Annotated in this window: 45 protein-coding genes (1 of these 45 running past the window's edge); 29 read left to right on the top strand and 16 right to left on the bottom strand. The window is 44.3% G+C overall.

Going from position 1 to position 57671, the window contains the following annotated elements:
* Both CXF60_RS05070 and leuS read right to left on the bottom strand, forming a co-directional pair.
* A protein-coding gene (locus CXF60_RS05070) for an LPS-assembly lipoprotein LptE (protein WP_102091050.1) crosses the window boundary here: on the bottom strand, positions 1-539 show its 5' portion. Its footprint begins 175 nt before the window's first position; only the first 539 of its 714 coding nucleotides appear in the window; it begins with the start codon at positions 537-539; its stop codon lies off the left edge, out of view.
* Between the two features lie 66 nt (positions 540-605).
* Entirely contained in the window at positions 606-3293 is a 2688-nt protein-coding gene (gene leuS / locus CXF60_RS05065; RefSeq protein WP_102091049.1) for a leucine--tRNA ligase, read from the bottom strand.
* Positions 3294-3519: 226 nt separating this feature from the next.
* Between leuS and CXF60_RS05060 the strand changes: the two genes are divergently transcribed.
* The gene (locus tag CXF60_RS05060) at positions 3520-3897 is read left to right on the top strand and encodes a Spx/MgsR family RNA polymerase-binding regulatory protein (RefSeq protein WP_102091048.1); all 378 of its coding nucleotides are present in this window, start codon (positions 3520-3522) and stop codon (positions 3895-3897) included.
* A gap of 98 nt (positions 3898-3995) precedes the next feature.
* On the opposite strand, the gene argB is transcribed toward CXF60_RS05060, so the two are convergent.
* From argB to CXF60_RS05035, 5 genes are all read right to left on the bottom strand, one after another.
* Complete coding sequence (gene argB, locus CXF60_RS05055; protein ID WP_057758912.1) at positions 3996-4907, bottom strand: acetylglutamate kinase; 912 nt, start codon at positions 4905-4907, stop codon at positions 3996-3998.
* A gap of 79 nt (positions 4908-4986) precedes the next feature.
* Complete coding sequence (locus CXF60_RS05050) at positions 4987-6789, bottom strand: phosphohexomutase domain-containing protein (protein WP_102091047.1); 1803 nt, start codon at positions 6787-6789, stop codon at positions 4987-4989.
* 138 nt (positions 6790-6927) lie between these two features.
* A complete protein-coding gene (gene dut, locus CXF60_RS05045; protein WP_102091046.1) occupies positions 6928-7392 on the bottom strand; it encodes a dUTP diphosphatase in 465 nt (154 codons plus the stop codon).
* 239 nt (positions 7393-7631) lie between these two features.
* Positions 7632-9035: a magnesium transporter gene (mgtE, locus tag CXF60_RS05040; RefSeq protein WP_101206268.1), complete on the bottom strand. Its 1404-nt coding sequence runs from the start codon at positions 9033-9035 to the stop codon at positions 7632-7634.
* Positions 9036-9176: 141 nt separating this feature from the next.
* Complete coding sequence (locus tag CXF60_RS05035) at positions 9177-11210, bottom strand: UvrD-helicase domain-containing protein (RefSeq protein ID WP_102091045.1); 2034 nt, start codon at positions 11208-11210, stop codon at positions 9177-9179.
* Positions 11211-12055: 845 nt separating this feature from the next.
* On the opposite strand from CXF60_RS05035, the gene ndhC reads away from it, so the two are divergent.
* From ndhC to CXF60_RS04965, 14 genes are all read left to right on the top strand, one after another.
* Complete coding sequence (ndhC, locus tag CXF60_RS05030; RefSeq protein WP_102091044.1) at positions 12056-12679, top strand: NADH-quinone oxidoreductase subunit A; 624 nt, start codon at positions 12056-12058, stop codon at positions 12677-12679.
* 174 nt (positions 12680-12853) lie between these two features.
* Positions 12854-13522: a NuoB/complex I 20 kDa subunit family protein gene (locus CXF60_RS05025; protein WP_101206265.1), complete on the top strand. Its 669-nt coding sequence runs from the start codon at positions 12854-12856 to the stop codon at positions 13520-13522.
* Positions 13523-13674: 152 nt separating this feature from the next.
* Positions 13675-15450 carry an NADH-quinone oxidoreductase subunit C/D gene (gene nuoC, locus CXF60_RS05020; RefSeq protein WP_057758925.1) on the top strand — a complete coding sequence of 592 codons (1776 nt, stop codon included), beginning with the start codon at positions 13675-13677 and terminating at the stop codon, positions 15448-15450.
* A 146-nt stretch (positions 15451-15596) separates the two neighbouring features.
* On the top strand, positions 15597-16106 hold the full coding sequence (gene nuoE / locus CXF60_RS05015; protein WP_057758927.1) for an NADH-quinone oxidoreductase subunit NuoE: 510 nt from the start codon (positions 15597-15599) through the stop codon (positions 16104-16106).
* Positions 16103-17527, top strand: a complete 1425-nt coding sequence (nuoF, locus tag CXF60_RS05010; RefSeq protein WP_102091043.1) for an NADH-quinone oxidoreductase subunit NuoF — start codon at positions 16103-16105, stop codon at positions 17525-17527. The genes nuoE and nuoF overlap by 4 nt, the downstream gene beginning before the upstream one ends.
* Positions 17528-17537: 10 nt before the next feature.
* Positions 17538-20618, top strand: a complete 3081-nt coding sequence (gene nuoG, locus CXF60_RS05005; protein ID WP_102091042.1) for an NADH-quinone oxidoreductase subunit NuoG — start codon at positions 17538-17540, stop codon at positions 20616-20618.
* A gap of 52 nt (positions 20619-20670) precedes the next feature.
* Positions 20671-21663, top strand: coding sequence for an NADH-quinone oxidoreductase subunit NuoH (gene nuoH / locus CXF60_RS05000; RefSeq protein WP_180958090.1), 993 nt, complete (start codon positions 20671-20673; stop codon positions 21661-21663).
* 58 nt (positions 21664-21721) lie between these two features.
* Positions 21722-22270, top strand: coding sequence for an NADH-quinone oxidoreductase subunit NuoI (nuoI, locus tag CXF60_RS04995; protein ID WP_010198902.1), 549 nt, complete (start codon positions 21722-21724; stop codon positions 22268-22270).
* Positions 22267-23010, top strand: a complete 744-nt coding sequence (gene nuoJ / locus CXF60_RS04990) for an NADH-quinone oxidoreductase subunit J (protein ID WP_102091040.1) — start codon at positions 22267-22269, stop codon at positions 23008-23010. The genes nuoI and nuoJ overlap by 4 nt, the downstream gene beginning before the upstream one ends.
* A 98-nt stretch (positions 23011-23108) precedes the next feature.
* Complete coding sequence (gene nuoK, locus CXF60_RS04985) at positions 23109-23417, top strand: NADH-quinone oxidoreductase subunit NuoK (protein ID WP_025653102.1); 309 nt, start codon at positions 23109-23111, stop codon at positions 23415-23417.
* A gap of 4 nt (positions 23418-23421) precedes the next feature.
* Positions 23422-25296: an NADH-quinone oxidoreductase subunit L gene (gene nuoL / locus CXF60_RS04980; RefSeq protein WP_102091039.1), complete on the top strand. Its 1875-nt coding sequence runs from the start codon at positions 23422-23424 to the stop codon at positions 25294-25296.
* Between the two features lie 3 nt (positions 25297-25299).
* Positions 25300-26925 carry an NADH-quinone oxidoreductase subunit M gene (nuoM, locus tag CXF60_RS04975; protein WP_102091038.1) on the top strand — a complete coding sequence of 542 codons (1626 nt, stop codon included), beginning with the start codon at positions 25300-25302 and terminating at the stop codon, positions 26923-26925.
* Positions 26926-26928: 3 nt separating this feature from the next.
* A complete protein-coding gene (locus CXF60_RS04970) occupies positions 26929-28407 on the top strand; it encodes an NADH-quinone oxidoreductase subunit N (protein WP_102091037.1) in 1479 nt (492 codons plus the stop codon).
* Between the two features lie 193 nt (positions 28408-28600).
* Positions 28601-29428 (top strand): ferredoxin--NADP reductase, encoded by an 828-nt coding sequence (locus CXF60_RS04965; RefSeq protein WP_102091036.1) that lies wholly within the window; start codon positions 28601-28603, stop codon positions 29426-29428.
* An 87-nt stretch (positions 29429-29515) separates the two neighbouring features.
* Here CXF60_RS04965 and CXF60_RS04960 read toward each other — a convergent pair whose 3' ends face one another.
* The gene (locus CXF60_RS04960; protein WP_228707048.1) at positions 29516-30295 is read right to left on the bottom strand and encodes a hypothetical protein; all 780 of its coding nucleotides are present in this window, start codon (positions 30293-30295) and stop codon (positions 29516-29518) included.
* Between the two features lie 581 nt (positions 30296-30876).
* Here CXF60_RS04960 and CXF60_RS04955 point away from each other — a divergent pair.
* Together CXF60_RS04955 and CXF60_RS04950 are read left to right on the top strand one after the other, a co-directional pair.
* The gene (locus CXF60_RS04955; protein WP_102091034.1) at positions 30877-31764 is read left to right on the top strand and encodes a TonB family protein; all 888 of its coding nucleotides are present in this window, start codon (positions 30877-30879) and stop codon (positions 31762-31764) included.
* Between the two features lie 191 nt (positions 31765-31955).
* Positions 31956-32831, top strand: a complete 876-nt coding sequence (locus CXF60_RS04950; RefSeq protein WP_101206253.1) for a mechanosensitive ion channel family protein — start codon at positions 31956-31958, stop codon at positions 32829-32831.
* Positions 32832-32880: 49 nt separating this feature from the next.
* Here the strand turns inward: CXF60_RS04950 and ybeY are convergent, their stop codons facing one another.
* Both ybeY and CXF60_RS04940 read right to left on the bottom strand, forming a co-directional pair.
* Complete coding sequence (gene ybeY, locus CXF60_RS04945) at positions 32881-33480, bottom strand: rRNA maturation RNase YbeY (protein ID WP_102091033.1); 600 nt, start codon at positions 33478-33480, stop codon at positions 32881-32883.
* Between the two features lie 314 nt (positions 33481-33794).
* Positions 33795-34898 carry a PhoH family protein gene (locus CXF60_RS04940; protein WP_180958089.1) on the bottom strand — a complete coding sequence of 368 codons (1104 nt, stop codon included), beginning with the start codon at positions 34896-34898 and terminating at the stop codon, positions 33795-33797.
* A gap of 609 nt (positions 34899-35507) precedes the next feature.
* Between CXF60_RS04940 and CXF60_RS04935 the strand changes: the two genes are divergently transcribed.
* The 3 genes from CXF60_RS04935 (at position 35508) to CXF60_RS04925 (ending at position 39555) form a co-directional block, all read left to right on the top strand.
* Positions 35508-36836 (top strand): UbiH/UbiF/VisC/COQ6 family ubiquinone biosynthesis hydroxylase, encoded by a 1329-nt coding sequence (locus CXF60_RS04935; protein ID WP_102091031.1) that lies wholly within the window; start codon positions 35508-35510, stop codon positions 36834-36836.
* A gap of 166 nt (positions 36837-37002) precedes the next feature.
* Positions 37003-38286 (top strand): FAD-dependent monooxygenase, encoded by a 1284-nt coding sequence (locus tag CXF60_RS04930; protein WP_102091030.1) that lies wholly within the window; start codon positions 37003-37005, stop codon positions 38284-38286.
* A 36-nt stretch (positions 38287-38322) separates the two neighbouring features.
* Positions 38323-39555 carry a PIN domain-containing protein gene (locus tag CXF60_RS04925; RefSeq protein ID WP_102091029.1) on the top strand — a complete coding sequence of 411 codons (1233 nt, stop codon included), beginning with the start codon at positions 38323-38325 and terminating at the stop codon, positions 39553-39555.
* Position 39556: 1 nt separating this feature from the next.
* On the opposite strand, the gene CXF60_RS04920 is transcribed toward CXF60_RS04925, so the two are convergent.
* Positions 39557-40468 carry a LysO family transporter gene (locus CXF60_RS04920; RefSeq protein WP_102091028.1) on the bottom strand — a complete coding sequence of 304 codons (912 nt, stop codon included), beginning with the start codon at positions 40466-40468 and terminating at the stop codon, positions 39557-39559.
* 264 nt (positions 40469-40732) lie between these two features.
* Between CXF60_RS04920 and CXF60_RS04915 the strand changes: the two genes are divergently transcribed.
* Genes CXF60_RS04915 through CXF60_RS04905 form a run of 3 tightly spaced genes read left to right on the top strand, consistent with a single transcriptional unit; the run spans position 40733 to position 45465 of the window.
* A complete protein-coding gene (locus CXF60_RS04915) occupies positions 40733-43441 on the top strand; it encodes an alpha/beta fold hydrolase (protein ID WP_102091027.1) in 2709 nt (902 codons plus the stop codon).
* A gap of 3 nt (positions 43442-43444) precedes the next feature.
* Entirely contained in the window at positions 43445-44641 is a 1197-nt protein-coding gene (locus CXF60_RS04910; RefSeq protein ID WP_102091026.1) for a patatin-like phospholipase family protein, read from the top strand.
* A complete protein-coding gene (locus CXF60_RS04905; RefSeq protein ID WP_102091025.1) occupies positions 44638-45465 on the top strand; it encodes an SDR family NAD(P)-dependent oxidoreductase in 828 nt (275 codons plus the stop codon). Before CXF60_RS04910 ends, CXF60_RS04905 begins: the two co-directional genes overlap by 4 nt.
* A gap of 26 nt (positions 45466-45491) precedes the next feature.
* On the opposite strand, the gene CXF60_RS04900 is transcribed toward CXF60_RS04905, so the two are convergent.
* The 3 genes from CXF60_RS04900 to nadA all read right to left on the bottom strand — a co-directional run bounded on the left by CXF60_RS04900 (position 45492) and on the right by nadA (position 49682).
* The gene (locus CXF60_RS04900) at positions 45492-46385 is read right to left on the bottom strand and encodes a phosphatidate cytidylyltransferase (protein ID WP_102091024.1); all 894 of its coding nucleotides are present in this window, start codon (positions 46383-46385) and stop codon (positions 45492-45494) included.
* A 176-nt stretch (positions 46386-46561) separates the two neighbouring features.
* Complete coding sequence (gene nadB, locus CXF60_RS04895) at positions 46562-48472, bottom strand: L-aspartate oxidase (protein WP_102091023.1); 1911 nt, start codon at positions 48470-48472, stop codon at positions 46562-46564.
* A gap of 70 nt (positions 48473-48542) precedes the next feature.
* A complete protein-coding gene (nadA, locus tag CXF60_RS04890; RefSeq protein WP_102091022.1) occupies positions 48543-49682 on the bottom strand; it encodes a quinolinate synthase NadA in 1140 nt (379 codons plus the stop codon).
* A gap of 360 nt (positions 49683-50042) precedes the next feature.
* Between nadA and CXF60_RS04885 the strand changes: the two genes are divergently transcribed.
* The 3 genes from CXF60_RS04885 (at position 50043) to CXF60_RS04875 (ending at position 53051) form a co-directional block, all read left to right on the top strand.
* The gene (locus tag CXF60_RS04885) at positions 50043-51074 is read left to right on the top strand and encodes an NUDIX hydrolase (RefSeq protein ID WP_101206240.1); all 1032 of its coding nucleotides are present in this window, start codon (positions 50043-50045) and stop codon (positions 51072-51074) included.
* Positions 51075-51234: 160 nt separating this feature from the next.
* Positions 51235-52095: a carboxylating nicotinate-nucleotide diphosphorylase gene (nadC, locus tag CXF60_RS04880; RefSeq protein WP_102091021.1), complete on the top strand. Its 861-nt coding sequence runs from the start codon at positions 51235-51237 to the stop codon at positions 52093-52095.
* Between the two features lie 314 nt (positions 52096-52409).
* Positions 52410-53051, top strand: coding sequence for a MarC family protein (locus tag CXF60_RS04875; protein WP_082624565.1), 642 nt, complete (start codon positions 52410-52412; stop codon positions 53049-53051).
* A 149-nt stretch (positions 53052-53200) separates the two neighbouring features.
* Here CXF60_RS04875 and CXF60_RS04870 read toward each other — a convergent pair whose 3' ends face one another.
* Positions 53201-53803, bottom strand: coding sequence for a LysE/ArgO family amino acid transporter (locus CXF60_RS04870; RefSeq protein WP_101206238.1), 603 nt, complete (start codon positions 53801-53803; stop codon positions 53201-53203).
* Between the two features lie 145 nt (positions 53804-53948).
* Here CXF60_RS04870 and CXF60_RS04865 point away from each other — a divergent pair, with 145 nt between their 5' ends.
* The 3 genes from CXF60_RS04865 (at position 53949) to CXF60_RS04855 (ending at position 56152) form a co-directional block, all read left to right on the top strand.
* Entirely contained in the window at positions 53949-54698 is a 750-nt protein-coding gene (locus tag CXF60_RS04865) for a hypothetical protein (protein WP_228707047.1), read from the top strand.
* 175 nt (positions 54699-54873) lie between these two features.
* The gene (locus tag CXF60_RS04860; RefSeq protein WP_102091019.1) at positions 54874-55560 is read left to right on the top strand and encodes a hypothetical protein; all 687 of its coding nucleotides are present in this window, start codon (positions 54874-54876) and stop codon (positions 55558-55560) included.
* A gap of 40 nt (positions 55561-55600) precedes the next feature.
* The gene (locus tag CXF60_RS04855) at positions 55601-56152 is read left to right on the top strand and encodes a hypothetical protein (protein ID WP_102091018.1); all 552 of its coding nucleotides are present in this window, start codon (positions 55601-55603) and stop codon (positions 56150-56152) included.
* A gap of 154 nt (positions 56153-56306) precedes the next feature.
* Here CXF60_RS04855 and rluB read toward each other — a convergent pair whose 3' ends face one another.
* A complete protein-coding gene (rluB, locus tag CXF60_RS04850) occupies positions 56307-57233 on the bottom strand; it encodes a 23S rRNA pseudouridine(2605) synthase RluB (RefSeq protein WP_101206234.1) in 927 nt (308 codons plus the stop codon).
* Positions 57234-57671: the final 438 nt, after the last annotated feature.

The following is a 57671-nucleotide window of genomic DNA, read 5'->3' as shown; positions in this document are numbered from 1 at the left end:
CTAACAGAGGCTTCGTTGTACTGATAGCTTCGCTCGACTTGAATGGGGTTGCTTAGTGTTACAGGTTTACCATTTTCCATCGTTTGATAGCTGACATCTGCTGATAGTACCAAGCGAATCTCTGTTAATACACCAACCAATTCGTAACGTTTAAAACGTACATTACGGATATCGATAGCGGCAATAGACTCAGCCCCTGCTTGTTGGTTATTGCGGGCAACTTCTTCCGAGCTCATATTACCAATAACATCGACACCTAACGTCTTTAGGCGTCGCGTCAATGGTAGTTTCAGCGGGAATGAGGTGCGATTGTCTTCGATAATGACGGCTGTCTTTTCGACGTCAAGCAGCATCGCTGAGTCGTAGCCCCGCAGCTGGAAGCCACAGCCGCTAAGAGTAGAGGCTGCACCTACCATAGCGAACATTGGCAGCGTGGCAAGTAAGACTGCTCCGAGCTTTTGGCCATGGGACTTTTTGTTAGCTAGGCTGTGTGCGCTTGATCTTGGTTGCGCCTGCTCAGCTCGATGCTTGTATGACATAAACGCTATCCTCATATAATAAGAAGGCTTAGAACACTAAGCCTAAAATGCTTAGCTCAAGACACCTCAGCCTACAACCACGATGTTAACCAATTTATTAGGAACGACGATTTCTTTTTTGATCTCGCCCGTGATGAATTTTGCCACACTTTCCATAGTACGAGCTTGCTCTTTTAGCTGCTCAGGATCGCTGTTTGGTGCGACATCCATCTTACCACGCATCTTACCATTGACCTGTACCACCATCGTGATCATGTCTTGTACCAGCGCACTTTCGTCCACGGTTGGGTAGTCTAAAGTTAAGGTATCAAGACCCAACTGCTCAAGCAGATGCTCGCCAACGTGCGGCGCATATACAGACAGCATAATCAGCAGATTGGTCAATGCTTCGTGTTTGACGTGCAGCTCTTGCTCATTACTCGCGTTAAAGCCAGTCAGCTCATTAGCAAGTTCCATCAGGCTTGATACTGGCGTATTCAATGCCAGACGATCACCCAAGTCACTGTCAATCTTAGCAATTGTTTCGTGCGTTTTACGGCGTAAGTTTTTGGCTTCTTTGCTTAAACCGTCTGTGTTCAAGGTAGCACTATTAAGCGCATCAATGCTGATATTGGCGGATGTTAGCGCTTGCATATGGTCGGCTGCAATACGCCATACTTTTTTCACAAAGTTATAAGGGCCTTTTAGCGCGTCGTCTGACCATTCAAGCGTTTGATCCGCAGGCGCAGTAAATAGCGTATATAGACGAACCGTATCAGCACCATATTTATCAATGGTTAGCTGTGGATCTACGCCATTGTTCTTTGATTTAGACATTTTTTCGATTTTGCCAATCGTCACTGGCTGGCCGTCTGACTTCAAGATAGCTTTGATTGGTTGACCGCGTTCGTTGAAGTCAATATCGATATCTTCTGCAAAATAGTAAGTCGTACTGCCATCCGCATTGACGCGGTAGAATGTACCAGCGAGTACCATGCCTTGCGTCATTAGATTGGCAAATGGCTCATCACCTGTGACTAAGTTCTCGTCACGCATAAGCTTATGGAAGAAGCGTGCATACAATAGATGCATCACCGCATGCTCGACACCGCCGACGTATTGATCGACTGGCAACCATTTATTGGCAGCAGACTTGTTGACCATGTTTTGCGCGTCATTTGGGCTAGCAAAGCGTGCATAGTACCAGCTTGACTCTACGAATGTGTCAAAGGTATCGGTTTCGCGCTCAGCAGGATTACCACATTTAGGACAAGTGGTATTGACAAACTCTGGGATGTTCTTAAGTGGGTTACCGCGACCATCAGGTACGACGTCGGTTGGCAATACAACTGGTAGGTCTTGCTCTTCAACAGGCACAGTACCACAATGCTCACAGTTGATCATTGGGATAGGGCAACCCCAATAGCGCTGGCGAGATACACCCCAATCACGTAGACGATACTGGATCTTTTTCTTAGCCAGCTCTTTCGGCTCAAGCTTAGCCAGCATTGCTTCAAACGCTTGCTCAAAGTCTAGACCGTCAAACTCACCTGAATTAACCAAAGTGTTGCGTTCAGTATAAGCAAGATTCACTTCACTATCGTTCGCTTTGGCATCTGCTTTTAGCTCATCAAAATAGCCATTAGGGGTATTGATGACTTGCTTGATTGGTAGGTCGTACTTCACCGCAAATTCATAGTCGCGCTCATCATGAGCAGGTACCGCCATGACTGCGCCTGAGCCATAGCTCATCAGCACGTAGTTGGCAACCCATATTGGCACTTCTTCGCCAGTCAAAGGATGCGTAACAGTTAGACCTGTATCCATACCGATTTTTTCAGCTTTGGCCAAATCAGCTTCAGCTACTGAGCCTTTTTTACATAATGCACAGAATTGAGCGATTGCGTCATCTTGCTCAGAGGCATACTGTGCAAGTGGATGCTCTGCGGCAACAGCAACATAAGTCACACCCATCAAGGTGTCAGGACGAGTGGTGAACACATCTAAGGTGTTTTCTTCACCAGCAAGCTCATAAGGAAAATGGACTTCCATACCAGCACTACGACCAATCCAGTTACGCTGCATGGTTAGTACTTCAGATGGCCAATGACCTTCTAGCTGATCCAAATCATCCAATAGCTCATCGGCATAATCAGTGATGTTGAAGTAATACATTGGGATGTCGCGTTTTTCGACCGCAGCACCACTACGCCAACCTTTGCCATCAATGACTTGCTCGTTTGCTAAGACAGTATTATCAACGGGATCCCAGTTGACTGTCGACAGCTTTTTGTAGACTAGGCCTTTTTTGTATAATTGCAAAAATAACCACTGCTCCCATTGATAATACTCAGGGCTACAAGTGGCAAATTCACGTGACCAGTCAATAGACAGGCCTAGTAATTTAAGCTGCGCACGCATGCTGTCAATATTGGCAAATGTCCATGCAGCAGGTGGGGTTTGGTTGGCAATTGCCGCGTTTTCCGCTGGTAGGCCAAAACCATCCCAACCCATTGGCTGCATGACTTCATAGCCTTTGAGACGATAATAACGACTTAATACGTCAGAAATCGTATAGTTACGGACGTGGCCCATATGCAGCTTGCCACTTGGATAAGGGAACATCGACAGCATGTAACGGCTTGGCTTGTCGCTTGGCTCGTTGCTTACTTCAAAGCGCTTGTCAGTTGCCCATTTGGTCTGCTGCGCGGCTTCTATCGCTTGTGGGTTATAATAATTGTTTTCTGTTTGGTCTGCTGTCACGGCGTTGCTCATAGTCGGCTCGAAATTGGTTGATACTGATTTATTTAATACGGATTTGTTTAATACTGATCAAAATAGGTGGAATTTGACAATGCCATAGCATAGCGTAATTTGGCGAAAATTGCGACGATATGATGCAGTTGCTTACTAGGTTTGACGATTAAAAGTAATGCATTCTCTATATCTAGTCGGCCTTAGGTATAATAGATAAGTTAATGCATATTTATGAGGATTTATCATGACCACCACCATTTACGGTATCAAGTCTTGTAGCACGATGAAAAAAGCGTTCACTAAGCTAGACGATCTAGATGTCAGCTATGATTTTCACGATTATAAAAAACAAGGTATTGATAAAGATACAGTACAGCGCTGGGTAAATGAGCTAGGTATCGAAAAAGTGCTCAATAAGCGTGGTACGACATGGCGCAAGCTAGACGACAGTCAAAAGCAAGCAGCTGATGCTAATGTAGACAACGCGATAGGTTTACTCGTGGAAAATACCAGCATGATTAAACGTCCGATTGTAGAAGGTCAGTCGGCAGATAAAGATCAAGATCAAGCAGTATTACTATGCGGCTTCGATGAATCTGAGTTTGATAAAGTTTTTTCGTAAAATTAAGCTAGGCTTGTTATTACAGGTAAAAATGCACAAAAAAGCCCGTGCGTTTATATTAACTCGGGCTTTTCTACATTTAGCATTGCTACATGTTGCTAGCTCAATGATGAGTCTATCTCACGACTAATGAGCGTACCAACCCCTTCGTTGGTAAAAATCTCAAGCAAGGTCGCATGAGGGACACGACCATCAACGATTACCGCGCTTTTGACGCCGCTACGTACCGCATCAAGCGCACATTGAATCTTAGGAATCATGCCGCCTGAGATAGTGCCATCTTCGATTAAGCTATCGACTTTTTTTGGCGTGAGTCCAGTTACCACCTCGCCATCACGGCCCAATACGCCTTTGATATTGGTCAATAGCATCAGCTTTTCTGCTTGTAAAAACTCTGCCACTTTACCTGCAACGAGATCTGCATTGATATTATAGGTATTGCCTTCAGCGTCAACGCCAAGTGGCGCGATTACAGGGATAAAATCTGAGGCAATTAACATGTTAATCACGTCTTTATTGACGCTGACCACATCACCGACGAATCCTAAGTCAACTGGTACAGCGATACCATCTGCACCAATTTTTTCCATCATCAGTTTTTTTGCTTGAATCAAGTTGGCATCTTTACCTGTAAGACCAATCGCGCGACCGCCATGCTTATTAATTAAGCTAACAATCGATTTGTTGACGCTACCGCCCAAGACCATCTCTACGATATCCATCGTGCTTTTGTCAGTGACACGCATGCCATCGATACGGTCTGATTGACGGCCGAGTTCTTTTAGGAGGTTGTCAACTTGTGGGCCACCACCATGTACGACTACGGGATGCATACCGACGGTCTTTAGCAAAACAATATCACGAGCAAATGAGCTCTCAAGCTCAGGGTCGGTCATGGCGTTGCCGCCGTATTTTACGACGATGAGTTTATCAACAAAACGCTGGATATAGGGCAGAGCAGTGGTCAATACTTCAGCGGTGTTTTTGGCATCATCTAAATTAAGCGTCATTACAAACTCCTGAGGGCCGGTTTTAAATTGGTTGTTTTTCTACTATGTCTAATGAGACAGTGATATATGTTTTATGAGGCTACTCCGCAGGAATAGCAAGAATCTGTTCAGCTAGTGCTGCGTTAAATGGTCGGCATAAAGCGGCAAATGTATCCTGAATATCTTTTAGGTCATCTATACTGTCACCTGCAAAGCGCGCGGTCAGGCTATTACTGGTATTTGATTGACGCAGTACGCCAAAGCCATGCGCAAAGTCTAAACGCACACCATCGATACAGTTCAGCTTGGTTTCTACAGGTAATAATTCATGTGTCTGTTTTAATGCTATTTGCGCTTTCGCAGTAGCGCAGGTACACACTGATGACTTGCATGTTGTGGCGGGCAAGCAAGTATCTTTTAACTGCTGACTAGATGAAGAATCAGTATGAGTAGACATATCTACTAGATACTGCAAGTAATGACAAAATCTCGTTAATTGCTCTACAAGTGAGCAGTCGGTAGTAGCGGTCTGCGGTATTGGCAAGTAATGGTCAGCAGTACTGACTATAGTGGGCAAGCTTTGGATGATATCTGCTAGCGGTTTTTTATTATTAGTATCATTCTGAGTTTGGTCAAGCCAATGCAGCAACCGTAATGCAGCATACATCGCATCATCGTAGGGAATAAAGCGGCTGTCATTAAAGATGAAATGTCCTGATAATTCACCAGCGAAGACAATCTGATTGTCAGGATGCTGTACCTGTTGGCGCATAAAGCTGCTACCAGTCTTGCTAATCACAGGTGTAGTACCAAGCTCAGATAACAGTCTTGGTAAATGATGAGCACATTTAATATCGAAAAGAACTTCAGATGCTAATAAAGAGTTGCTCAGGGAGTTAGGATGTTCAGTAATAGCAATACGTGCCAATAAATAGAGCAAATGATCGGGCGTAACTATCTTGCCGTTGTTATCAACGATCATCAAACGATCGCCATCGCCATCAAACGCTAAGCCTATATCTGCTGCATTCGAAACAACGACTCGTTGCAATTCGTTTAGGCGATTTGGTTCGGTGGGGTCTGGATTACCAAGGGGGAAATTACCATCGGGTATGTCATTGAGAAAAATAACATTCTGACAAAAACGTTCAAACAAGCGTTGAGCGATACTCCCAGTTGCGCCATGCATACAGTCAATAACTATGACCAAATCAAGCTTATGAGTATTTCTCTGACTGGCCTCAGTTAACGAGTGATTATGCTGAAATAATTGTTCAAATACCTGTGCAATAGCATCGATATAGACGCTTGCTACTTGATGAGCAGGTAGTTGCTCAGGCAAATCAATTGGTAGTGTTAAGACGTGGCTATTATCAATGCTTTCAATGTTTTCTGAATGTAAGATAGGATTGGTAGCTTGGCTATCGGGATAGGCGTGACAACTATGATTAGCGGTGAGTTGATGATAGAGCGTCTGTATCTCTGAGCTACTAGGGGACTTGTTATTTACTAACCATTTGATGCCTAGTATGTCTTTAGCAGAATGGCTCGCTGTTACGACAATGCCATGACCTTGATACTGCATTGCCCAAAATGCCATCATCGGCGTGGTAACCAGACCTAACTGGATTACGCGTAAACCATGATGAGCTAGTACAGTAGAAAGTGTGGATGCAATGGCTTCACTGCCAATACGCATATCATAACCAACAACGACAACATTCTGCTTAGTCTCAACAGTGGCATTAGCATTGATGTCTTGAGTCGGTTGGCTATTTTGCGCATTATAGAGAATAGCAAAAGCATCGCCTAACGCTTGTATAAAACTGCTAGTAAAATACTGGTTGGCACCACGAATATCATAAGCACGGAATAAGGATTGCTGCGCCGCAAAAGGTGGCATTGCTTACTCTCCTTATAACCGTGATAGGTGTTCAATGATAAATAAAAAATGAATAGCGCAAGGTTTTAGATATAGCTTAAGCAAAACCTTAAAGGCTATCTAAAAAATTGTCAGAAAAATTGACCAACAAAATAGCTACTATTGACGACCTGAGTGTCCAAACCCGCCTGCACCGCGTACGCTTTCATCACTGAATTCTGCAACCACTTTAAACTCAGGACGCGCAACAGGTACCACAATGTACTGTGCCATACGCTCAGCTGGGTTAAGAACAAAGTCTTCGCTACTACGGTTCCAAATACTAACCATCAGCTCGCCTTGATAGTCGGCATCGATTAGCCCAACCAAGTTACCCAAGACGATACCATTCTTATGACCAAGACCTGAACGCGGTAAAATCATACCTGCATAATTAGGATCTTGAATATAAACGGCAAGGCCTGTACCAATCAAATGGGTTTCACCTGCTTTAATCGTTAATGGCTCATCGATGCAAGCACGCAAATCAATACCTGCACTGCCATCGGTGGCACGAGTTGGTAAAGAAAACGCTTTATCTTCAGTAATTTTAGGGTTTACCACTTTAACTTGTACAGCTTGCATAACACACTCACTTAACGATTTGATGGTTTTTAAATTATGATTTCAAACTAGGACTTTGAACTATGGTTTTAAATAAATCTTATTCGACATTTTTATATAAATAACAATTCTATATTTTAATTATTCAGCAATTCAGCAATTCAGCAATTCAGCAATTCAGCAATTCAGCAATTCAGCAATTCAGCAATTCAGCAATTCAGCAATTCAGCAATTCAGCAATTCAGCAATTCAGCAATCAGCTATAGTATCAACACGCTGGCCAATCCTAAAAAGGACATAAAGCCGACGATATCCGTGACAGTCGTTAAGATAACCGAAGCAGATAGAGCAGGGTCGATATTCATCCGTTTTAGCATCAGCGGTATGCTGATACCCGAGACATTAGCTGCAGTCATGTTGATTGCAATGGCAAAACCGATGACGGCACTGATCTTAATATCATGAAACCATAACTGAGCAATAAACGCCATAATTATCGCCCAGATGATACCGTTTATCGCACCCACCCACAGCTCTTTATTTAACAGCCAGACACGGTTAGAACCACCGATTTGACCCATCGCCATACCGCGGATAACGACCGTTAGCGTTTGCGAGCCTGCAATACCGCCCATACTGGCGACCACTGGCATCAATATCGCTAGCGCCACGACTTGTGCTAGTACTTCTTCAAACTGTCCAATCACTGCTGCTGCCAATAGAGCGGTACATAAATTGATACCTAGCCAAACGCTACGGCTTTTAGCACTGGTTAGGATAGGCGCAAACAGCTCTTCATCTTGGCTAACACCAGCGAGGTTTTTCATGGTGCTGTCGACATCATCTTGGATAATCTCCATGATGTCTTCACCGTTTAGTTGACCAACTAGCTCGCCATGGCTATTGATGACGGGCGCAAAACGGATGTCTTCTGAACGAAAAATCGCGGCAGCATCTTGGATATCCAAGCGATCATTAATCGTAATAGCAGTATCAATCAGCTCCGAGACTAATGTATTCTGTTTATGCTTAATTAAATCTACTAGACTCAGTAGCCCTAGCAATTGCTGGCTTTGATCGACAACTAACAGCTCTTGGCTCTCGTCATCGAGCAGGTCATCGTTTTCACGCAGCCACTCTTGTACATCTGCTAGGTAGATATCGTCCCTTATCTGGATAATATCTGGATCCATATAGCTACCCACTTCCCAGTCAGCATAAGTATCAAGCTTATTGACTTGGACCCGCGTCTCTTCGTCCAGCGTTGCCATGACTGAGGTACGTACGCTCTCAGTGACGGTATCCAAAATCTCAGAGATGTCTTGAGCATCAAGGTCTTGGGTAAACAAGGAGATTTCTTGAGAAGAAATATTCTCCATCAACGGCTGGCGCGTATCGACATCTAGTTCGGCAAGTACCTCACCTTTGATATGCTCTGGCACCTGCGCCCAAATCAACAGACGGTTTTGAGTTGGGAAGGACTCTAGTAGGTTGGCAATCTCATATTCGGACTGCTTTTCCAAAAACTCAGTAATGGCCTCGTATGCTTTATCAGCAACCAAACCCTGCAGATACAGAAGCTTATATTCGGCACTATATTCAGCCGAATTATAGTCTCCTGACAGCATGGCAGTTCGTTCCTGATTGGGCGTCGGGGTAGGCATAAGTGTTCCAAGTTTTTACAGTCAAATTTTTACAGTATATAAAGAACAATAACAATGACGATTATAACAATCGTTTTTTGCGCAGTCTAAAGCGTATTCTCGCAAGCGTTTTACTCAGGTGCTTAAATATTTTGATTAAGATTAACGCTTACCCAGTAACGCTCGAATATTGGCCAGATATTCATCAGCGACGGCTTCTGGATCTTTGGTCGCTTTTTTCTTTTTCGCTTTAGCAGGCCAGTCAATATGATCTTCAGGTAGCTCATCCAAAAATCTTGATTCTGAGGTAACGCGCATCTGACCACCGGCACGGCGCTGGGTCGCAAGCGTCAATGTTAGCTCACGACGTGCACGAGTAATGCCCACGTACATCAGACGGCGTTCTTCTTCGACCGTCTCACTCATGATAGAGTTGCGATGCGGTAGCATCTCTTCCTCAAGCCCCATGATATAAACAAAATCAAACTCCAAACCCTTTGCCGCGTGCAAGGTCATCAAGTTGACTTTGTTAGTGTTTTCTTCTTCTTGCTGCTGCTCAAGCATATCAAGCAAAACCAACTTACGAATGATGGTATCAATCGTTCGATCTTCGTCTTCTTCAGCGCGATTAATCAAGGACTGAATACTGGTGTAGAGCATATCGATATTATCAATACGGTTTTTTTCTTGTTGCGGCGTTTTGGCGTCGCTACGGACAAAGTCAATATAACCTGTCTCATCAATCATCTGGCGTACGATCGGCACAGGGTCTGGGTGTTGATCCAGCTCACGCGTATAGTGCTCGATGAATTCACCAAACTCTTTTATCGTACCATAAGCCTTTGATGGCAATACATGAGTCAGGCCAGCATGGGTACAAGAAGCCAATAGCGATATGCTGTGCTCTTGCGCAAATAAACCAAGTTTTTCTAGCGTTGCGGGTCCCATACCGCGCTTAGGTGTATTGATAATACGCAAAAATGCGCTGTCATCTTCGGGGTTCAAAATCAGGCGTAGATAGCCCATGATGTCTTTGATTTCACTACGCGCAAAGAACGACTGACCGCCTGATAATTTATAAGGTACTTGCAACTGGCGCAGTTGTGCCTCTAGCATACGTGCCTGAAAGTTACTGCGGTACAGTACCGCATACTGTTCCCACTCATTACCGAAACGCAGCTTATGAGTGACGATTTCTTTGGCCACGCGCTCGGATTCATCATCGTCATTACGGCAGTTAATGATGCGGATTTTTTCGCCTTGACCTTTATCTGACCACAGTTTTTTCTCGAATAAATGCTCGTTATTTAGAATGACGGCGTTGGCCGAGGTCAAAATACGCGTGGTTGAGCGGTAATTTTGCTCAAGCATAACGATTTTTAGTTTTGGGAAATCTTCTTTTAGCAGGGCCATGTTTTCAGGCTTTGCCCCGCGCCATGCATAGATAGATTGGTCATCATCACCAACCACGGTAAAGCGACCTTGCGGCCCAACCAAGTATTTAATCATCTCATACTGCGCTGTATTGGTATCCTGATACTCATCGACCAATAGATAACGAATACGGTTTTGCCATTTGTCTCGCAGTTCTCTATTTTCACGCAATATCTTGGTTGGCAAGACGATCAAGTCATCAAAATCGACGGCATTATAAGCACGCAAGTTACGCTCATAAAGTGCATATAACGTGGCAAAAATCATGTCTTCTGGATCGTCTAACGTTTCCATCGCCTTATCAGGCTCGACCAAGTCATTTTTCCAATCCGAAATCATTTTGATGGCTTTACCCACCAACTCGCGACTTTCAGCGCCACTCAAGTTGTCACGCATCATCAGCTCCGTCAGCAAGCGCTTACTGTCGTCGCTGTCCATGATGGAAAAATTGCCTTTTAGCGGAGTATGAATCAGCTCATAGCGCAAAAACTGTAAACCAAATTGGTGAAAGGTCGACACCGTTAGCCCGCGCATTTTTTCGCTTGGTAGCAGTTTGCTTACCCGCGCTTTCATCTCACGTGCCGCTTTATTGGTAAAGGTTACGGCGGTGATACGCTCAGCTGGCATGTCGCATTCTTGGATTAGGTAAGCAATCTTACGCGTAATCACAGAGGTCTTGCCGGAGCCAGCACCTGCAAGTACAAGTAGTGGACCAGATACGTAGAGCATGGCTTCTTGTTGTTTGGGATTGAGTTGACTCATAACGTGACCTGTAAGACAAAAGCAAAAAAGAGGGTAGCGCTGATATGACAAAGATAGATAAACGCAGCGCGCATCATCAACATTCGTATCGTCGCGATATTTTAATAATCTTTATTATAAGAATAATAGAATTTAAGGTTTGATGATGGCATATCATAAAAATCTGGTGGGTCATTATAAAGCAAAAATGCTCACTTTGGGGGAGGACTTGGGTGATGAAAGTGGGGTATTCGGACACTTGATTTCTGCTAAACGTCGTGGCAGTGTTTGCTCATAGCCAAAAGTACGGATTTGGGGTTAATATAAGGTAAGGTCTATATCATAATTCATAGTAAAAAAAACACATTTTTTTTACACAGAAAGTGACCGTTCAATACAGTTAAAAACTAGCTTTTAGGCACTGATATGCGTATAGTACGTAAATAATTTATGCCAGTTGTCACGTCATTGTTGACCACGTGTAATGAGCTATTAAATCAATTAAGTAAGCAGTCAGATATGATATTGATTTAATACGTTGATCTTACGTTGTTAGAAGATGCGTTGGGCGACCAGCCTTTATCCGCGCGCATACCGGAATCTCTACAGTTGGTCACGTCTGACATCGTCGTCAATAAGCTTGATAATTGGTTGTTACCAGCAAAATACCTAACATGTGACTCAATGACAGTTACTTAAACACAGTGACAGTTACTGAAGTGCAGTGACAATTACTTAAATAAAGTCACTTTTTAAATGAAATCACTTTGTGTTTTTGTCTGCGTTATACCTGTCGCAATATGGCCTGAGTGGGTCAGTGCTTGCGCTGTGTCTAACACTCGATTGGGTGAGGAGCACGTATTATCATGTCTGCTTTTAATTGGTCAGCCATTGCTTTTATCTTAGCCGCCATTGGGCTAGTTGTCTTTATGCTGGTCGTACCGCGCTTACTTGGCGGTCGCTCTCAAGGCTCACAAAAGGAAGAAGTGTTTGAAGCGGGTGTTGTCGGATCTGGCAACGCCCGTATTCGTTTGTCTGCCAAATTTTATTTGGTCGCGATCTTCTTTGTGATTTTTGATTTAGAGGCGCTATATCTCTACGCTTATGCTGTGTCAGTACGAGAGGCGGGTTGGCTTGGCTTTGCCGCCGCTGGCACGTTTATCACTATTCTAATTATCGGTTTGATTTATGAGCTGAGCTTGGGTGCGATGAACTGGGCACCTGCTGATAAGTTACGCAAAAAAGCACGCTTATATGCGGCGCCTGCAGGCTTTAATTTGGCAGACATTACCAAGTTTGATGGTGCTCATGAGCTAATGGTTGATCCGACAGGTAAAGTACCCGCGCAATCATCCGGTCAAATCAATGTCTCAAACAATATTGAGACCAATCGTCGTCATCTACAAAACATCGATCATATTAATACCACGGGTAACGTTACTTCTGTGGATTTTGCGACGTCTGCTCAGCAGGACAAAACTGAACGTTAATAGCAGTTGATGCTCAGCTTATAGCGTTTGCAAAAACGAGCAGCAAAGCATGAAAGCGTCAGTTCTGTTTGTATTAATGATCGCTGATGATTAGCCACTTATTAATAATAAAATTATGGCGACAGCGCGAGCAAGATGATTGCCACGCCAAGCCTAATATGAAGGTTGTATGTTATGAAATACACATTAACAAAAGCCAACCCCGATGCAGATACCTATCCTGCACAGACCAGTCAAACGGTCAATGATCCTATCGAAGATGAAGTGAATAAAAACGTCTTTATGGGTCGTCTCGAAGACCTCGTTCATTCAACAGCAAACTGGGGGCGTAAGAACTCACTTTGGCCATTTAACTTTGGTACTTCTTGCTGTTATGTTGAATACGCTACTACCTTAACCGCCGTTCATGATTTGTCACGTTTTGGGGCAGAGGTTATTCGTGCCTCGCCTCGTCAGGCGGACGTCATGATCGTTGCTGGTACTTGCTTCGTTAAAATGGCACCTGTCATCCAGCGCCTATATGAGCAAATGCTTGAGCCAAAATGGGTTATCTCTATGGGTGCCTGTGCCAACTCGGGCGGCATGTATGATATTTATTCTGTCGTACAAGGCGTCGATAAGATTATCCCTGTTGATGTCTATGTGCCAGGTTGTCCGCCGCGTCCAGAAGCGCTTATTCAGGGTTTGATGTTGTTACAAGAATCTATTACTAAAGAGCGTCGTCCGCTGGGTATCCATGTCAATGAGCAGGGTATCTATCAGCCGCAAATGACGCCTGAGCGTGACCGTAAGCAGGCAGATCGTATCGCTGTCAAAAACTTGCGCAGCCCAGACAGTATTTAAGTTTTAAACAGCATTTAGACTTGTAGCAACAGTTTCAATATTTTATGCGCTTATCATAGTTCGGTTATGATTAACATAGCTTAGTTATGGTTGACATAGTTCGGTTATGACTAACATAGTTCAGTTATGATTAATGAAGGAATACATCATTCATGGTCACGGTAGTCGAAAACATAGATCCTAAGATCAAGCCCGTCCCAGCAGTCATCACAGAGCTGGAGCAAAAGTATGCTGGTAAATTTGTCGTGCAGCAGACTGTGGATGAGATTCCAACGGTTTGGGTGGCGCGTGCTGATTTATTAGATATTCTCTTATTCTTGCGCAAACTGCCTAAACCGTATGTCATGCTATTTGACTTATCAGCGATAGATGAGCGTTTACGCCAGCATCGCGCGGGTTTACCTGACAGTGACTTTACGGTGTTTTATCACTTGATGTCGCTTGAGCGCAATAGCGATGTACGTATCAAGGTCGCGCTGAGCGAAGACGATGTCAATGTACCGAGCGCCACCAATATTTGGCCAAACGCCAACTGGTATGAGCGTGAAGTGTGGGACATGTTCGGTATTGTCTTTACAGGTCATCCGCATTTGACCCGTATCTTGTTGCCAAAATACTGGGAAGGTCATCCACTGCGTAAAGAGTATCATGCGCGGGCGACTGAATTTACCCCGTATTTCTTGAATACCGCCAAGCAACAATACGAGCAAGAAAACCTACGTTTTGTCCCAGAAGAGTGGGGCATGAAGCGTTCAGGTCGTGATGAAGACTTTATGTTCTTGAACATCGGTCCTAACCATCCCTCTGCTCACGGTGCATTCCGTTTGGTACTACAGCTCGATGGCGAAGAAGTTGTCGATTGTATTCCTGATATCGGCTATCACCATCGCGGCGCCGAAAAAATGGCTGAGCGTCAAACATGGCACTCATTTATTCCTTATACCGACCGTATTGACTATCTCGGCGGTGTGATGAATGAGCTGCCGTATATCATGTCGGTCGAAAAGCTTGCTGGAATTACCATTCCACCACGTGCTGAAACCATCCGCGTAATGATGAGTGAGTTTTTCCGTATTACCAATAACTTACTGTTCGTCGGTACGTTCATTCAGGATGCGGGTGGTATGACCCCTGTATTCTATATGTTTACCGATCGCCAAAAAGCCTATGACGTCATCGAAGCCGTGACTGGCTATCGTATGCATCCCGCTTGGTTCCGTATCGGCGGTACGGCTGCTGATCTGCCACGTGGCTGGCAGCGTTTGGTGCGTGAGTTTTTAGATTGGATGCCAAAACGCTTGGACGAGTATGTCAAAGCGGCATTACAAAACAGCGTGCTCAAAGGCCGTACCCAAGGGGTTGCTCAGTATAATGCTAAGCAAGCACTTGCTTGGGGCGTGACGGGCGCTGGTCTGCGCGCGACAGGCGTTGATTTCGACCTGCGTAAAGCACGTCCATACATGGGCTATGAGAATTACGATTTTGAAGTGCCAGTTGGCTACAACGGTGATGCTTATGATCGCTGTATGGTAAAAGTCGAAGAGATGCGTCAGTCGTTACGTATCATCCGTCAATGTATGGATAATATGCCACAAGGCCCTTACAAAGCGGATCATCCACTGGCCGTACCACCGCCAAAAGACCGTACGCTAAATGATATCGAAACGCTGATTAACCACTTTATCTCAGTATCTTGGGGTCCTGTGATGCCAGCGGGCGAATGTACGACGATCGTCGAGGCGACTAAAGGTCTGAACAGCTATTACATTACCTCAGACAAGGCCACGATGAGCTATCGCACCCGTATTCGTACGCCGACATTTGCGCATTTGCAGCAGATGCCATCGGTTATTAATGGCTCGCTGGTTTCTGATGCCATTATGTATTTGGCATCGATCGATATTGTGATGGCGGATTGTGATCGTTAGAGCCGTGCTTCAAAAGTATTTGTTCATCAATATATTATTGCCTGATGGCACACCAAAATGCTGTCACTCGCCAATATAACCATAGTTTTAATCAGACTGTTGTTGGCTTGTGATAGAGCAGGATGAGTGAGGAAAGACAGAAGATTATGAAAATTGTTTCCGACAAAATGCCAAAAGTAGATGTGGAAAGCATTCTCACCAGTGATGAAATCGCTGCCATTCATGAGTTTATGCACCATTACCCACAGGCGCGTGCCGCCTCGCTAGATGCACTAAAAATCGTGCAAAAGCGCAACGGCTGGGTCGATGATGCGCAAGCAAATGCCATTGCCAATATCCTAGATATCCCGATGTCAGATATGGACGGCGTTGCGACTTTCTTTAACCGTATTTATCGCCAACCTGTCGGTCGCCATGTGATTCTCATATGTGACTCTGTGGCTTGTTATTTGACAGGTTATGAGGCGCTGTCAGCTGAGATTAGATCACAGCTGGGTATTGAGTATGGTCAGACTACTGCTGATGGACGTTTTACCCTATTGCCAATTTGCTGCTTGGGCAACTGTGATAAGGGACCAGCGGTACTGATTGATGAAGACACTTACGGCCCTGTCCAGCCATCTGAGGTCGCGCAATTATTGGAGCTATACGCATGAGTTTAACGATTTCAGAGCAAATTGCTCGTCGCGGTCAAGGTCAAGCGCCAAGCCAGCTAAATGCACAGCGTGTTCCAATCTATGGTGATAAAGCGACAGCCACTAGCGAAACCAAGCCTTTGACTTGGCGTTTAGCCCATCATGATGCGGTGCTTGATTTAGCTACTTATGAAACTCTAAAAGGCTTTACAGGTCTAAAAGAAGCGTTATCTAAGTCGCCTAAAGACGTTGGCAATATGATTAAAGCGGCCAATGTTCGAGGTCGCGGCGGTGCAGGTTTTAACGCTGGTCTTAAATGGTCATTTATGTCGCCGCCGGACGGTTTGCCGCGTTATCTCATCTGTAATGCTGATGAAATGGAGCCGGGCACGTTTAAAGACCGTCTGCTCATGGAGCGTCTACCGTTTCAGCTGATCGAAGGTATGCTAATTACCGCTCATGCGATTGGCGCCACTGACGGTTATATCTTTATCCGTGGTGAGTATATCTTGGCCGCTGAGCGTTTGGTTGCGGCTATTGAAGAATGTCTGGCCAATAATCTAATGGGCGACAATATTCTTGGCTCAGACTTTAGCTTCAATCTGCATGTGCATACTGGCGCTGGGCGTTATATCTGCGGTGAAGAAACCGCATTGATTAACAGCTTAGAAGGTCGCCGTGCTAACCCACGTACCAAACCCCCTTTCCCGCAAATCTCTGGTGCATGGGGCAGACCAACGGTTGTCAATAACGTTGAGACCTTATGCAATATGCCTGCTATTTTAAATCATGGCGTAGAGTGGTATCAGTCGTTGTCGGAAATCAAAGGCAAAAGTAAAACGCCAGGCACGAAACTGTTTGGGTGTTCAGGCTTAGTCAATGATCCCGGTCTGTGGGAGCTACCATTTGGCTATACCGCTCGTGAAATCATCGAAGATTTAGCGGGTGGTATGAAAGATGGTAAAAAGCTTAAAGCATGGCTGCCGGGCGGTGCCTCGACCGACTTTTTGACCGCAGAGCATTTAGATGTGGTGGTTGATTTTGACACGATTCAAAATGCTGGTAGCCGTATGGGTACGGGGCTGATTATGGTCGTCGACGAAGCGCAAGATATGGTGCCGCTACTACGCAATCTAGAGATTTTCTTTCAACGCGAATCGTGTGGTTGGTGTACACCATGCCGTGATGGCCTGCCGTGGGGTGTCAAATTGCTTACCGCTATCAATGATGGCGAAGGGCAAGTGGGCGATGTCGAAAAACTAGAGGGCCTTACGCGTGACTTATGGATTGGTAAAACCTTCTGTGCGCATGCGCCGGGTGCGATGGAACCACTGATGAGTGCGATTAAATATTTCCGTCCTGAGTTTGATCAAAAAATCGCGCAGGCGGTTGGTGTCGATGTCATTGATGCGGCAGCCAATCAACAGCCAGAAGTGAAATAAGGAGAGCGGCATGGCAGTCATACATATTGATGGGACCACTGTCGAAGTAGATAGCGCAGATAACTTGCTACAAGCCTGCTTATCACTCGGCATTGATGTGCCGTATTTTTGTTATCATCCAGCCCTTGGCTCAGTAGGCTCGTGCCGTCAGTGCGCGGTCAAGCAATTCCAAAATAAAGAAGATATGGAAGCGGGTCGCGGTCGCCTCGTGATGTCATGTATGGTCGCTCCTGGCGATGATATGTACATCTCTGTGACTGACGATGAAGCCAAAGCATTCCGCAAGTCGATGGTTGAGTTACTTATGACCAACCATCCACATGACTGTCCAACTTGTGAAGAGGGTGGACATTGTCATTTGCAGGACATGACCTATATGTCAGGTCATAGCCGTCGTCGCTATCGCTTTACCAAACGCACCCACCATAACCAAGAGCTTGGGCCATTTATCGCCCATGAGATGAACCGTTGCATCGCTTGCTATCGTTGTGTCCGTTTTTATAAAGACTACGCAGGCGGCGAAGATTTGGGTGTTTATGGCTCAAACAATCGCGTCTACTTTGGCCGTGATAAAGATGGTCAGTTTGAAAGCGAGTTCTCAGGCAACTTAACCGAAGTATGCCCAACGGGTGTATTTACCGATAAAACGCATTCTGAACGCTATAACCGCAAATGGGACATGCAGTATGCGCCAAGCATCTGTCATGGTTGCTCAGCTGGTTGTAATATCTCACCAGGTGAGCGTTATGGTGAATTGCGCCGCATCGAAAACCGCTATAACGGCGAAGTAAACCGTTACTTCTTATGTGACCGTGGTCGCTTTGGTTACGGTTATGTCAATCGCGCTGATCGTCCAACCCAAGCGCTTGAGCGCATCAATGATAAACATGTCAAAATCAATATCGACTATGCGCTTGATGAAACCATCAAACGTATCAAGGACAAAAAAGTCATTGGTATTGGCTCGCCGCGCGCCAGCCTTGAGACTAACTTTGCCCTAAAAAACCTCGTTGGCTTTGATAACTTCTCAACAGGTCTGAATCATCAGCAGCAAGCACTGGTCAATAAATGCATCGAAGTGCTTAGCACTGAAGGCATTTATAACCCTAGCATGACCGATATCGAAACGCATGATGCCGTGCTCGTATTAGGTGAAGATATCACGCAAACTTCATCACGTGTTGCGCTGTCAGTACGTCAAGCCGCAAAAAATGAAGGCTTGAAAATGGCAGCGGCGCTGCAAACGCAACCTTGGCTTGCTGAACCAGTTAAGCGTATCGCTCAAGATGCGCTAAGCCCAGTCTATGTCATCGATGTAACGCAAACTAAGCTAGAAGATATCAGTAAAGTGAGCGTAGTGGCGACCCCTGAAGACATCACTAAGCTTGGCTTCAAGGTTGCTGATGAGATTGCTAATTTCGCTGATGATTTAGCAGACATAGCAGATCCACAAGCAGCTGAACAAGATGCTGATACAAGTACTGAAACTGACGGTATGCAAGCATTGGCGCAGCAAATCGCTTATGACTTGATTCAAGCTGATAAGCCTTTAGTTGTCTCGGGTAGTAGCTTGTCTTCTACCGCATTGATAGAAGCAGCAGCACAGATTACCCAAGCATTGACCCAAAAACGCGCAGCAATCAAAGCGACTGAGCAGCAGCAGGTCGAGGCACATAATGCCAAAGTACAGGCAGCCCAAGCAAAAGCGGCTAATGACCAGCCTGAAGAAGACCAAGATTTATCTGCTAAGCCAAATAAACCTGAAACAGGCGTAAATACAGAAGCGCAGGATGATGTCGAACGCGCACCTGCTGAAAACCTTGAGCTGAAAGAAGTTAATGCCGAATACCAAGCACAAGCAGGCATCTATCTAACGGTTCCTGATGCCAATAGCATAGGCGTTTGTATGCTTGGCGGTCAGTCAGTTGAAGAGCTGCTAGCCACTGATTACGATGTGGTTGTGGTTGCAGAAAACCAGCTAACAGATGCGATTGATGCCAATAAATTGACGCAGCTACTGACTGATAAAACAGTCATCGCATTAGATCATCAGCTCCTTGATTGGCATAAAGACGTCGATATTGTATTGCCAGCGGCTAGCTTTGCAGAAGCGGATGGTACATTGATATCAGCTGAGGGCCGTGCACAGCGCTTCTTCCAAGTTTACGATAACGAATACTACCATCCGATGAGCAGCATTAAAGAAGGTTGGCGCTGGATACATGCTGTGCATAGCAGCATTGAAGGTCGTGATGTCGATTGGACGCAACTAGATGATGTCATTAATGCATTGATTGTAACGCATCCTAAACTTGCAGGTATTAAAGGCGCTGCGCCTGATGCTGATTACCGTATAACGGGTCTGAAGATTGCGCGTCAACCGCGTCGTTATTCAGGTCGTACTGCTATGCGTGCGCCAATCTCTGTGCACGAGCCAATGCAGCCGAAAGATTTGGACACTGGTCTGACCTTCTCAATGGAAGGTTACAGCGGTAAAGAAACACCAAGCTCGATGATTCCTTTTGCCAATGCGGCAGGTTGGAACTCACCGCAAGCGTGGAATAAATACCAAGACAAAGTCGGCGGTCATCTGAAAAATGGTGATCCAGGTGTACGTTTATTCGATCAGCTAGAGCGCCTAGCCACTCGTCAATATGTGGCGCCAGAAGCGATGTCTGCGACTACAACAGATATGCAGCAAGGCCAAGCGAAGCTAGTGCCTATCTATAATATCTATGCCAGTTCAATGATGGCTTCTCGCAGCCCAATCGTCGCTGAGCAACTGCCTGTTGCCGCATGGCGTATCGGTATGGATGATGCCAAAGACTGGAATATCACTGCTGGTGATTACCTAGCGATTGAGATTGATAAGCAACAAATCACCTTGCCAGTACAGATTGTCGGTTACTTAGCAGAAGGTTGTATCGGTTACCCAGTCGGGCAGGTGAGTATCATTCACCCATCGATGCCAGCATCGGTACGTAAAGTGGATGCACCAGTGACGATGATGGGTAGCATGGCTAACGATATGATTAATGATAATGACACAGCGCAAATAAACGCAGCGCCGACCACCACACAGGAGGTGTAATATGCAAGTTACCCGTATTATCCCTGATGTGCCAAGCTTTTTGGCCAATAGCATGAGCTTTGATACTTGGTCTATTCTGTTTTTGGTGGGTCAATCACTAGTCATCTTTTTGGTCGTGGTATTGGTTGCCGCGATGATGATTATCTATGAGCGCCGTATGTTGGCCTTATGGCAAGATCGTTATGGTCCAAACCGTGTCGGGCCTTTTGGTTCGTTGCAGTTAGTCGCCGATATGCTAAAAATCTTTTTTAAAGAAGATTGGACACCAAACTTTACCGATAAGTTTATGTTCACGTTGGCACCTGCAGTCGCCATGTTTACTGCCTTGGCTTCATTTGCCATTATTCCTATCTCGCCAACGCTTGGCGTGGTTGATTGGGATATTGGTATTCTGTTTTTCTTTGCTATGGCGGGTATTGCTGTTTACGCGGTGATGTTTGGTGGTTGGGCATCTGCCAATAAGTTCTCGCTACTCGGTGGTTTGCGCTCTGCAGCACAGACGATCAGTTACGAAGTGTTTTTGGGTTTGTCGTTGATGGGCGTTGTTGCGCTAACAGGTTCATTTAACTTACGCGCTATTGTCGAAGCACAAGCAGACGGCTGGTATATCATTCCGCAGTTTTTCGGATTCTTAACCTTTGTGGTGGCTGGTGTTGCCGTTACGCATAGACATCCATTTGACCAACCAGAAGCAGAGCAAGAGCTGGCTGAAGGTTATCATGTCGAATATTCTGGCATGAAGTTTGGTATGTTCTTCATTGGTGAGTATGTCAACGTTGTCTTAATTTCTGCCTTGATGACTTGCTTGTTCTTTGGCGGTTGGCTTGCGCCGTTCAATTTAGATATTCCATTTATTCCACCAGCTTTTTGGTTCATGATTAAAACGCTATTCTTTATGACCATGTTTGTTTTGGCTCGAGGCTCACTCATGCGTCCGCGTTATGATCAGGTGATGAACTTTGGCTGGAAAGTATGTCTGCCCGTAACCTTGATCAATCTGTTGGTTACTGCTGCGGTCATTTTGATCTTTTCTCCAACGTTATAGTCATTACTAGTAGCCATCACTGATGAACTAGGGTAAAGCTGATAAGGATAATAATCCCATGTTTACTACCATAAAAAAGACCGTCATTGGTATATTTACCATTGTCCGCAGCATGTGGATGGTCAATAGTCATGCGCTCAGACCGCGTGATACCATCCTTTATCCTGAAGAGCCGGTACCTGTACCGCCGCGTTTTCGTGGACGTATTGTCCTAACGCGTGATCCTGATGGAGACGAGCGCTGTGTCGCTTGTAATTTGTGTGCGGTGGCATGTCCGGTAGGGTGTATCTCATTACAAAAAGCCGAGCGTGAAGATGGACGCTGGTATCCAGAGTTTTTCCGTATCAATTTTTCACGCTGTATCTTTTGTGGATTGTGTGAAGAAGCCTGTCCAACGACAGCGATTCAAATGACCCCAGATTTTGAACTGGGTGAATATAAGCGCCAAGATTTGGTCTATGAAAAAGAGCATTTGCTCATTTCAGGACCAGGTAAATATCCTGATTATAACTATTATCGTGTGACAGGTATGGCGGTAGCAGATAAACCAAAAGGCGCAGCACAAAATGAGTCTGCACCGATTGATCTAAGGAGCTTGCTACCATGATGAATATTTTGAACCATCCTGAATTGGCTGGGTTTTATTCACTTGCAGCAGTGGCGATATTTGCCAGTCTGCGCGTAGTGACTCAGGCCAATCCAGTGCATGCTATCTTATCGATGATTGTGTCGTTGTTAGCAATTGCTGGGATATTTTTTGTATTAGGTGCGCCGTTTGCAGGTGCGTTAGAGATTGTTGTTTATGCTGGTGCCATTATGGTGCTATTTGTCTTTGTCATTATGATGCTTAATTTGGGCATGAGCAATGACGAGCGCGAAGAGCGTTGGCTTGATGCCGGCACTTGGGCGATACCGACAGGATTGACGATAATCATTGCCGTTGTGCTCTATGCGATGATTGGTATCAATCACGATGAAGCTGTCATGATGGGTGGCACGACTATCTCTGCCAAAGCAGTCGGTACGGTGTTATTTACCAAATACATTATGCTGGTTGAAGTAGCAGCATTGCTACTGCTAGCAGCACTGGTTGCGGCCTATCATTTGGGTAAAGAATCGATCGATGAAGAGATCGTTGGTAACGATAGCCAAGAGTTTCAGCCGAGCGTGGGTAGTATTGAGCTGTACGATAATGACAGCACTCACACAGAGCATGATGCCGTACAAATGGCTAAGCCTTACGAATATAAAGATGTTGACCCACATGACTATGTAGGTATGAAGGTTGGTACGAAAGCAGGTATGAAAACAGGTGCGAACAAAGTCACGCGCAAGGAGTCAGACTAATGGTACTAGCAGCAAGCGTGGCACAAGATGTGTCAAACGTGCCGTTTGCCCACGAGGTGGCAGGCTTAGTACAGCCAGTTGCCGAGGCGCAGAACGTACTGGGTATGATACCCATGAGCCATGGACTGATTTTGGCAGGAATTTTATTTGCCATTGGTCTATGCGGCGTTATGGTACGACGTAACTTCCTATTTATGCTTATGAGCCTTGAAATCATGATGAATGCGGCGGCATTGGCATTTGTAGTGGCGGGAAGTCGCTGGGTCGATCCAGACGGACAGATTATGTTTATCTTTATCTTGACCTTGGCTGCGGCCGAAGCGTCAATTGGTCTGGCAATATTATTGCGTTTTTATCATCAGCGTGGGCATCTAGATGTCGATAGCGCCAATGAGATGAAAGGATGATGTCATGAGTTTATTACCATTAACCTTTATATTCCCGCTCATTGGCTTTTTGATTTTAGCCTTTATGCGCGACAAATTATCGGAGACAGTCGCAGCGATTGTTGGCGTGGGTAGCATGCTGTTATCAGCATTATGTACGCTGGTGGTTAGTTATACCTTTTTGACCACCAATCCAGCTGGAACGGTAATTGAGGTTCCGCTGTGGACATGGTTCCAAGTTGGCGACTTTGCCCCGCATTTCGGTTTGAGCTTTGATGGTCTTGCATTGACCATGACAGGTGTTATCACTGGGATTGGCTTTTTGATTCATCTGTTTGCCTCTTGGTATATGAAAGGCGACACTGGCTTTGCCCGTTTCTTTAGCTATATGAACTTGTTCGTAGCCAGTATGTTGCTACTGGTACTCGCAGATGATTTGTTCTTGCTATATCTTGGCTGGGAAGGCGTGGGCATTTGCTCGTACTTACTGATTGGTTATTACTACCATGATAGAGCCAATGGCCGCGCAGCGATGAAAGCCTTTACCGTCACGCGTGTCGGTGATGTGTTCTTAGCCTTCGGTTTGTTTTTATTATTTCGCGAGTTCGGTACGCTTAATATTCAAGAAATTATTACGCGCGCGCCAGAAGTATTCGATGTTAATAACCCAACGATGATGCTTACCACGATGATGTTGGTCGGCGGCGCGATGGGTAAATCAGCCCAGTTGCCACTACATACATGGCTTGCTGATGCGATGGCAGGTCCAACACCAGTATCGGCATTGATTCACGCTGCAACGATGGTTACAGCAGGTGTTTATTTAATCGCCCGTCTACATCCATTGTTTGAGCTGACCCCAGGTATCTTGTTGTATTGGGTTGGCGGCGTAGGGGCATTGACGTTGGTCGTTGCTGGATTCTGTGCGCTCGCACAAACCGATATCAAGCGTATCCTTGCTTATTCGACCATGAGCCAGATTGGCTATATGTTCCTAGCATTGGGCGTTGGCGCATGGCAAGGGGCTATCTTCCACTTGATGACCCATGCTTTCTTTAAAGCACTATTATTCTTATCATCAGGTGCGGTCATCCTAGCGGTACACCATGAGCAAAACATCTTTAGGATGGGCGGCTTACGTAAAAAGATACCCTTGGTATTTTGGTGTTATATCGTTGGTGGCGGTGCACTTGCTGCCATACCTTGGGTTACCGTTGGTTTCTACTCTAAAGAAGCGATTCTTTGGGAGACTTATGCCACCGGTCATCTGGTATTGTTCTACATGGGTGTGTTTGGCGCTTTCTTAACCGCACTTTATACCTTCCGTATGATTTGGATTATCTTCTTTGGTGAAGAAAAAACGCCTGCGCACAAGCTGTCAGGGATGTCATATTGGCTACCACTTACCGTGCTACTGGTGTTATCAACTGCTGTCGGTGCGTGGATTACACCGCCATTGCAAGGTGTGTTGCCAGAGAGCGTTGGGCATCTACTAGAAGTGGCCGGTCAAGCAGAAGCGAAACATACAGCAGAATACATAGCGATGGGCGCCATGCTCGCCGGTTTGGTATTGGCCGCATTATTATATGTGGTAAATAAAGGTCGTTTGCTCACTAGCTTTAAGCGCTCACGTATTGGTGGGGCACTATATCACTGGTGCTACCATGGCCTAGGTTTCGACGCGCTATATGATGTAATTTTTGTAAAACCCTTTTTATTCATCGGCCGCTTATTAAAAGCCGACCCTATCGATAAAACGTGGTTGCTGTTACCTAAGCTGGCTTCAGCAGGTAATAAAGTATTGTCTGCGACGCAAACAGGGTCTCTTCGAGGTTATGCCACAAGCTTTGGCTTGGGTATGGCTGTATTGCTGGTGCTGGTAATGATGACGGTGGTGTAAAAGATGATTGAGTTACAACAAACGTGGATGCTACCAGCATTAATCGCAATTCCTTTTATTGCAGGATTGCTATGCTGGGTGGTAGAGCGATTTAATAAACGTCTGCCGCGCTGGATTGCCTTGATCGGTATGATGTTGACCTTTGCTTTGTCATTGGTACTTTGGCAGCAAGGTGATTTTAGCGGTATGAGTAAGCAGGTCATTGCACCAGATGCTACCGTGCCTTGGGTCGCGGAGTTCAGTGTGCCATGGATACCAAGTTTTGGTATTAGCTTTCACTTAGCGCTAGATGGTTTGTCATTGATGATGGTGGCCCTAACAGGGTTGCTTGGTGTGGCAGCCGTTGCTTGTTCGTGGAATGAGATTCAGCGCCGTGTTGGTTTCTTCCATTTAAACTTGCTATGGAGTTTGGGCGGCGTCATCGGTGTTTTCTTGGCCATTGACTTATTCTTATTCTTCTTCTTTTGGGAGATGATGCTGGTTCCTATCTACTTCTTGATCGCGCTTTGGGGTCATGATGTGGTTGGCAAAACCAAAGAATACGCCGCAACCAAATTCTTTATCTATACCCAAGCGTCTGGGCTTATCATGCTCATCGGTATTTTGGTATTGGTCATTATCAGCTACGCCCAAACTGGGGTGGTCAGCTTTAACTATAATGACTTGCTCGGTACGTCACTTGGCGGCTGGGAATATCCCATCATGCTGTGCTTCTTCATTGGTTTTGCGGTGAAGTTGCCTATTGTACCTTTTCATGGCTGGTTGCCAGATGCGCATGCGCAAGCACCAACGGCAGGTTCGGTGGATTTGGCAGGTGTGCTCATTAAGACTGCCGCCTATGGTTTGATTCGTTTTGTGTTGCCGCTATTTCCAGTAGCGTCACAAGAGTTTGCGCCGATAGCGATAACATTAGGTACGATTGGTATCTTCTACGGTGCATGGCTTGCGTTTATGCAGACCGATATGAAGCGTTTGCTGGCCTATACCAGTATCTCGCACATGGGTTTTGTGGTACTAGCAATTTATGCTGGAACATTACTCAGCTTACAAGGTCTAATGATTCAGATGCTTGCTCATGGCTTGAGCTCAGCCGCACTATTCATTATGGCAGGACAGCTATATGAGCGTCTGCATACACGCGATTTGACCTTGATGGGTGGTATGTGGGGACAGTTCCGCTACTACGCACCGATACTGATGTTCTTCTGTGCTGCGTTGCTCGGTATTCCTGGTACGGGTAACTTCATTGGCGAGTTCATGATTTTATTTGGCTCATTTGCTCAGTATCCTGTGTTTGTGGTTTTTGCGACATTCAGCTTGGTGCTTGCAGGTCTATACTCACTTATTTTGATTCATCGCGCGTTATTTGGTGAAAACAACATCGCTGCATTGGCAGAGCGAGAGACTAAGTCACATGGTTTGCCTGCACGTAGATTAAAAGATTTGGGCAAGCGCGAGCTGTCATTACTATTGATGTTAGCGGCTGGTTTGGTATGGCTCGGATTATATCCACAGCCGTTCCTTGATACCTCAAGTCATGCTATGCAGTGGATCAATAACGCATATATATACAGTCAAGTGACACAGGTAGATGCGTCGCAGCTGCTTGATGTAATGGAGGCACGTTAAGTCATGAATGATATTACGATGAATGATTTGATAGGATTGTTGCCTTACGCGCCGATTATCGCCGTAGTGATTACGGTATTGACGGTTATGATCGCGATTACCTTTAAACGCTCGCATATGGTCACTGGTACGATTACAGTGGCAGGCTTAAACATTGGTCTATTTACCCTGATCGGTCAGATGATCGGTGTGATTGAAAGCGGATCTATCGCGCCAAACGCTGAGCAGTTATTTGTTATAGATAACTTTGCTCAGTTTAATATGGTGGTGATTTTTATCTGTGCCTTGGCTTGTTGTACGCTGTCTTATGCGTATCTGGCTAATCTCAAAGACAATAAAGAAGAGCTGTACTTGCTCATGCTGCTATCGACCATTGGTGCATTACTCATGGTAAGCGCGCAGCATATGGCATCATTCTTTATGAGTCTAGAGATGCTGTCAGTACCACTATATGGCTTGCTCGCTTATACTTATATGCGCAACCAGTCACTTGAGTCGGGATTGAAGTATTTGGTATTGTCGGCGACTGCATCAGCGACGTTGCTGATGGGTATGGCCTTTATCTATGCAGAAGTAGGCTCACTAGCATTTAAGCCAATCAGCATGGTGCTAGGCAATATCTTTGAGTCGCCACTACTGATATTGGGCGCGGCAATGATGATGTTTGGTATCGCCTTTAAACTCTCGGCTGCTCCTTTCCATATGTGGACGCCAGATGTTTATGAAGGTGCACCAGCGCCTATCGCTACCTTTTTAGCATCCGTATCAAAAGTGGCGATGATGGCACTGGCCGTGCGTTTCTTAATCGATACCGCTTTGCTAGCATTGCCATCAGTGCAAATGCTATTGATGGTCATGGCAACGTTATCTATCTTGGTAGGTAACTTGTTGGCAGTACGTCAAACTAGCCTGAAACGTCTACTCGGTTACTCATCTATTGCTCATATGGGATACGTGATGATCGTGATTGTCAGCATTGGCTCTGCCGCTGATAGTATCTCTAGTATGTATATGGCGGTTTATGCCTTTACCTCTATCGGTGCCTTTGGCGTAGTGACGTTGATGTCGAGTCCATATCGCTTATCTGGTGAAGCCGATGAGTTGACGCATTATCAAGGGTTATTCTGGCGTCGTCCAGTATTGACTGCTGTGATGACTATCATGATGTTGTCATTGGCTGGTATTCCGTTGACGGCAGGCTTTATCACTAAGCTATTTGCTATCTTAGCAGCTGTACAAGGCACCAACTGGTTCTTGGCTGCGATGATTATCTTGGGTAGTGCGATTGGTCTATTCTATTACTTACGTGTGTTACTCACGCTGTTCAAACGTCCTAAGCAGTTCATCGAGTTTGACGTGTCTGGGCAATGGGGTATTCGTACCGGTGGTATCATGGTCATTGCTGTGACGGCGATTATTCTATTCTTTGGTATCTTGCCAAATAGTATGATTGAGTGGGCAAGTTTGGCTCGCATTTGGTAGTGTCGCTGAGTCAATACAACAGATAAGTCTCTGCGATCTATCTGTTGTTACGGTTAAAAAACCAAGATGCGCCAGCTTTATGATAAGCTTGGCGCATCTTTTTTATGCTTATCTTTTTGGCATTTATCTTCTTTTGCCTATCAAAGGTATCTTATAAAAATACAGTTTAATAAAGTATAAGTGACGAATAATTATGAGTGATAATATTCAAACAGTAACGGTGCTCAGCAAAACCACATGGACGCCAAACTTATTTAGCTTTACCGTCAGCCGTCCCGATAGTTTTAAGTTTACAGCGGGGCAGTTTGTACGCTTGGGCGTCAATCCTAGTCAATTAAAATATTATCAACAGACTGAGGCAGGTGATGAAACTGCTGATACCGCATTGAATGAAGATGTCTTTCGCGCGTATTCGATAGTCTCTTCGCCCTTTGATGAGGTGATAGAGTTCTTTTCTATCGTAATTCCTGAAGGTGCATTTACCTCGCAATTACAGCACTTACAAGTGGGTGATGAGCTACTGCTTAATACCATGCCATTTGGATTTTTGACATTAGCACGATACCAAAAACCATTGCCAAAAGATTTATGGCTGCTGGCAACAGGCACTGGCTTAGCACCGTTCTTGTCAATGCTACAAGATTTAAAGACATGGGAAGATTATGAGCACATTGTATTGGCTTATAGTGCTCGTTCGCTCGATGAACTTGCTTACGTTGAGAAAATAGAGAGCCTACAAGAAGACTTCGGCACGCTGGTTGATAATCCAGCAAAGCTTATCTTTATCCCAATCGTCACTCGTGAACCTGTCGAAGGCACGTTGTCAGAGCGTCTGCCAAAACTACTGCTAGAGGGAACGTTGCAAGAGAGTGCGGGTATCGCATTAGATATTGATACTACGCATGTCATGCTATGCGGTAACCCAGATATGGTAGAAGATACCAAAGAGGCGTTAAAGACATTGGGACTGGTGATGAATCGCCGCGGTGAGGGTAATATTGCCGTAGAGAACTACTGGTAGATATCGACTTCAATAAAAAACGCTGCATCTATAAGGCCAATAACCTCTAAGATGCAGCGTTTTTTTATGGGATAAGGCATTAGCAACTTACTCTTGGCTTGGCTCAGTCGCATCGTCTACAGGGTTAATAGGGCCTTGCATCAATTCAGGATCATCATCATCACCGATGATATCTTCGTTACTGCTGGCCGCCAGTAAATCACGATAATTAATCTGAGCCTTCAAAATCATTTGCTCTTCTTCTAGCTCGCCATAATTTATCTGTACCTTATGCAAAGTACTCATGATTTTCTTATTATTTTTTAACCAACGATGGATATCGAGATAAATCACTTCGTCTTTTGCGCGAGCAATATTGACGTAAGACAGAATGAAGCCCAAAGGATCTTTTTTGAGGACGCTATGATAAAACCAAATCGCAAGTTTGACGCCTTGGCATTTCACGAAAGATTCGCAGCGCAGATTTAAGATATCGGTATAAGTTTGCTGACCAAATACAAAGCGCTGCACGTTGCGATCGAGCTGAACGTGAACTAAGCGAAAGTTACTTGCCACCTCAGCATAGATGCCGCCTGCATTGACAGTGCAGTACAAACGAAACCAGTCATCATGCATCTCGACGCGTAGCTCTAAAATGGCTTTTACATTGTCGGTGACGAATTTTTGTAGTGCATCATTAACGTAAGTCTGTGCCACGGGCAATGACAACTCATCTTCGAACTTGTCCGTCGTCTTATTATAGATATCTTTAACCGATTGGGCGATACGCTCCCAACCACTGCCGAATGACTCGTCAAAACGATAGCCAATACTCTCGAAGAACTCATCAAAATTGTCTGAATTATTCACGTTATCAAAGTCACTCAAACTTATTATCCTTATAGGGCGCGTCATTCAATCGGTGACGTAAAAATGGCTAAACAAACTTTGCAGGCTATCATTAATTTAAACGAAAGCTAATCATCTATAATTTCTGAATATCTACGACCATTAGTAATTTTTATACTGATAGGTAGCAAAAGCGAAAAACTGACCTCTGATACTAGTGCGTAGTGAATCTGCACTTACTGTGCTGCTTATTCATCTACTGTGCCTAATTAAGACGATGCACAGTTTTGATTGTTGCAAAGTATCGTGCTGCTAATTCTATTGTGCTAAAGCAGTATATAACAAATACAGTGGCTTCAAAATGAACACATGCGTTTTATAGCAATTCATTTGGTATAGACAGTGTTTCGTCTGCCTTATATATTCTCAAATGCACGTTTTTTAATTAGCGGATAAGGTTACCAATACGGCATAGCAGATGTCAAAATGCCGTCTCAGTGCTTATACTGGCGACATAATTCTATGTCATGTTATGATAGCGCCAGTATAAATCATGCCTATCGTTACAACACTTGTTAAATAGTGCTTTGTACTGATTTGCTCACAAGCTGAGATTTATTGTGGCCTATATAAAAGACTCACAGAGCTATCATTTTTCCGCGCAAGCTCCCAAGCGCGATATAAGTTTGCCTGTCGCTATTGTTATTGCGGTGGCTGTTCATGTGCTGATTATTTTCGGGATTAGCTTTTCTATGGGAAAAGACCCAGCTGCTATGATGCAAGATGTGGCAAAGGCGCTGACCGACAATATGCAGCCCAATGAAGATGCGCACTTTATTGCCAATGCTTCGCAAGAGGGCGGCGGTACAATAGAAGAGCAGCTCAGACAAGAAAACAATCAGCTGAGTGCAATGTCTGCTGATCAAATGAGTGAGACTCAAGACATCGTTAACTTACAGCGTAAAGTGCGTCAGCAGCGTTATCAAGAGAGTTATCTACGCACGACGTTAAGTTGGCGTCAGGCCACTGTAGAGTCAGATAATGACAGCGAGCAAGCGCAAGATGATGCGATGGCGCAAGAAGAGCGGCTACGTAAGCAGATTGCAACCTTAGAAGCTCAGCTATCTCAGCGTCAGCAGGTCTATGCGACCAAATCCAAAGTTGTGACGATGGATAGTAATTCGACCACACGGGGTGCGGCAGCCGATTATATCAATACATTCCGCGAGCATGTCGAGCGAGTGGGCAACTTGCATTATCCCGTGCAAGCGCGTGCCCAAGGTATTACGGGTGAAGTACGCCTTATGGTTATCATCAGTAACGACGGTAATATTAAAGCCATTCGACTGCTTGAAAGCTCAAACTCTACGATATTGGATGAAGCGGCCAAACAGTCGGTACGACAAGCAGCACCCTTTGGTAAGTTCACCGAAGACATGAGCGATATCGTCGAGCTGCGCTTGATACGTACTTACCGCTATAGTGATACAGTCGAAGTAACGTACTAAGGTTAACGTATTCAAGCACTAAGAAGACAGGTGCTAAGAAGACAAGCACTAAGAAAAAAGCTACTAAGAAAAAGGCTACTGAAAAAAATGTCACTGAAAACACAACTACTAAGAATAACGCTTAATGCACCATTTTTTATCATTACAGATATCCAAGTTCATAACACACAGCTATAAAATAAAGAGTCAGTATGGAATTTTTAGGTTTTACCGTAGATGTCGCTACCTTAACGAGCAACGCCCTAGAGCTGGTCATTAAAGTCGCTTTAGCAATACTTATATTTATCGTTGGACGTTGGCTTGCCAAAAAGGCAGTCGCTTTTTCCGATCGCCTGATGACGCGTAGCCATCTGGATGAGACAGTTGCTAGTTTTTTAAGTCGTCTATTGTATGGCGTGCTACTGGTCGTAGTAATTTTAGCTGCGCTTAGCAAAGTCGGTGTACAGACTACGTCTGTCGTCGCAATCTTAGGTGGTGCCGCTGTTGCCGTTGGTTTGTCATTAAAAGACCAGCTATCGAATTTTGCCGCTGGTATTATGATTGTGACGTTTCGCCCGTTTGTACGCGGCGATTATGTACAGATTAGTAGCTACACAGGTACGGTGACTGAGATTACTTTGGTTAATACCCATCTGACGACCATTAACAATCACGATATCATCATTCCTAATAGCGATATCACGACTTCACCTGTGGTCAATTATACAGCGCTACCCAATCGCCGCGTCGATATCACCGTCGGTATTGGCTACGATGCTGATATCAAAACGGCGAAAGATGTGATGTTAAGTCTGGCAAGAAACAATCCATTGGCTTTCACTGATCCTGAGCCTATCGTACGAGTGACCAATCTAGGCGACAACTCAGTAGATCTTACCCTAAACGTTTGGACAACTAATGCCGACTGGTGGTCGATGCAATGCGAACTACTAGAGCAATTCAAGCAAGCTCTAGATGACGAGAAAATTGAGATTCCATTCCCGCAGCGCAGTGTCCATGTTAAAGGCTTAGACCATATGATCAACCAAATGGGTCAAGCGCAAAAGCTACCATTAACTAAAGATTAATGAGTAGCTGCCTAATAGTTATAAGGCTGTTTAATAAAGCAGTGCTAGTTTAGACATAAGGGTTTGGTAGGTTTAGGCCTGCCAATATCTCAATTTCAAAGTACTCCATCTCATCTTGCTCAGCTTGTCCGAGCTCATGATCAAAACCCAGTAGGTGTAGCACGCCATGCACTAGCAAATGGCTGATGTGCTGCGCCACGGTTTTGTCCTGCTCAGCCGCTTCACGTACCATCACTTCATGACAGATAACCAGCTCTCCAAGAGGCAACGTTGGCATTAGCTCAATGACGGCAGCAGGCAATTCGCTTGGATAAGACAAAATATTGGTCGCATAGTCCTTGCCGCGTGCTTCTAGATTTAAAGCACGACCTTCGACGTCATCAGTGATATATATATCCAATGTTTTAGACTTTTCCTGCCACAGCTCAGGATCGATATCTGCAAAATAGGGTAGGGTCAGACCATTATTAATACGACCGTCTATATAATCCAAAGTCGCCATCATGACTGATAATAAATGCTCGCGATTATAAAAAGTATCTAATATTTCATCATCAATACTGTCGGTCGCACTGATATCAAGGGCTGCTAAGCTGGCATGGTTGCTAGCGATCTTGTCGTCAAAATTAGTATTGTCAGGTTGGCTCATATTGCTGTCCTTTTTATTATAAATGTGTTTCTAATGCTGCATCGTCTAGGTGATTTATTTGCCAGTTTTTTACTATAAAAGTAGTTCAATCACTGTTTATCTTATCGCTAAATTTTTGGCTAATAAATAGAGACCAATGTATAAAATGTATAAAGGCTACTATAGCTAAGTTACTGGTGGGCGACTAGTAGCGAAAGAGCTAAATTCAATAAACTGCTAGTAAGAAAAAACCGGACTACTTTGAGTAATCCGGTTTTCTTATGCAATATAACTGTTTATAGCAAATGATTGCAATTCAGTGATTAGCTTGATTATTAAAGATTGACTGCTGCATTAGCAACGGCTTGTCTACGCTCTTGTTCTTTAATACGTTCAAACTTACGTTTTTCCTCTAAAGCCATTTGCTCTTCATCAAACACATCATAGGCTTCAACGATTTGTTGTACCAATTGATGTCGTACAACGTCTTTTGAATCAAACTTTGTGATATGAATCTCTTCGATATCTTTTAGAATATCCATTGCTTGTGCCAAGCCTGATTTGTGACCACGTGGCAAATCGACCTGAGTAATATCCCCAGTGATGACAGCACGTGAGCCAAAGCCCAAACGCGTCAAAAACATTTTCATCTGTTCAGGCGTGGTGTTCTGCGCTTCATCTAGAATGACAAACGAATTATTCAAAGTACGACCACGCATATAGGCCAGCGGAGCCACTTCAATAATCTGACGCTCAATCATTTTACCGACTTTCTCAAAGCCTATCATCTCATAGAGCGCATCATATAATGGGCGTAAGTACGGATCGATTTTTTGGGTCAAATCACCTGGCAAGAAGCCCAACTTTTCGCCAGCTTCTACTGCTGGACGCACTAGCAAAATACGCTCAATCTCATTACGCTCAAGCATATCCACGGCACAAGCCACCGCTAGATACGTTTTACCCGTACCAGCAGGCCCAATACCAAACGATACGTCAGAGCTCAGGACGTTTTTTACATAGCGTTGTTGATTGCCACCACGCGGAACGATGCGACCCTTACGTGTACGTAAACTAATAGGCGTAAACTCGCTAGCCTCATCCAAATCTTCATCATATTCCATATCATCATGGTCTTGTTCGTCTTCTTCGATGTCTTCATCACGAGAGAGGCTAGATTGGATGATAAGGTGCAGCTCTTCTGCACTGATGTCTTTGGTGTTCTGTGCTTCATCTACCATTTTGTAGATAATACGTTCACCACGTTCGACATTGGTCACATCGCCACTCAGGCAAAAATCGCCTTGGCGCTGCATGATTTTAATATCGAGGCGTTCTTGGATATATTTCATGTGATTGTTGTATTCACCAAGCACGGTTTTTAGCTGTGCTGGGGTCAGTGATTCAAACTTTATACGGCGGCTCATGGAATCAGTCAAGCGATTATCCTTTTATTGTGTACCCGACGCTATGATTTGGTTTTAATTGCGTGGCGGGTTGCAGAGATAAAATAGTTAGTGGTGTTACAGTATTTAGGTGGTAAAAAAATTGTAGATGATAAAAATGACGGCGATATTATTGTTGTTTTTGTGGAAGGTCGTAAATAAAAGTAATGAAAATAATGAAAAGTCTTGCCTTCATTATGGTAGAGAATTTTCAAATTTCAAGCCATACATCAGATAGATAACGCTGTTTTTGTATGCAGATTGCAACTGCTACAGCGATTTTCTATAGATCGATTTGATATTGCTATCAGTTCTATATGATTCATCGCTGCCCATCGTATGATAGCGCTTTAATAAGACTAAGGTTTTTGAGTTTTATAAATATAAATCTCGTTTATGATGAGAGTGAAGAAACGATTTGTCTACGGTTAAGACCACGGCAGAATAGACAATTTGTGGTAATCTATGGGCGATACCATAGTTTGCTGCAACCCATCTAATAACAGCAGCGACATGATAAGAATTATAAAATAAAGTCAGTGACGAGCGGCTATCTATCATAAATAAACTGCTTGTCCAAAAAATTATACTAGGAAAATAACGATGCAAGATACTGATTCACATTTATCCAATGCTGATAGCATACCTAAAAAGTTCGACAGCATCTCTAAAAACAAAGAAGCGATAACTGACCAGCAAGTGCTTATCGCGGGTGGTGGTCATGTTGGTTTGTCCTTTGCATTGCTATTGGCTCACCACGGTATTGCGAGTACCTTATTAGAAAAAAACAGCTATCCAACCATCAGTCCAACGGATGACAGTACTCGCAGCCATTATTTAGACAGTCGCAATACGGCGTTATCACGGCGCACGGTACAGATATATCAAGAGATTGGGCTGTGGGATGAATTACAGAGCCATGCCTGCCGTATCGATACCGTACAAATTAGTGAGCAAGGCAGTTTTGGACGCGCGCAGCTGAATAAAGCAGAAGAGCGCGTTGAGTCGTTTGGGCAAGTCATCGAAAACGCTTGGTTGGGTCGTAAGCTTTTATTAGCCGCACAGCAAGCGCCATTAATTACCTTGATAGATAATGCCAATGTGACAACTGTCCAACAGCAGGCCGATAGTGTGACACTTAGCTTTAATTATAACGATGAAGCCGAAAACGAGCAGCAGCTACAAGCTAGCGTATTAGTCGCTTGTGATGGACGCGATTCTACAGTACGCCAACTGCTAGATATTAGTACAACTACGTATGACTATCAGCAAACGGCCATCGTCGGCGTAGTAGAGACAGATACGCCACACGAGCATGCAGCGATTGAGCGTTTCAGTCCAGCTGGCCCACTTGCCGTACTCCCACTGACCGATCCAAAGGGTGATGGCAATGATGAGTATCAACAAGGCTACAGACGCTCTGTGGTGTGGGTATGCCCAACAGGTGAAGAAACCAGATATTTAGAAGACGACGCCCATTTCTTGCAGACATTACAACAAGCTTTCGGTCAACGCGCTGGCAAGTTTACCGCCGCTGGTCGCCGCGGCGCCTATCCATTGACCCGCGTACTAGCGGATAAGCAGGTAGAAGGGCGCTGCGTCATTATGGGCAATGCCGCTCATACCTTACACCCTGTCGCTGGTCAAGGCTTTAATCTCTGTATGCGAGATGCTCATGTATTGGCACAAATGCTAAATGCACAAGTACTCAAAGGCGCAGATATTGGTGATGCACAGTTATTGAAGCGTTATGAAAAAGCACGTCAAACCGACCAGAAGCGAGTGATTCGTTTTTGTGATGCGGTAGTACATGGCTTCACGCATCCTAACCCAGCGATTAAGCTGGCGCGAAATATGGCATTGTTGGCTTTTGATAAATTGCCAAATATCAAGCCACTAGTCGCCACTTATGCGATGGGTCTAAAATCATAGCGCTATAGTTAATCTTCTTTAAAAGAGTGACAGCGTTAACCTCGCTTGAAGTATTGCCTATACATCTGCACTCGGTTGCCTTGTCTCTCTTTTAAACTGAATCAACTAACTGTAATTAAGATTGATAATAAGCATTCTAATATTGAACAATATTGAGAGACACCTTATGAAAAACAACCATACGCTGATTATCGGTAGCGGTATCGTTGGGGCAACGCTTGCTCTAAAGTTGGCGCAAGATAAAATGCCAGTGACGTTGATTGATGCCCGTCCTGAGCGTGATGAATCAGCTTGGCAAGATATACTTAGCAAACGTGATGCACGTGTCTATGCACTTAGTATGGCTAGTATTAATTTGCTTAAAGATATTGGCGCTTGGCAACATATTGCCGCCTCTAAACGCAAAGCAGACTACTCGCAAATGCAGGTATGGCAGCTCAATGGTATGGGTGAGTTGTTATTTGGCGAAAGTGAAGATAGCAGCGCCGAGGATAATAGTAGTAAAAATCATGAGCCTACATTATTAGGTAGTATGGTTGAGCCTGCTGTTATCGAGTATGCACTATGGCAACGCTTGCATGAAGAGGATGTCAGTGAGTATCTCACTCTTATCGCTGGTCATAAAGTTGTCAATATGGATTGGCTAGGGGTGCAGCAAGGCTACCGTGTAATTCTGGACAATGGCGAAGCGATTGATGCGCGTCTATTAGTTGGCGCTGATGGGCGCGGTTCATTTGTCCGTCAGCAAGCAGGGATTGGCGTAGATACGTTAGATTATAATCAAACCGCAATTTGCTGTGCGATTCAGACTGAGAAACCGCATCAGGCAACTGCACGCCAAGCTATGCTACCGACGGGTACACTGGCACTATTGCCATTAGCAGATATAACCGATGCTGATAAGACAAATCCGCAGCATTGGCAGTCGATCGTATGGACATTGCCGCGCAATCAAGCATTGGCATTGATAGAGGAAGAAGATCGTTTTATTGCTGATAAGTTAGCAGCTGCTAGCAATTACGAGTTGGGTGCGATTAATCAGATTGAGTCTATCGCTAGTTTTCCATTAGCGGCACAGCAAGCGAAAAGCTACGTCGCTGATAACTTGGTACTTATTGGCGATGCAGCTCATGGCGTACATCCGCTGGCGGGTCAAGGGTTGAACCTCGGTATGCTGGACGTGCAAGTATTATGTGAGCAATTAGCGCATGACTTTACACGTAGTGACGGTACGCTTTGGGGAAGTAATCAAACGCTACGTCATTATGAGCGTTCGCGCCGTCCGCATAACAGCCTGATGATGCACAGCTTTTCTGCGCTTAACTGGTTATTTGCAGGGTCGCTTGCCCAAATTCGTCCTGTGCAGCAAATTCGTAATGAAGGCATGTACCGAGTCAGTAAAATAAAACCATTGATGCGCTTGTTTGCTAAGCAGGCGAGTGGGGTATAGGAATAACAATTTAAGTTAAATAATAAGAATATTTTCATGAAGCACATTTTAATCGACTATGAGAACATTCAGCCCAAAAGCTTCGATAATGTAGAGGTGGATGAATGTCATGTATGGCTTTTTTTGGGTATTAATCAGCAGAAGAGTCTACCTCTTGAATTGGTTGAAAACTTGCTCAGGTTTGATAATGAAAATGTGCACATTATTAAGATGCAACATGCAGGGAAGAATGCGCTAGATTTTTACTTGTCTTTTTATCTTGGCAAAATCTCTGAAATTGATCCTAGTGCTGATGTTTGTATTTTAGCAAGAGATAGTGGTTATGATATCTTGGTTGAGCATCTCAATAGTGCCTATGATGGTATGAGTATCATGCGGTTAGAAAATGCTAATCAGCTAACTGTGGCTTACGAGTCAAACATAGAAAGTGCATCAGATATAAAAAAAAGCCAACTTGTGATCGAAGACAGTCATCATGTTTTGTGTGATGACGTTACTAGCGTTGCCATGGACAATAAAAAATCTTTAGCGCAAAGCCTTGAAGAGAGTGTTCCCAAATCGGTTATACATGAGTGTTACGTGTTGGTTTTTGATAGCATTGTCAATCGTAAGGTGTTTTTACCGGGCTATAAATCTAACCTATTGTACTCGATAAAGAAGTACGTTCCAGTGACAGTACTAAAGAGATTTAATAGTACTGAGCAAGATTATATTTTTGAACAGGTTTTTGGAAAATTTATCAAAGCAGGACTTATTAGCCTTGATGAAAATGAAGAAAAATTAATTTATAAAATAGATAGTCAAGGAATATTAGATTTAGTCACTGATCAAGTTTTACGAAGTAAGGCAAAAGAAATTGATGGATTGAATAATGTGATAAAGCAAAAACTTGCAAGTTATCGCCAAGCAAATAGTCAGGATCAAATTGATTTAGTTATAAATTACCTCAAAAAAAAAGCAATAATAAAACAGGATAACAAAGCTATCTATTACTCACCTTTCAATAATGTCAAAGGAAATTCGAGTAAAGTTTCACAAGATGATAATAAGAATAGCAAAGACTCTGCTACAACATATCAACGTGCAATAGCACAGCTAAAAAGTAGACCAGCAGGTACTCGACCATCCAAAAAGTCAAGTTTAACAAACTATCTTAAAAGCCATTTACGCAATGAAGACTCTAAAACCATCGATAAGCTAGTTAAACAGATGGTTAGTAATAAAATAATCGTAATATCAAATACGAATAAGCTGATCTACAAAATATAGCTTAGCCAAGCGCTGAAAAGAAAACCATCAGCACTGGTGAGACAATATTGATCAAAAAGCCAAAGCTAATCGCTAGTGGCACGACTTTTAGTCCACCTGACTGCTGAATGATAGGCAAGGTAAAGTCTAAACTGGTCGCACCGCCAAGCCCAACCGCGGCAGAAGGGTATTTGCGCATAAATACCGGAATAAAGATTAATGCAAAGAACTCACGTACCAAGTCATTAAACAACGCGACACTGCCCCAGACAGCGCCATAAGCATCGGTCATGACAATCGCTGACAGTGAGTACCAACCAAACCCTGACGATAGTGCTAAGCCTTTCGTCCAAGACACATCAGTAAATAGTAGCGCAAAAATAAGCCCGCCTGCCAATACCGCTAGCGTAAAGATGATACTCATTTCTACGCCGCGTTTATTTAACAGTACTTCTTTTAAGGTGATGCCCGAGCCTTTTAAGCCTATACCGACCAGTAATATCAAAATCATTAGCATGACGGTCATAGTGTTTTCAGGCGGCATATAATCAGCAGGCAAGAAATAGCCAATCACCATCCCAATCACCACACAAACCACTTGCGCCAAGCTACCTCGTATACTCACCCGATGCTCTTTAGATTTTACGCTTGGTTTTTTGGCATGCCACGGACGCAGATGGTCAAACAGCATAAGCGCAAACAATCCCGTGCCAATTGTCAGTATTGATAATACAGTGACATACAGCGCAATTTCACCCAGCTGATTGCCCAGCCCTTCTACCTGAGACAGCTCAATACCGATCAACGCTAGGATGATAAATACTAGGTATGATAGACCTTTGTCGGCCAATTTTGTCATAGTAGGGTTGGACGGAATGGCAAAGCCAATAAACATTGGCATTAATACCAGAACAAGGGTGACTAGGCTTTGCATGATGACGGGCTCGCAGCATTTTTAATAAGGCGTTTTTAAGAAGCTGAAGATTGTACCATATAAGGTCAGCAATACTGATATGAGCCCCTGAGATTCATTGCAAATCATTGGTCGTTGTTGACTAAAATAGAAAACATTGGACGATTATCATGATGATAATAATATCTTTTTCAAAATGTTTGAACGTTTTTGAGCGCTCTGTAATTCTTTACCTTACAAACTTTTGTTGCTACATTAAAGTACTGAAAATATTTGGCTAGACTCATGTCGCTATATCAGCTCAAAACTCAGTTTCAAAATCAATTACGTCCGATAAGCAATACGCTGGTTGAGCAAAATATTACCGCTAACCAAGTGACGGTATCCGCTGTTTTATTAAGTATCGGTACTGCTTATATCATTGCCAAACCAGCAGCTGAACAGCAGAGGCTGTGGCTTTTATTGCCTTCATCATTATTTGTACGTATGGCACTCAATGCCATCGATGGCATGATGGCGCGTGAGCATGGACAGGCATCAAGGCTAGGAGCCGTGTTAAACGAGGTAGGTGATATGGTTGCCGATACGGCGCTATTGGCGAGCCTGGCGCCTCATATTCTGACCCATCATATCAATGATAAAGAACAGCAAACGTTAATAGTTAATTTGCCAACGAATATATCAACTTCTCAGCATCATATCACTGCTCTCATCGCCCTTAGTGTTGGCACCGAGCTGTTAGGCGTTACTAGTAATGCCATGTTAGGTGTTCGTGCTAACCAAGGGCCTTTGGGCAAAAGCGATCGTGCCTTCTTATTAGGTATGCTTGGTGCGTTTATGGGCATTAGAGCCAAAGCGCCAGCAAGTACTAAAACGCAGACGTCTTCGCCTGCCGTCAGAATAGGTCAATTATTTATACTAACAGAGATTATGTTATTAAAGACCTGTCTCAATCGACTACGTTATATGACAGAGTTATACTTGATGCGTAACCCACCTCAGCTGCGATCCGTACTGGGTGAGTCAACAAACAACTCACTATTTCTTACTGTTGTTTTACCAAGTACTTCTACTGATAACGCTCGCCCATTGGAGTTCAAAGAAATGCCAACCACAACCGTTGATAGTCAAAAATTCGAAGAACAGGCCAGTGTTGGTTTTGACTTGCCTGCATCTAAAATCATCAATGGTGAAAGCTGTTATAACGCTTACGACGGCACGGCTATTTATTATCGCTATTGGCTAACGACGCCTTTAGAAGACATGAAAAAATCAGCTATCAAGCAAGCCAACCAACCGTTGCGCCAAGTTATTTTATTGCACCGAGGACATGAGCATTCAGGACGATTGGCAGAGCTAGGAGAGCAGTTTGCAACCGCTGGCTATCAAGTATTTGCTTGGGATGCACGCGGTAATGGTCGCTCAGGCGGCATCAAAGACCATGCAGAGAGCGTTACCGAGCTTGAGCGAGATTTAGAAGGTTTTGTACAACTGGTGATTGGGCAAACAGGCATTGCTATCGAGGATACATTGATTGTCGCTAGTAGTATCGGCGCGGTATTGGCAGCCGCATGGGTACATGATTATGCGCCCAATATTCGCGGGATGATACTTGGTACGCCTGCTTTGAGTATTCGTCTGTATCTGCCCTTTGCCATACCATCGCTAAAGGTGGCACGTACGCTAGGTCTGATGTCACGTGTCAGCAGCTATGTTAAAGCACAAGTACTGACCCATGATAAAGACGCGCAGCAGGCTTACAATGCCGATCCGTTAATATCAAATAGTATCTCGACTGATTTACTCATTGATACCCATGCAACGGGTCAGCGTCTACTAGATGATGCTGGTGCTATCACCGTACCGACGTTTGTCTTGTGTGCAGGTAAGGATTATGTGGTCGATAAGCAGGCTGAGCGGAAATTCTATGAGGCGATTAACACACCGATCAAACGCTGGCAGTTGTATCCAGACAGCTATCATGCAATTTTTCATGAGACAAATAAAGCCGACGTATTCGCCGACTGTATTGAGTTTGCTGAGCAAATATTTAGCACACCAGTCCAAGCCCCTGATCTAAGTACCGCCCACTTAAACAGTGCCAGTAAGGATAAAGTGGATCGTTTGGCGATTAAACCATTCAATCCAAACTTTGCAATTACCCGTTTTGCGATGCAAAAGTTCGGTCATGTCAGCGATGCGATTGCCACAGGGCTGGAGCATGGATTTGATTCTGGTCATTCGCTAGATCATGTCTATTGCAATAAGCCTAGCGGTCAGAATAAGTTTGGACAGGCGGTCGATAAGTTTTATTTAAATAATATTGGCTGGCAAGGTATTCGTATTCGCCGTGAGCATATATTGGAGTTGGCACGCTTAGCACTTGCAGATATCGAAGATAAAAATCAAAGCAGCAATAAATCATACCAACCAAAACTGTTAGATATCGCTAGTGGGCATGGTTTTTATGCGTTTGATTTATTGAAAGAGTTTACAGAATTACATGCTGAATTACGTGATTATGAGATGCATAATATACAGGCATTGCACGCAAAGGCGGAGCGTTTTGCCATGAGTAGTCGAGTCGTGACCAGTCAAAAGGACGCCTTTGATCCTACTAGTTATATTGATGCACATACGAATGACACTAGTACCGATACTAAAAAATCAGATCTTGCTATTGCTTCTGGGTTATTTGAACTGTTCTCTGATAATGCGCTACCAGCGACAGCTTTGGCAGGTATTCATGATAGTTTAAAATCGGGCAGTTATCTGATTTATACCAACCAACCGTGGCATCCTGAACAGGAATTTATCAGTAAAACACTAAATAATCACCGTGGCAGTAGTTGGGTGATGCGTTGTCGCTCGCAAGCAGAAATGGATCAACTGGTTGAGCGTGCAGGCTTTAAGAAAGTCACGATGCGTATAGATCGCTTTGGTATTTTTACCGTGTCATTAGCGATTAAAACTGCACAAACTGATGATGAGTGATAGATGAATAATGAGCGGGTCAAGCCTTACGAACGTGTGCAGCTTTTTTCAGGGGGCGGCTCACGCTTTGGTTATTATTTGGGCAGTTATGCAGCACTAGCAGCGCATGATTTGACGCCAGACATTATCGTTGGTACTTGCGGTGGGAGTTTGTCTGCTTACTTAGTACAACTTGCGCCTGACCCCAAGGATTTGCAAGCGTTGATGTGCAGCCGTGAGTTATATCGCGTTATCACTGCCATCAGACATGTCGTGCCAGATGAAGCCAATAAACGTCTAAAGCTGCGCTATATGACCCATGCACTCAAACGTTGGCGGTTATCAAAGCAAAAGGATAATGGACAAAGACAACGTCAAGCAGACAGCTACGAGCGACTGTTAAATGAGTTGCAGCAGTTAGCGATGTTTCGTATCGATAACGAGCAGTACTGGCTAGATGAGCTGTCGCGTTTCGCTGCTAGTAATAATGATAGTGGCAATACTGATAAAGCAACGCCAGAGATAGCCATCATTGCCAGTCGATTGTATCAGGCACCTGCTGATAGATTATATAATGAAGAACTCGCACTGCAAGAGTTGTTATTTGCGCCGCCGTGCTTAGCAAATTTGCCAAATTTTGCATCAGGTCTGGCTGACGAACAAATAACGTCACCAGCGCATATATTTGCAAACGGACGCATACACCCGTCTGTAAAAGTACAGACGCAATGGGATTTTGCCCCAGTGATTCGCGCGTCTATGGCTGACATGTACTATCTACCGCCAACACATATCACAGAGCTTGGCTGGTGTTTAGGAGGTGTGATTAATCTCACACCGATTGAGTTGGCCTGTCAGTTGGGTGATAGCGTATTTGCAGAGACTAAGGCAGGTTATGACCCATGGCTGGCTGCTCCCGCGATTCAGCGCGTCTTTGGTTTTGATCCCAATGAGCGTTTGGCAGCAGTACACAGTTATCAACCAGTCAGTGTGTCGGCGCTCACTGAAACCATTAATAAAAACCGTCAGCTACATTGGTTACCATTTGCCGATAATGAACAGCAGTTAGCAGGTCAAAATGTGCAAAAGCGGTTTAACCTAAAGCAAATGACTGTTGAGCTAATACACAGCGACTATGACGGTTTTGTGCAGCAAATGCAGGCGCAATGGCAATATGGCTATCAGCGTACGGTCAACTATATACAGCAACATAAATTATGAAAAACATCGCAAAAGGTATCACTAGAAACCATGCGCCGCATATTATTATCGTTGGTGGTACGAGTGGCATTGGCTTGGCATTGGCGTTGCATCATCAGATGCTTGGCTGGCAGGTGAGCGTTGTTGGTAGTAGCGCAGCAAAGATAGCCGATATCAATAGCCAGCATCCTGCTATCGTAACTTATGTGTGTGATTTAACTGAACCAAATCAAACGCAAACGTTATTAGACAATTTGTCAGGTATTCCATTTCAAAGGCTGATCTATAGTGCTGGTAGCTATACCAATGAGCGTATCCATCACTTAAATCAAGCAGATAGCGACCAAATGCTAGCAATTAATTTACAGGCATTTGAGCAGGTTTTTAGATGGGCAAGTGATCAGTTAAAGCAGCAGTTAAAACAATCACATCAGGCGTTGGATTTGACTGGAAGTGACAGAACTAGCCTCATCTGTATTGCCTCTATCGCAGGTACGATGGATTATCCTTATGCTAGCCTTTATGCAAAAGGCAAACGTGCAATGATTGCTACGGCTAGCGCTTATCGAGCAGCACTTGCGCCTTACAACATCCAAGTGAACTGTATTGCTTCAGGCTATATCAATACTCAAACACTACGTGATTTAAACGATGGCGATGCTAGCCATAAGCCATTTATCATGAGCACGCAAGCAGCTGTTGTTCGTATTATGCAGGCGATTGACGATGATGTAGAACTAGCGATATTCCCACGCTCAATGCGCTATATCACGAGTGCCTTAAATCATTTGCCTAAGCCTGTGCTCAATTGGATATTGCGCAGTAAACTGGATAAAGCCAGATAGCATGTCTATCAATGTTTTGACTAGATCTAACCAAATAACCAGTAGAGTAGGGTAAATACTGGCACTCCAATCAGCAAACTGTCTATCCGATCTAACACCCCACCATGACCAGCGAGCATCGTTCCGGTGTCTTTCACCCCGTGCTGGCGCTTAAAGGCTGATTCTAATAGATCGCCAAAAATACCACTTACCGCCAAGCCATAGGCAGCTAATAGACAGACCCACCAATCAAAAGGAGTGAGCCAAAGACCTAATACCGCTGCCAACATTGCCGCAACTAAACTGCCAAAGATAGCACCTTCAATGCTTTTATTCGGGCTAATAGTCGGCGCTAGACCTCGTTTAAACAGCTTACGTCCAAGCAGTCTCCCACATAGGTATTGGGCAATATCATTAAACTGACTGGCAAATAATACGAAGAGTGAAACGCCATATTGTTCGCGTTGCCAGGTCAATTGCTGTAAGACAATAAGGCTAATGATGAGTGAGATGAAGGCAGCACTCAGTAGCAGGTCTAAGTAGTTAAGCCGCGTATAGTGTTGAGTCAGATTGAGAGAGGTTTTCGGTAGCAGGAGCGTACTTGGCTGTAAGCCTTGCGCTTGGAGTTTATGAATGAGCGCGGCTTTACTGCGTAAACACCATAGGCGTTTAATCTCGTAGCTACCGCATAAACCAATTAATATAAAAAATAAAATGAACAGCCATTGATAGGGATATACTTGCAAATGAGAACCTTGCGTATCGTTCGTTATTTTTGCAATCACATAGCAAGTGCAGAGCGCGGCAAGCATTAACCACCACGAGCGTGCTATCAGGTAGATTTTTGGCAAGCGTTTGCGCAGACGATGTACGGCAAGTACACTCCAAGCCAAGCTGACAATTATCATCAGGGCAATCACAAACACAATATCAGAAGCCATGCCATGGACACTCAAAGAAGAGGTAATATTTTAAGCCTATCCATAATGATAGCTTAAATGCTTCTTTAACTATAGTGTTAGATATCCTCTTGATGGATTTGGCTATTATCTGTTATCTGTTATCTGTTATCTGTTATCTGTTATCTGTTATCTGTTATCTGTTATCTGTCGTAGGCTTAAATATGGTCAGTAACAGGTATCGGATAGCGCTCGTCTTCTATAGTGTGAGAAAAGGAGTTAAGCATAGCGTTTCTCCGTGGCAAAATGATACTGGTTAAAGGCGTTTCAGCTAAGTTAGGATAATCCTCACGATAATGCCCACCGCGACTTTCAAAACGCTGATAAGCCGATTGGACAATCATCGTTGCTAACGCTAATTGCCTCACCAATTGAAAAATGGCAAGCTCACTGTTAGTAGTAGGAGTTCCACTGCTCGTATCAGATAACATGGTTTCAGTATGTTCGATTGACTCTTGCCACTGCTCAATTTGTCGCAATGCTTGCTCTAATTGTTTGGCACTACGTGTAATGCCCATATTGGCTGTCAAAAGAGCTTTCAACGCTATAGTTATCTCTGCACTATTTACGTCAGAATGAAGCGCTTTATCGGCATTATAAGTTGGATACGATGACTGCTTAGAAGAGGGCAAGATGACAGGTTGAGTGTTTTCTAATGTCGGAGATTGCCAAATATCGGCAGCTAACTGATGCAGTTCATAGTAGGTAGTCGTATGTGGCTGTGCCATTTTTTCTAAAGCTTCAGCCGTTTTCTTTAAAGCCTCTAAGTTCTTTAAGCGATCCAATTTTGTTAAGTAACGAGGTAAGTTGGCGGCGATGTTTCGACCAACTACCACACACTCCAACAATGAATTACTTGCTAAACGGTTGGCTCCATGTAGCCCTGTATAAGCAACTTCGCCTGCTGCATACAGCCCTGCAATATCGGTCAATCCATTGGCATCAGTCACCACGCCGCCACAACTATAGTGGGCAGTCGGAGCGACCGGAATAGGATCTGTGGTCATATCGATGCCGAGTGCTAGCAGCGTCTGATAAATCTGCGGGAAATGCGCCTGTATAAATGCGGCTGGCAAGTGACTGACATCAAGATGCACGTAGCCAAGTCCGTTACTACTAATCTGATTAGCTATTGCCCGAGCGACGATATCGCGTGGCGCCAACTCAGCGCGCTTATCTACTTCTAACATAAAGCGCGCGCCAGTCTGTGGACAATACAGTCGTGCACCTTCACCGCGTAACGCTTCAGATATCAAAAAACTGCTGTCATCTAATGCCAGACCCGTCGGATGAAATTGTACAAATTCTAAATTTGCCAAGCGGCAGCCTGCTTGCCATGCCATCATGACGCCATCACCAACACAGACATTAGGCGCGCTGGCACGCTTAAATAACTGACCTAAGCCACCACTAGCGAGTACGACAGCTGAACTATGAATGGTGAGTTGGCGCTTATTTACATGATCAAAGACCAACGCCCCTCGGCAATGTTTGATCTCGCTATCGTTCATACTAAAAGAGGAGCTGCTAATCAGAGGTGAAGTCAGTAACTCTAATGCTTCATGATAAGGCAAGATAGTGATATGGGTTGCAGCTTGTGCTTTGGTAATTAATGCATCCATCACGTGCCGACCCGTTGCATCATCCGCATGAGCCACACGTCTGCAGCCATGACCGCCTTCTTTGGTCAAGTGTAAATCATTGGTTTTTAAGGTAGTAAAGTCACGTGTATTATCATCTACTTTAGCTAAAGTGGTTTGAGTAAATGGCACACCTTGCTCGCATAGCCACTGCACCGCTTGCTGTCCTGCACCCAAGATACGAGCAGTATTGTCCGTCGCACACAATCCTGCACCAGCGATTAAGGTATCAGCGACATGATCAGTCACAGAGTCCGCCGTGTCTAAGCTAGCTGCGATACCACCTTGAGCGTAGTGACTTGAGCAAACCTCAAGCGCCGCTTTGCTTAAAACAGTGATATTCAGCGATATCGGCAGAGATAGCGCGGTGCTCAAACCTGCCAGACCAGCCCCAATAATAAGAACATCAGTTTTTATAATATTACTCATATCACTGCTGCTCCTATTATCTTTATAGCGAGTGGTATTAGAACAATCAACTGAATGCGACGGACTCATGTTAGGCTGCCCCAACGTTAGCGAACAGCGCACGGTCTTTTACTATGTCGCCACTGGCGGCTACACGTTGCTTTTGTGCTTTAGCAAAATCAAGCATCCGTTGTAATGGTTTTTTTGCTGCTACTGCTAACTCAGGTGTCATTAGCACTTCACCGCTTTGATTGGTTAAGCACTGCTCAATACCTTTTAGACCGTTCATGGCCATCCAAGGACAAAACGCGCAGCTCTTACAGCTTGCACTCTCACCAGCAGTTGGTGCGGCCAAGAATCGCTTGTTTGGTGAGCGTTTTTGCATCTCGTGCAATATGCCCAAATCAGTAGCGACGATAAAGGTATCAGCATCCATCTCATACGTTGATTGCAAAAGCTTGCTAGTCGAGCCGACCACATCGGCTAGTTCAACCACGCTATCAGGTGACTCAGGATGCACCAAGACTTTGGCCTCTGGGTGTTCCTCTTTTAGTTGCAGGAGTTCAGTGGCTTTAAATTCGTTATGTACCAAACAAGACCCTTGCCAAAGCAGCATATCTGCGCCAGTCTCACGAGCGATGTATTTACCCAAATGACGATCAGGCCCCCAAATAATCGGCTCACCTTGGGCGTGTAAGTGACTGACGATGTCTATACCGACAGATGAGGTGACCACCCAATCAGCTCTCGCTTTTACCGCGGCGCTGGTATTGGCGTAGACGACCACAGTACGCTCAGGATGGGCATCACAAAATGCTGAAAACTCATCAGCAGGGCAGCCCAAGTCAAGCGAGCATTCGGCTTCCAAATCTGGCATGAGGACAGTCTTTTCCATGCTTAATATTTTTGCCGATTCACCCATGAAGCGCACACCAGCGACAACCAATGTTTGAGCGCTATGAGCTTGTCCAAACCGAGCCATTTCAAGTGAGTCACCGACGCAGCCACCCGTTGCCAATGCCAAATCTTGGATAAAAGGGTCGACATAGTAGTGTGCTACCAGTACGGCATTATTCTCTTTCAGTAGCTTCTTGATATTTTCTTCGACTACGATGCGTTCAGCGCGAGGCAAGTCTGCTGGCATTTTAGCCTTAGCATATTCAATATTCATCTGGGTGGCGATGCGATTGTCCGTACTCATGATAGGTGCGTCGTAAGGATATTTTTTCATAATGGCAGCCTTTGTTGGTGCAATAACGATAAATGTGTGTGCTAAAAAATGGGTAATTGGACATAACAAATTTATAAGTTATCTTAATTATGCTCATTTTGAGCATAATTACAAGTGGTTTTTTATACTCAATAAGTCAAAAGATTAGGTTTTAGTGCCCAAAGTGATGTGTAATTAAGCCGTACTGAGCTTGAAAATGGTGCTAGTTCATGCCCCTTATAACTATTTATCGTTATTGATTTTTCATACTTACAACCACAGACTATGATAGTTTTGGATTCAAGCTATACTAAGCAATACCATAGCTATTAACCCGAATAGCCTTTCACATTTCAGAAAAAAAGGATAATTCCCAAAGCCATGACGTTGTCTTATTCACATGCGCACCAGCAAGGTAGCGGCACGACAGAAGTGGTCGCCGTATTGGTCGCTATCACCGATCATATCGCGCGCGTTCTAACCGTTGACCAAGGCAAGCTGTTGCCAAATGGGCCGCTTATGCCGCTACATCGCTCTCTACAAGCTGGCGTACGTCAGTGGGTAGAGGAGCAAACGCAGCAACCGCTCGGATACTTGGAGCAGTTATATACCTTTGTCGATACCAATAGACGTAACATCGACGGTCATGCGTTGGTGTATGTGAGTTATTTAGGTTTGGTGCAAGAGACGCAAACGCAGGCACTCCAAAGCAAAGCACTCTGGCGAGATTGGTACGACTATTTCCCATGGGAAAATCATTTGGACGGTATGCCCAGCATCATCATGGACTTTATCGTGCCTGCGCTACTTGAATGGGCCAATACTGCCAACGACTCGATTGTCCAACAGCGAAGGCGTCAGCGCATTGGCTTATGTTGGGGGCTGGACGAAGCGTTTTTAGCAAGTGGCAAACTCACTGACAGTCAATCAGTTAACGAACACGATAATGAAAGTAGAGAATGGATTGCAGAGCATGTATTACTACGTTATGAAATGCTTTATGAAGCAGGTCTGATACCCGAAGCCCCTAATTATCCGCCCAATTATCAGGCTGTTGCCTTGCCAGAGGACTGGTCACAACGCATAGGCGTACCCATGTATTACGATCACCGTCGCGTGATCGCTACTGCTATCTCAAGACTGCGCGCGAAGATTGAATATAGACCGCTTATTTTTGGGCTAATGCCAGACGTCTTTACCTTATCGCAGTTGCAGCAGAGTGTTGAAGCACTATCAGGCGTGCGCTTGCACAAGCAAAACTTTCGTCGCTTGCTCGATTCGCAAAATCTAGTAATGGAGACAGGAGAGAGTAGTACTGCTCAGCGTGGTCGTCCTGCCAAGTTATATCGCTTCCGCCATGATATTGAATTACAGAGTTTATTGATGGATAGCAAACTTCCCAAGCGTAAATAGTCGTTTCAAGCCATTCCGTTGTATCTCTAAATCGGTTTGTAAAACGAAAAATTTGTCACCTTTCCTTGCAGGGTCGCTAACTTTACGCTATATTTATGCTCATTTTGAGTTTAAATAACGAGCAGTTTCTATCAATATCATGCCTAGATAAGGGTCAAAGATGACAATTGAAAAAGAGCCAGCATTGGATGACGTATTGCTCAAGCCATTGGTTGAGAATGCACTAACTGAAGATTTGGGTAGGCGTGGTGATGTAACCTCACAAGCTACTATCCCAACCGATATGCAAGCGCAGTTGCAGATCAAGGCGCGGCAAGCAGGCGTGATATGCGGTATCGACTTGGCTCGTTTGTCTTTTGCCTTAGTCGATACACAAATTGAGTTTATTGCACAAGTACAGGATGGTGAAACAGTAGAGGCTGGCGCAGTGTTAGCGACCGTAAAAGGTAACGCGCGTCACTTATTGACAGCAGAACGCACGGCACTGAACTTTATGACCCATCTCAGTGGTATTGCGACAGCGACCCGTCAGATTGTCGATAGTGTGGCCCAATATCCTGCGCAGATTACTTGTACACGCAAGACCATTCCAGGCTTACGTATCGTACAAAAATACGCCGTACGCTGCGGCGGCGGACGCAATCATCGCTTGGGATTGGATGATGCGATTTTAATCAAAGACAATCATATCGCGATTGCGGGTGACATCAAAACGGCCATTCAGCAAGCACAGAAATTTGCTGGGCATCTGATTCCTATTGAGGTCGAAGTCGATACGCTAGAGCAATTAGAGCAAGCGCTCGATGCAGGTGTGAGTTTAGTGCTATTAGACAACATGTCGCCTGAAACATTATCGCAAGCGGTTACTATGTGTCAGGGTCGAGCAAAGACTGAAGCCTCAGGTGGTATTACGCCTGAAACGGTACAAGCGGCGGCAAGTACAGGGGTTGATTTTATCGCGATGGGCTATTTGACGCACAGTACGACAGCCTTGGATATTGGGCTAGATTTTAGTGCATAAGTGCAGGCGTAATAAAGGCTAATATCATTATATACGCTAGATTTTAGCGAAAGGACTATCACCGAGTTAATAGAATGGCAATTTATACTGACAGCTTGTACTGATAATCGGTTAAATGCTTGTTTTTACACTGAAGCTTTACTAAGGTGACATGTAGGCGTAACGGCGCAAAGTTAATGATTTTCTTAGCTTATCTGCCTATGTTAGAATATAAGCTACAATGCCGTTTTTAACTGCCTATTGGGTCATCGTTGCACTTGCACGATGGCCTTATCTTTTTGCACCAGTGGTATCAATAGACAAGCGAGCGCTCAGTGAATACTGAAATTATCAAGATAATCCTAGCCTTTATGGTATTGATCAATCCATTTAGCGCATTGACGTTATTTTTAGATTTGACTCGCGGCTATTCGATGAACAATCGACGTAAGGTCGCGCGCGTTGCTTGTTTGACCATTTTTATTACCATCAGCTTTTTTACGATTGCAGGTGAAACGCTACTAAAAACCCTTGGTATTTCTATCGGCTCGTTCCAGTTGGCAGGCGGTATATTGGTATTTTTAATTGCGCTAAATATGATGAATGGAGAGGGTAACCCTGTTAAACCTGATCAAGAGAACTTCGATGTTGATCATGTGAAAGACGCGCCAGTCTCGATGGCAGCTGCCGTGGTTCCCCTCGCGATTCCAATGATGATTGGGCCTGGTGGTATCTCCACGGTTATCATTTACTCTTCACAAGTATCAGGTATTTTGCAGGTATCCGCTATCTTGATTGCTGGCTTATTCATCAGTCTGTTTTGCTATTTGGCATTGATGGCGGCAGGTCGTATCAGTCGCTTACTAGGCGATACTGGCTTGAACATCATGAGTCGAATCATGGGTATGCTATTGGCAGCCGTTTCTATCGAAATTATCGTTAATGGACTGCGTACGCTGTTTCCTAGCTTGATGTAAATGATCAATACAATATTATCGCTAACCATATATATTTATACAGTGGTTAGCGGATATCGACCTGATTCAGTATTATCCAATACGTCGTTTACTTAATATTCAGTTTATTCAACACTCAGCTTATCTATCATTTCCTAGTTATACTTCTATCAGCTTTGATACAAATGCCAAGCTAGATAGAGCATCAGTAACCCTACCAAAGCATCTAGTATGTTCCATGCCTTAGGTTTCTCAAATAGAGGCCTGAGTAATCGCGCACCATATCCAAGCGCAAAGAAGAAAAAGAACGAGGCGCTAATTGCACCTGCGGCGAACGTCAATTTACTGCTTGCACCTGTAGAGACCATGCCGACGAGTACCAATGTGTCTAGATAGACGTGCGGGTTTAGCCAAGTAAAGCCAAAGCATAGTAACAAGGCTTTTTTTAAGCTAGTCACGACTTGTCCTTCGACAGTCAAAGCATGTGACACGCGTACGCTGGCATACAAACTCTGTAAGCCATATCCTAATAAAAATATAACGCCTGCTATTTTTGCGATATCTATAACGTGAGGATAGCGGGCCGTAACTGCACCAAAACCACCAACACCTGCTGATATTAAAAACGCATCGCTCACCGCACAAAATAAACAAACAAAAAATATGTGCTCGCGTTTGAGCCCTTGTTTGAGTACAAAGGCGTTTTGGGAGCCAATAGCAATGATGAGAGATAACCCAAGTAGGAAACCAGAGATATAATCGGGAGCATTCATAATACGGTGCTTAACGGTTGGCGTGTAGGAATGGTGACATTTTGCTTACTGGCAGGCCAGCAAAAACCTGCTAAGATACGCTATTGAATGAATGTATGCAATATGCGCACAATGTGAGTGTAATAGACGAGGGGCAGAGCAAGTCATGGTAGTCAGTTTGACAAGAATGCTACAGTCATTTGGGCAAGCTCAAGATGACCTACCGACATTGGCAGCAAAGAATGCTCAGGAGATGAGCGTCAATCATGAACAGGATGCTGCTGCCAAGAGTGATAGCAATCACGCAGTACATGAGCGTTCTACACTGACTCCGCCTGAACGTGTAAACCGCATATGTGATGCGTTGGCACAAGTGAGTGATAGCCAATCATCCACGCCTTTGACCGATCGCTATCTGAGTAATCGTGCTCAAATGCGCCCAACCAATAGACCGCCTTTTGACCCAGATACTTTGTGGTATCTCAAACATGGACGTTGTCCGATTATGACTGAGCTTGTTGATGTGGTTGATGAGGCCACCCTAAATGCCATGCCTATTGAAGCCGTTGCGATATTAGATCGTATCAACGGTAAGCTAAAGCGTTACCGTGAGTGGAGTAGTGAGCTGAACGAACAGCAACAGCAGCAACATAATGAGCGTCAGTTCGTCATCGATAAATTAGTGTCCGAAAGTATCCCTGAAGCATTGCATCATTATGAGCAGCTACAACGCTTTAGTCCGCATCGCACCAAAAATAATATGGTACAGGGTAAGATGACAGCCGGTGATATGCTGACAGACTTGTTCTTAGAGATTGACTACGAGCTTGACGAATTATTGGATGAATTGCATCAGACAGTCTTAAACCGCCTTGCCTCAACCCACCGTTATGTGAAGAGCCGTACGCAAAGTTAAATTTTCTCTGATGACACTTTCTCTCGTACATTTGCAAAGGTTAAGTATTATCAAAAAACACAATCGACCCAATGCATAACAATATAGGGCTTTAATAGAGCCTTATTTTTTTGTTTAATAATAACAACCATAAAAAATCAGCCACGACATTCTGATAAGTAATAAGGACAATATAATGACCCAAATGACTGCAATGTTCGTAATGTTTGTTTTGTATGGGCTGTTGCCAGCGGCTGGGTTATATCTAGGTTATCGTGGCATTAAAAAAGTCACAGCACCCAAAATGCTCGAATATAAGGCGATTCCGCAACTGGGTTATATACCTGAAAAAAGCCTACCTGTCGACGTTAAAACTGCTCTGGAGCAAATTAATACAAAGGGTGAAAAGTTGCGTGTCATGTATGGCGATACCAATAATGATGGCAAGATTGATGATAAGGATACCATCAACGAAACTTATATTATGATTCAAAATTTAATGGATAGGCACGTGCCACAAGCAGTGGCTGACTATCGCCGCTTACATGATTTAGATGTGACGGATAGTGCGCTTGCTGACACTACCAAAATTAAGCATTCTAATGTCACGGGCAAAGAAGCCTTGTTAGACGTGCTTAAGACAATTAACACACAGTTCGATGACCTACTCAACGCGTCATATCATCAAGACGGTCAAAAACTACTTGCAACCAATCGCTATCTCCAAAAACGTTTTGACAAACCTGCTAGCAATACAGAGTTTCAAAAGCCCGATAGCAATGCCAGTAGTGATGCCAATAATAATGCGAGTAGTAATGTAGATATCCAAGCGATTGAAAGCCCGACTGGTGAAAGTGTGAGCGCTGAAGATATTAAGCTATAAATACAAAGTTGAATGGTGAAAGGGTAAAGAGCAAGCGTATATGAGTATCTTAATAGGCATCGGCATTGTAACGACCGTCACTACCTTTTATCTAGGTAGAAAAGGCTGGCAGGCTTTTCATAAAGCCGTCGGTATCTCACCTGGCGTACTCACTTATCAAGATTATGATGCGCCCTTGTCATTAGCCACATTAAGCTTGCAGCAGTTAACGTTAAATAAACAGCACTTAAAAAACTTGTCTGAGCAGCAACTACGCCAGTTAAAACGTATTGATGAGAAAGTAAGCAGTTATCACGCTTATCAAGCAGCCCTACAAACTCAGAATAAGACACCAGCGATAACAGAAGCGCAGTTTGTATTGAATAAAATGCTGCAAACACGGTTACCCGAAATGCTAGCCACTCACTATCAGTTAACAAATATAAATGCCAATAATGGGAATAACGACAAGAGATTGGAAGCTAATGAGTTATTGCAGAGTGTTTTAGATAATATCGAACAGCGTTTGGACAGGCTGCTGGTACAAATAGACGAGGAACAGCTACAGGAGCTGCGAGTCATGAAGCACTATATTAATAGCCACGATAGCTGAGCCGTTATTTTTATACTAAGCAACTGTGACGTCTGTAAACTATGACGCCCATAAAGAGACACAAAAAAAGCGGTCAATGACTATTCATCATTGACCGCTTTTTATGCTTATCCCAAATCTATTTAAGACTTAGAATAATGTTAAATCAATTTAACTAGCGCTTATCATTGCGATCACGGGTGTTGCGTGTACCGCGGCTGGCAGGGCTAGCGCTACTTTTAGGTTTCGCGCTGCTATTGCGGTTATCGCTACGAGTGTCAGTGCGACGCGCTTTAAGCGGCTTATTTCTAATACGTTCCTGCTTTTCTTTGGCTGCGCCATGTAGACCCGTGCCATAACGTGGGCGTAAGCTGACCAAATCCGTCAACGTGTTGATTTCTTTTTTATCAAGCTCTAAGAAACGGCCAGTACGTAGCTCTTTTGGTAGAACAATCGTGCCATAGCGTGTACGTAGTAGACGACTAACTTTTAGACCTTGTGATTCAAACAAACGACGTACTTCGCGGTTACGGCCTTCTTTTAGCTGGACGTGATACCACTTGTTAACGCCTTCGCCGCCGCCTTCTTTGATGTCTTCAAATTTGGCAAGGCCATCTTCTAGCATGACGCCAGCGGTCAATGCACGGGCGATATCAGGCGTTACTTCACCCAATACACGTACCGCATATTCCCGAGTAACTTCACCAGATGGATGCATCAAGCGATGCGCCATTTCACCATCGTTAGTAAATAACAATAGGCCAGTTGAGTTAATGTCCAAGCGTCCAACCATTACCCAGCGGTCATGAGTCAGCTTTGGCAAACGTTCAAAGACAGTTGGGCGACCTTCTGGATCTTTAGCCGAGCAAACTTCGCCTTCAGGCTTGTAGTAAGCGATAACACGGCGACGCTTCTCATTTTCAGAAGTGTATTTGATTTGACGGCCATCAACGCGAATCTCATCACCTTGCGAGACGCGATCACCGATGGTCGCAGGACCGTTGTTAACCGTTACGCGGCCAGATTTGATGACTTCTTCCATTTGGCGGCGTGAACCAAGTCCCATACGGGCGAGTGCTTTCTGTAATTTTTCGTCTTTCATCATAATATCCTTGAGTCGGTGGGTTTACATTTCTCAATGTAAAAAATCGGATTGACTATTCTACGCTATTTTAACAAATTTAGCACGTAAACCAATACTTTACTGGTTATTAATGCATAAACAAACATGATGCTAATCAATAAAAGTTTATTAGTCGTATACGAAATATAGACTCGGAGACTCTTAGTGACTAACTATATAAGTTAATACATAGACACAAATACTTACACTACTTCGGCATTAAAAGGATATTTCCAATTATAAATGCAATCGAAAAAAGTCTTCATTAAGTTAGATTTCTTCAAATTAAAAATAAAAATTTTATTTATGACGAAGCTGTTTTCACTTGCGTTTTTTTATCGCTCAACAATCTAAAAGTCGATATAAATTTTTGCAATTAGCCGAAAATAAAGGGCTTGATGAGAAATTGCAAAATAG

It is taken from the genome of Psychrobacter sp. 4Bb (assembly GCF_002836735.1).
In the GTDB taxonomy this organism is placed as follows: domain Bacteria; phylum Pseudomonadota; class Gammaproteobacteria; order Pseudomonadales; family Moraxellaceae; genus Psychrobacter.
The sequence above is the reverse complement of the archived record's forward strand: the minus strand, read 5'-3'. Positions and strand labels throughout refer to the sequence as shown.

What these genes read in the sequence shown, in the direction of transcription:
- leuS (WP_102091049.1), bottom strand. Translation starts at nt 3,293, where the DNA reads ATGAGCAACGCCGTGACAGCAGACCAAACAGAAAACAATTATTATAAC.
- CXF60_RS05060 (WP_102091048.1), top strand. Translation starts at nt 3,520, where the DNA reads ATGACCACCACCATTTACGGTATCAAGTCTTGTAGCACGATGAAAAAA.
- argB (WP_057758912.1), bottom strand. Translation starts at nt 4,907, where the DNA reads ATGACGCTTAATTTAGATGATGCCAAAAACACCGCTGAAGTATTGACC.
- CXF60_RS05050 (WP_102091047.1), bottom strand. Translation starts at nt 6,789, where the DNA reads ATGCCACCTTTTGCGGCGCAGCAATCCTTATTCCGTGCTTATGATATT.
- dut (WP_102091046.1), bottom strand. Translation starts at nt 7,392, where the DNA reads ATGCAAGCTGTACAAGTTAAAGTGGTAAACCCTAAAATTACTGAAGAT.
- mgtE (WP_101206268.1), bottom strand. Translation starts at nt 9,035, where the DNA reads ATGCCTACCCCGACGCCCAATCAGGAACGAACTGCCATGCTGTCAGGA.
- CXF60_RS05035 (WP_102091045.1), bottom strand. Translation starts at nt 11,210, where the DNA reads ATGAGTCAACTCAATCCCAAACAACAAGAAGCCATGCTCTACGTATCT.
- ndhC (WP_102091044.1), top strand. Translation starts at nt 12,056, where the DNA reads ATGTCTGCTTTTAATTGGTCAGCCATTGCTTTTATCTTAGCCGCCATT.
- CXF60_RS05025 (WP_101206265.1), top strand. Translation starts at nt 12,854, where the DNA reads ATGAAATACACATTAACAAAAGCCAACCCCGATGCAGATACCTATCCT.
- nuoC (WP_057758925.1), top strand. Translation starts at nt 13,675, where the DNA reads ATGGTCACGGTAGTCGAAAACATAGATCCTAAGATCAAGCCCGTCCCA.
- nuoE (WP_057758927.1), top strand. Translation starts at nt 15,597, where the DNA reads ATGAAAATTGTTTCCGACAAAATGCCAAAAGTAGATGTGGAAAGCATT.
- nuoF (WP_102091043.1), top strand. Translation starts at nt 16,103, where the DNA reads ATGAGTTTAACGATTTCAGAGCAAATTGCTCGTCGCGGTCAAGGTCAA.
- nuoG (WP_102091042.1), top strand. Translation starts at nt 17,538, where the DNA reads ATGGCAGTCATACATATTGATGGGACCACTGTCGAAGTAGATAGCGCA.
- nuoH (WP_180958090.1), top strand. Translation starts at nt 20,671, where the DNA reads ATGAGCTTTGATACTTGGTCTATTCTGTTTTTGGTGGGTCAATCACTA.
- nuoI (WP_010198902.1), top strand. Translation starts at nt 21,722, where the DNA reads ATGTTTACTACCATAAAAAAGACCGTCATTGGTATATTTACCATTGTC.
- nuoJ (WP_102091040.1), top strand. Translation starts at nt 22,267, where the DNA reads ATGATGAATATTTTGAACCATCCTGAATTGGCTGGGTTTTATTCACTT.
- nuoL (WP_102091039.1), top strand. Translation starts at nt 23,422, where the DNA reads ATGAGTTTATTACCATTAACCTTTATATTCCCGCTCATTGGCTTTTTG.
- nuoM (WP_102091038.1), top strand. Translation starts at nt 25,300, where the DNA reads ATGATTGAGTTACAACAAACGTGGATGCTACCAGCATTAATCGCAATT.
- CXF60_RS04970 (WP_102091037.1), top strand. Translation starts at nt 26,929, where the DNA reads ATGAATGATATTACGATGAATGATTTGATAGGATTGTTGCCTTACGCG.
- CXF60_RS04965 (WP_102091036.1), top strand. Translation starts at nt 28,601, where the DNA reads ATGAGTGATAATATTCAAACAGTAACGGTGCTCAGCAAAACCACATGG.
- CXF60_RS04950 (WP_101206253.1), top strand. Translation starts at nt 31,956, where the DNA reads ATGGAATTTTTAGGTTTTACCGTAGATGTCGCTACCTTAACGAGCAAC.
- ybeY (WP_102091033.1), bottom strand. Translation starts at nt 33,480, where the DNA reads ATGAGCCAACCTGACAATACTAATTTTGACGACAAGATCGCTAGCAAC.
- CXF60_RS04935 (WP_102091031.1), top strand. Translation starts at nt 35,508, where the DNA reads ATGCAAGATACTGATTCACATTTATCCAATGCTGATAGCATACCTAAA.
- CXF60_RS04930 (WP_102091030.1), top strand. Translation starts at nt 37,003, where the DNA reads ATGAAAAACAACCATACGCTGATTATCGGTAGCGGTATCGTTGGGGCA.
- CXF60_RS04925 (WP_102091029.1), top strand. Translation starts at nt 38,323, where the DNA reads ATGAAGCACATTTTAATCGACTATGAGAACATTCAGCCCAAAAGCTTC.
- CXF60_RS04920 (WP_102091028.1), bottom strand. Translation starts at nt 40,468, where the DNA reads ATGCAAAGCCTAGTCACCCTTGTTCTGGTATTAATGCCAATGTTTATT.
- CXF60_RS04915 (WP_102091027.1), top strand. Translation starts at nt 40,733, where the DNA reads ATGTCGCTATATCAGCTCAAAACTCAGTTTCAAAATCAATTACGTCCG.
- CXF60_RS04910 (WP_102091026.1), top strand. Translation starts at nt 43,445, where the DNA reads ATGAATAATGAGCGGGTCAAGCCTTACGAACGTGTGCAGCTTTTTTCA.
- CXF60_RS04905 (WP_102091025.1), top strand. Translation starts at nt 44,638, where the DNA reads ATGAAAAACATCGCAAAAGGTATCACTAGAAACCATGCGCCGCATATT.
- CXF60_RS04900 (WP_102091024.1), bottom strand. Translation starts at nt 46,385, where the DNA reads ATGGCTTCTGATATTGTGTTTGTGATTGCCCTGATGATAATTGTCAGC.
- nadB (WP_102091023.1), bottom strand. Translation starts at nt 48,472, where the DNA reads ATGAGTAATATTATAAAAACTGATGTTCTTATTATTGGGGCTGGTCTG.
- nadA (WP_102091022.1), bottom strand. Translation starts at nt 49,682, where the DNA reads ATGAAAAAATATCCTTACGACGCACCTATCATGAGTACGGACAATCGC.
- CXF60_RS04885 (WP_101206240.1), top strand. Translation starts at nt 50,043, where the DNA reads ATGACGTTGTCTTATTCACATGCGCACCAGCAAGGTAGCGGCACGACA.
- nadC (WP_102091021.1), top strand. Translation starts at nt 51,235, where the DNA reads ATGACAATTGAAAAAGAGCCAGCATTGGATGACGTATTGCTCAAGCCA.
- CXF60_RS04870 (WP_101206238.1), bottom strand. Translation starts at nt 53,803, where the DNA reads ATGAATGCTCCCGATTATATCTCTGGTTTCCTACTTGGGTTATCTCTC.
- CXF60_RS04865 (WP_228707047.1), top strand. Translation starts at nt 53,949, where the DNA reads ATGGTAGTCAGTTTGACAAGAATGCTACAGTCATTTGGGCAAGCTCAA.
- CXF60_RS04860 (WP_102091019.1), top strand. Translation starts at nt 54,874, where the DNA reads ATGACCCAAATGACTGCAATGTTCGTAATGTTTGTTTTGTATGGGCTG.
- CXF60_RS04855 (WP_102091018.1), top strand. Translation starts at nt 55,601, where the DNA reads ATGAGTATCTTAATAGGCATCGGCATTGTAACGACCGTCACTACCTTT.
- rluB (WP_101206234.1), bottom strand. Translation starts at nt 57,233, where the DNA reads ATGAAAGACGAAAAATTACAGAAAGCACTCGCCCGTATGGGACTTGGT.